We start from the raw sequence: 56,528 nt of genomic DNA on the forward strand, positions 1-56,528 counted from the left end.
GCGGGAGCGACATAGCCCTCGTAGGCCTGGCGCGTGAAGATACCGGGCACGATCGCCGTGGCGCGCACCAGCCCGCGAGGATCGGCGCCGGCCGTCAGCGAGACCAGGGTCGCGTCCGGATACTTGTTGCCGCCGTTGTTCGCGAAGGCATTGATGATGCCCTGGTAAATGGTGTCCTCGCCGTTGCGCTCCCCGATCACCGCCAGCAGGGTCTGGCGAGCGCCGGCCACGAGTTCCGGGCGGGGTTCGATGCGCCAGTCCGGGTTCGCCTTGAGGTGCTGGGCATAGAACCTGAGCAGGCGTTCGGCGAGGTCCTGCCGCTCGCCCGGCGTGATGCGGGCATCGGTAGACCAGTGTCGTACCAGTTGCGGGGCCAGGAAGGCCGGGTCAGCACGCTCGGGGGCGGCCAGCATCAGGTAGGTCTTGAGGCCTTCGTGACCGCCCAGCGCCCAGCGGCTGGTCTGCTCGTCCAGCATGTCGGTGCGCATCTGCGCGAGGTCCACCAGCGACGCCTCGAGGTCCTGTTGGACCGGCGTTGCCAGCAATCGGCGACTGGCCTGCGCGTAGGGCTGCCACAGGGCGTCAAGCACGGCTGGGTCGCGGTTCAGGCCAAAGCGGGTCGCGAGCGGTGCGTGATGCTGGGTACGGTATTCGTAGCGCTCGATCTGCTGCTGCAGGGCAAGCAGTGCGCGCAGGCGTTCGGCGGCATTCGGGGCCGATTGGATGCCGGTCACGGCCTGCCCGGCAACGTGCATGTCACGGCCATTCAGTACGCCAGACACTAGCATGCCGGCGCTCCACAGGCCGATGGCCGTCAACGCCAGAGTGGAGCACACCGTGACCGGATGCCAGCCGATCCGGCGGCCTGGTTGGCGGCGGGCGGCTTCGCCCAGGTACTGCCAGAGGGGCAAGTCGGTACCAGGCTCGTCGTCCGCATCGGCAGCAGAGCCCGGATATGGGGCGAACACAATGCCGCTGAGCGGGAGGCGTCGGCGTTGACTGCTCACCAATCCACCGATCCAGTCGGCGAGCACCGGGCCGCGCGTGTCGAGCCGCTGGGAGAGGGCTCCCATATAGCGGTCACGCCCATTCTGGATCAACTGCGCGACGCTGCGATTCGCCAATTGGTCACGCAGGGTCTGCAGCGCGGTGCCGATGGCGGTGGCGTCCGCTTGCCGCGGCAACTCGCAGCCGATCACAGGTGTATCGCCGTTGGCGGTCACGTCTGCCTGGGCGACATCGAGCAGGTAGATCGGTGCAGACCAGTGCAATACCTCGGCGATGCGAGCCAGGCGGAGCCCACAGGGCAGGGTACTCCCGCGTGGCTTGGGCAATTGGGCCTCGCCGTCGGTCACGAGGACCACGGCATCGACCGGCCGGCGCCGGCGCAGCTTATAGATCTGCTTGAGCCATGCGGCGTCCGGCTGGCCGCCCTCGCCGCCCTTGCTCCATAGCAGCACCGCGTCAGGGGTGATCAGCCAACCTGGCTCGGCAAGATCAGGAAGGAATTTGGCGATGGCATGGTCATCGCCGGTTAGAAGTAGCCAAGGTTGGCGATAGTGCCAGCGAAGACCATATTGCTGCCTCCCTGTCTGACGAAATCGCACCAAAGGGTCCAATGTCACATTCGTTCGACCATCGACGGTAACAATGCTCGCTTGCGTTGTACCAACCATCTCCGACGTTCGGGATCCCAGCCACCTTCTCAGCCCATTCAGTGCGTCCCACCAACGGCTCACGCGATCAAGCGATGCGAGAATGGCTAGCACGAGCGTGCCAACAGCCACCGCCGATAGCCAATAGCTTCGCGCTTCAGGCGTCTTGATGCCTATGGACTCACCCCATAGCCAGACGGCACCGGCAATCAACAGGGCAAGAACGAGTATCGAGACCAGGTCGATCCGCAGCTTCTTCATTGTTTGGTGAATATCCTCATGCTCGCGTATCGAGCCTATCTGGAAAGGTCGACGTGAACGTCACCTGTCCTGTGAACCTAGACATCCATATACGATGAGCGCTGTGACGGCATCAGCCGCGGACTCGGCTCACAGCCACAGACACAAAGGTCATCGCTCAAAGCCGCTTGTCGCGCGTCAGGCCCCGTCATCACCAATCGCGGACCAACGCAAACGATCCGCCCCATCGTCTTGCAGACTGGACACCACACCAGATCATTCTCATAGGCCTGCTCACGGCCGCCCAGCATGTCGCCACCGTCACCGCCCACAACGACTCCACCCAGCGTGGTGAAATCCCCTTTCGTGATGTCGTAACGTCTCACCAAAATCCGCTCCCTATGCATCGTCCTCCGAAACGCTGAAGCGCCAACGAACCAACCGCCTTGGCAGCTTGACCATGGATCACGGCCAAGCCGCTATCTAGACTGGCCCCGTTTCGAGCGATTGCCGTCGAATCACCGCGACATCCACACCGTCCGACTCGCCGACAAATACAAGCTGGTTTGGAGCGCCGCCGGACAGCGTTCCCGCCGAACACGCGATTGCGAGCCAAGCTGCTGCTGTCCCGGCATGTCCTACGGTCTGATCGAGATCTATGGGCTGTGCGCCGAGTCCCATCTTCATGGCCTCGCTGTGCAGAGCGCCAGCCTTTGCCGCGTCGAGACCGGTCCGCCAGACACCCTTGATGCCCGCAGCCGTGATATCGCCCCATTTAAGAGCATGTGACAAGACGTCGTTCGACTGTTCAAAAGGGCCGTGTACTGGACGATGGAGGTTTGCTTGACGCATCACGGCCAACCTGCTTGCTGGTTCGTCTGGCATGAGCAGGATCGCCACGCCCGCCTCGGCCGCGCCAGAGGGCGGCGTGGCGCTCAGCACCGGATGCAGTTGAATGGCTACGATCAGCCTCGCGTGGCGTTCACCCTGGCCAGCAATCTCGTCGAGCCAGTCATCGAGAACACGAAGACTGGTTGGCTCAGTCTCTTCAACAATCTCCATGGCTCGAAACCGACGTTCTTGCCAGGCTTTCCGCCAGAGCGCCACATAGTCCTGCCTTCGCAATCCACCCGAGACCCAAAGACAAATGCCCAGACCAGTTTGCAGAGGTAACGCTCGAATTTGTACTGAAAGCTCGTCAAGCAGCTCTGAATACAGCCATCGCGTCACCTCGCAATGGCGCACCTCGTCTCTCTCTTTTCCACCGGGCACAGGCTGTACGCCAGGCACATCCAACCAGCGAGCCCTCACTGGATCGCCTTCGTTGGCGATGGGCTCCTGAGTAGTGATCCTGACCGTACCAGCCTGTATGCCGGCCAGTGCGTTCTCATTCCGATCCGACGAGATCCGATGAGCCGCACCGAGCACCGCCAGCGGACGCGCCGCCACGGCAAAGACGTGCGCGTTGTACCTGCGAATCGCTTCGTTGCGCATCAAAACGTCGAGCTTGCGGCCCTCATGATGACCATACCGGCGCAGCACTATCCAGGCAGGCAGCCCCAAGGGGAAAAGGGCCAGGGTTAGCCAGAATCTCCATGTGTGCGTCGGCAAATGCTTCGGCCATAACAGGAGAACCGCCAATGCGCCTCCCAGTGCCATGGCAAGGAACGCGATCGCCCATACCACTCGCGACGGCCGCGTGGTCATCTCGGGCTCTTCTGTCGGCAGCAGCGAGAAATCAACAGCCATGTTCTGCTCCGGTCATTCCGTGCCAAACAAGACGAGGGGATGTGCCGCAAGCGCATGCGCGCGGTGACACCTGTCTGCGGCAGCATCGCGGGATTCGTAGCGCTTCTGGTGAACTGAAGGGAAAACCTCTTCGCACAAATAGCGCATGGCTTCCCCTACCGAAAAGTTGGAGGGCGAAGCAAGCGAATACCTCGAAGCCAGCATCGACACCGGTGCGGCTGTCATTGCCAGGAGCATGCGGCGGCGAGAGAACTTGCTCATACGGCCCCCGGGCGCAAACGCAGTGAATCCACCACGGCATCCCACAATTCCAGTGCTTCCTCGTCGCTGGCGAACGATTCCTTGTTGGTGAGGTAAGCGCTCTCGCCGACCTGTAGCGACACATTCAGGTTGGGCTCGGCCAGGGAGTCCGCTTTTCCCGGCGCCTCCCATTTGAAACCATGGGTTCGTTTCCCATCCTGTGTGCCGGCCACCAGGATCTCATCGGCCTCGATGGGGCCAACCGGACGCGCACGGTTGCGCAATTGGGTGACACCGGCTACGGTGCCCAGCAGTCCAGCTAGGATGCCGCCGGCACGCTTGCGCAGGCCGGGTTCCACGCTGCGTTGCACATATGAAGTAACCGTCAACGATACATCGGGCTTGCCGGCCAAGCGAATGATCATTGCCCAGCTTTCTAAGTTCAGATCATTGTCTATCAAGATCGCATCGCTTGCCGCATAACCAATGCCAGTTGGAATTTCCCCTGTTGGAATCTCCTGCCATTCTCGGGATAGTTCATCTCGAACGGACAAAGCCGATTCTCGACGACTTGGCGATACGCTCCCCGAGTAAGCCAAGGTTCTGGTTCCGGCCAAGAAATAGGTGTCAAAGCGATACAATATGTCACTCGTTGTCTTGTTCCACGAAATCAATGTGACTGAGCCATTAGCATGCGGTACCCGTTCGATAAACATGCTGCCATGTTTATCGTGCTTTGCTGCTCGCAATGCCTGTTCCCGTCGAGCAATCAGATTGTCAAAATCCCTCCGGGTCTGAATTTCTCGTAATGGTTCAATTCTCACCTCGTTGTACTTATAGCTCTCGACAGTTCGCACATCCGCTGGTAATTCGACCAGATGTCGACCAATCGCACGAGTTTTCCATCCTTCCTTCATGCTGACTCCCTTCTTTGTGCCATTGCATCTGTCAGATAATCTTGATGATCCCAAGCGTCATGGCTATCGGCAGAGGCGAGAAATCAATCGTCATGCAGCGCTCGCAGAGGACAAGAGAATGTGTGAAAAAGCCGCGCGTAGTGGCCACTCACCAGCACCTTCGTGGCGCTTCTGGTGAACTGAAGGGAAAACCTCTTCGCACAAATAGCGCATGGCTTCCCCTACCGAAAAGTTGGAGGGCGAAGCAAGCGAATACCTCGAAGCCAGCATCGACACCGGTGCGGCTGTCATTGCCAGGAGCATGCGGCGGCGAGAGAACTTGCTCATACGGCCCCCGGGCGCAAACGCAGTGAATCCACCACGGCATCCCACAATTCCAGTGCTTCCTCGTCGCTGGCGAACGATTCCTTGTTGGTGAGGTAAGCGCTCTCGCCGACCTGCAGCGACACATTCAGGTTGGGCTCGGCCAGGGAGTCCGCTTTTCCCGGCGCCTCCCATTTGAAACCATAGGTTCGTTTCCCATCCTGTGTGCCGGCCACCAGGATCTCATCGGCCTCGATGGGGCCAACCGGACGCGCACGGTTGCGCAATTGGGTGACACCGGCTACGGTGCCCAGCAGTCCAGCCAGGATGCCGCCGGCGCGCTTGCGCAGACCGGGTTCCACGCTGCGTTGCACATATGACGTAACCGTCAACGACACATCGGGCTTGCCGGCCAAGCGAATGATCATTGCCCAGCTTTCGAAGTTCAGATGCTTGTCCACCAAGATCGCATCGCCTGCTGTGTAGCCAATGCCAGTTGGAGTTTCCCCCTCTGCAATCTCATGCCACTTTCGGGATAGATCAGATCGAACGGACAATGCCGATTCGCGGCGGCTTGGCGATACGTCTCCGGAGTACTTCAAGAACACTGATCCCGCAGGGAAATAAGTATCGAAGCAATAGAGAATAGTCGAATCCGGAGCTTCCCACGAAATTAGTGTTACCGAGCCATTGGCATGTGACACGCGTTCGATAAACATGCTGCCATGCTTATCGTGCTTAGCCGCGCGCAATGTCTGCTCTCGCTGAACAATCAGCTCGTCAAAGCCCGCCTGAGTCTGAACATCTGGCAACGGTTCAATCTTCACTTTATTGTACTTATAACTCTCGATCAGCCTTGCATCACCTGGAATGTTTATCAGATGCCGCCCAATAGCACGGATTTTCCATCCTTCTTTCATGCTGACTCCTTCTTGTGCCACTGCGCCTGCTGGGCGATCTTGATGATGGCGAACATCGTGGAATAGAGCGAGCGCAGATGCTTGTCGCCATAGCTCCCCTGATGGTCGTAGCAAAATTTACTATTTCGCTCTCCCCGATTGCCCTGCCCATGCGCAAAGCTCAATGCAATACCGGCCTTCCCAGGCGCCGCGCCAGAGAGGTCCGGCACAGTACCGTCGCCAGGGCAATCTGGGGTACCAATCGTTAGGCTCAGCCCGCTTGACGTCCTCAACTTTCCATTGCCATCGTCGCCAACGATGTTGATATTGCTCGGCTCCTGCGCTCCAATGTCGCCCCCCTCCCAGGCTACCTCTCCCCAAGTGAAGCGGTTCTTGCTCGCCATCACGCCCGTGCCGAACATCCCGCCTTTGTCACTGTCGGCATCGCGCCTCCCTTGGGCGCCGTAGTGAGCAAAGGTGGGCGTCTTGTATAGTTTCTCGATCGCACGGTGGAATACTCGAACGCGCTCAACTGTCCGACTTAATGCATCTCGCGGAGTACTCTCGTCTGGTATGAATTCATCGTCATCTTGCGCGTTGGCCTCCTTTCCCGCCGGATTCATCAACCCCAAATTCGCATCCGGCACCAACCCATACCACGCCGGCGACAGATAGATCTCGCTATAGGGATCGCCATTGATAGGCAGCGGCGTCATGACGTCAGCGCCGATCTTCTTGTCCCGTAACCTGAGCCAGGGCTTGCCATCGTTGTAATCGGCAGTAGGCAACAGCTCCAGCCCCCCTGGTGCTTGCGAAAGGATGGCAACCACATCTGCGGCGTTCCGGCCGAGAAATACCTGTTCCATTCCTTCGAATCCCGCACGCATGCGCTTATACGTGGCCGGTGCCCCCGTAGCCGGCTGCACACCGTGCGAGACACCGAGTACCTTTTCGCACTGGTGGATCTCAGTCAGCGACCGGCTCACCAGTCCACCCATCGAATGCGTGACGACGATGACCTGTTCCGCCATTACGCGACGGTTTCCTCCGTCGAATGCTGCACTGATTGTTTCCTTGTCCATCCGGCGTGTCCTCAGCAACAACCGTCTTGCCTTCGTTGTAATAGGGCAGGATCGTGTTCTCGATCAGGTCCTTGATGGCTGCGCCGGAGTCACGGTTGCTTTGCAACCAGTTATAGCCTCCCGCCCAAACGTCGAACTGGTAGTTGGCCGCATGCAGGATCTCTTTGCGCGTCAATGCCTCACCACCCTCGGCGCCCCAATCGGCAGGCGCATCCTGTCCGAACTCCGCCGCCCAGTTCTTCAGGTCAGCCTCGCAACGCGTGAAGTCATACTCCGCCAGCGAATTCAAGAGGTGCTGCAATTGCCCCATGAACGGATGATAGGACGAACGCATCAACGCGCCCCAGCCCCGCGCCACCAGTACATTCTTCGGCAGCCCGCTCTGCCCGGCATCGATTGGACCGCTGGGATCGATCTCGACAGTCTCCGTGCCCAGATCACCGGCACGCTCTTTTGTATTCTTGAACGCATAGCTGAAGAGTTGCCCGATCGCATCCGCCGCACCTCGCAGGTCTGCATTGGGTGGCCGCCAGACGATGTTCTTCCCTTCCTTCTTTCTGAGATTGGTTCCCATGATGCCGGGCAGGAAAAGGATGGGAATCACGTAGGGCTTGGCAAGGATGATCTTCTCGCGCTGATCCTCTGCCGGCGTCAGGGTTGCTGAACTGTACTGATCGCCATCGTTGTCGACGACGCTATGGTAAAAAACGGGGCTCGATTCGGCCATGGTGTTGTTCGAGTATGCGGTTGGGCGGATCAATCCATCAGTCGGATACGAAGGGGTTCGACAAACAGGCTCTTCTGGAGTGGCGTCTTTCCCGCCGAGTCCGTCATCATCTTGAGCTTGGTGCCATCGCCGCGCAGAACCTCGACGCTCGTATTGGCAAGCGGCTCCCCCGTGGACGGGTTACGAATCACGTAGGCACCATGGAAGTTCGCGTGTTTCCACGTATTCATTTCCTGAGCCAGGGAACTCGGCCCTTGGCGGCTGAATGCAGTCGACTTGATCGTTCGCTCTCCGCGCGTTCCATCCTCGATCCCTGTCGATGTCATACGAAAGTAGGAGCCGCCACATTTGAGCAGCAGCTCATTCTTGGCCTCGATAACGACACGCCCGTTTGCACTGGTGATCGTCATATTCTTGTCTGCCATCAGCCGCATCTCATCGCTCTGTGCCTCGATCTCGACCTTCCCTCTTGAGGCGAACAGTTTGATGCCAAGTTTCTGCGCAAAGATGGATACCAGTTCGCCAGCCGCGACCGTGAAGCGCTTGAGCACACTGAGATCGGCATGGCCGCCCGACGTGGCGATCAGGTTCTCTGCCGCACTCAACTGCAAGTCGGCGCCCGATGCCAGCGCCATGCCCGCTGGTGCGCTGACAAGGATCCCGGCCTTCTTGAGTTCGTTCAGCGTGTCATCGAGCAGTGCCCTTTGCCTGTCACAGGCGGCTGCAACTGCTTGCGCGGCTTTCGCTGCCGATGCCAGCGCTTCGCTTTGCTGGAGCGCTCGCAGTAGCAGTTGCTGTGCGGCCACCATGTCAAGCTGTTCCCCGTCTGCGCCAAGCTGGTCATTCGCCGAAACCAGCAATCCCTTGCCGCCCCGGATCGCCCCCCAGCCCGACGTGCGCAACTCGAAGCCGTCCCCCCGCTTTTTCTTCTGATGATCAACGAGATACCCCAGGTTGAGCTGGGTCTTGCCATACTCGGTGGAGAGCTTGATCCCCTCCTGCCCCTCCCAGTCCTCAAACCGCAGCTTGTTGTTGCTCTGCGTGCGAATCACGTTGCGCGACAGCCAGCGATCCTGATTGGTGATCAGGTCAGGGTGCTGGCTGGTGTGCTGCACGCTGGCGATGTACGGCTTGTTCGGGTTGCCGTCGCGGAACGCCACGTCCACATAGGTGCCGTCGATCAGAGGAAAGTGAAAGCCCGTCTGCCGCGCCCCGGCGAACGGCTTGGCCAGGCGCAGCGGCACGCTCTCGCCGCCATTGGGCCAGGCGTCAAAGTCGAAATCGAAGCGGACGATGTAATGACCATCCTGGGTCAGGTAGGCATACTTGTACTGGCCCGGCGAGGTGATGCGGGCGCTGAGCGTGCCGGAGATGCGCGGCCAGTTGGCTTCGTCCATCGGCAGCCGGAAGCGCCGGTCCGAGGGAATGGCCTTGTAGGTGTTGCGGTAGGCGGCATCACGCGCGCCGGTGTGGACGACCTCGGTAACCACCTGCCCGTTGGGCGCGTCGGGCAACGCCAGGTCCAGTCGCAGGATGCGCGCCGGGCGCAGCGCCAGCACGTTGCTCTCACCCGTGTAGACCAATTGGCGGGCGAACTCGGCCTCGTGGCGCAACTGCGCTTCCCACTTGGCGTCGTCGAAGTCCAGGTGATGCGTGCCATACACGTAGGACTGACCGTAGGTGGTCCTTTCCTTCGCGACATCGGCCTCTCCGGCAGGGCGTTCCCATGCCTTGTCGGGATTGAAGTCCGCGACCCGGAATGATTCGGGAATGGTCCGCGCATGGGTCCTGAGCGAGAACACCGTTTCCTGGCCTGATTCCAGTCCCGCCGTCTCGCGATAGGGCACTCGAAGCTCCGGCTGGTAGAGGTAGTGGTCGATGTCGTCGCCGAACACGATCATCTCGCCGAACTCGCCATGGATGAAATAGCAGTACAGGCCCTCCTGCTCCATCAGCAGCCGGATATAGTCCCAATCTGATATCTGGTACTGCATACGCAACTTGTGCTGCGGGTACTTGCGCCGCGTCTTGAAGGCGAACTGGTGGCCCTTGAGGTCATGGCGGCGCAGGATGGCCTCGATGATCTGGGGCGCGGTCTGCTGCTGGTAGATACGGCTGGCACGTGTGAGCCGCAGCCGCGCGACGAGCGGCTCCACGACGATCTCGTAGCCGCAGAAATCCCGGGTCTGGCGGGTCTTGGAGAAGCGCGTGATGCAGCCGGCAAACTTGCGTGGCTCGCTGCCGTCGGCGGGAGCGATCAGGAAGGTCGCGTCTTTGCCCAGATACCCGGCTCGATCAAGTTCAAGCGGATGCGTCAGTTGGATAGTGACGGCATAGGGCTCGCCCATCCGCTCCACTGCCTCGAACGACACCACCGACAGCGCGGCGGCGCTGGCTGTGCCCGGCACCTCGAGAAAGTATGCCTGCCGCCCGGTGGTCAGCGCGCGGTTGCCGATTGCCTTGAATTCATCGAAACCTTCCGCCATTGTTGTTCACTCCGTTTTTGCCATGCCGTTACGCTCGGTCTTTCGTATCCGGCTGACCCTTTTCTTGTCGCAAATCTTGTTGCAAATGAAAAGTGACTAGATACGTTGTGGTCGTGGCACGTCATCGCTGCACTAGTCATCAAATGACGACACAGCAAGTCAGGCTCGATCATAGAGGTGACGGCGGCGAGGCTTCAATCAGATTAATCCCATTTTCACTGATAAAATTCGTAAACATGAATTAAAGGAAATTTAATTTCCAATGAATGCCAAATACGCAAAGGCATGCGGGCCGAATGCGGACATATTGACGATCCCCGCGCATTGACACTTGTTCGCAATGCGTGGCGCGCGAGCGACGCCGCCGTGCTCTCGGTGGATAGCCGAGCGGCGCGGAGCCAAAACGGCCAGCATGAGGCGGGTCCCGGGATCGACCTGGCACGGCGCGCGGCGCATGCTGCGGGTATGTCATGTATCGCGAGCAGCAGCGGACACCGAGAGTGTGTGACGGATGTTGTTTCCTGATACAGGCTATCTATACGCAGAAAATTCCATTTATTTCGAAGAAATTTCTGATAATAATCAGCCAATCCGGTGGCATGGAACTTATCGCTGGGAGCACCTGCGCGCGCCCCTTTCTGCGCTCCGCAGTCCAGCTCCCTCTTCCAAGCCAGAGCCAGTCAGCAACAATCTGCGCTGGCGCAAGAAAACCCACCTTCCGCTGTCACAACGCGATTCCCCCCGCCGTCTTGTGATCATGCGAGGCGCGCAGGGCGCCCGCGAAACCAGGCAAAGGGAATCCCATGACTACGGCACGTCTCAATTTCTTTCAACTGGCCCCGGCCAACCTGAAGGCAATGATCCATCTCTCGGGCACCGTCAAGCAGAGCTCGCTCGGCCCGCGGCTGGTGGAGTTGGTGCAACTGCGCGTCTCGCAGATCAACGGCTGCGGCGTCTGCATCGACATGCACTGGCGCGACCTCGTCAGGCAGGGGGCCGACGCGCGCCACCTGAATGCCATCGCCGGCTGGCGCGAGGCGCCGTTCTTCGACGCCCGCGAGCGCGCCGCGCTGGCCTGGGCGGAGGCCGTCAACGCGCTGCCGCAGCGCGACGACACCGATGCGGCCTACCCGGCGCTGCGCGAGCAGTTCAGCGAGAACGAGATCGCCGAGCTGTCCTACGCGATTGCCGCCATCCGGGGCTGGAACGTGATGAACCTCAGCCTGCGCAACCAGATCCCCGAGAACCCGCCGCCCGGATTCTGAGCGCGGGCGGCGCGGCCGGGACCGGCAAGACTTTGCCGGCGGCCGCGCCTGGCTCAGGGCACGCCGGGCGCCAGCTTCGTCGCGGCCAGTTCGCGGCCCAGCGCGGCGGCGATGCGCGCGAGCTTGTCCGGGTTGCGCTGCGCGTGGATGCGCACGATGCGCTCGCCGTCGGTCTCGATCGCCTGCGCCGATTCCAGCGCGCCGTCGATAAAGCGCAGCAGGCCCCACTCGCCGTTGAGGGTGACGGCCTCGAAGTGCACCGCGCCCCGGTATCTCAGGCTGGTGGCGAGGTAGAGCTGGGCGATGCGCCGGCCGCCGACGAGCGGCACGCCGAAGCTGGGCACCTTGCCGCCGCCGTCGCCGATCAGTTGTGCGTCCTCGGCCAGCATGGCCTTGAGCGCGCCGAACTCCCCGCGCGAGGCGGCGTCGGCGAACCCCCGCAGCAGGCGCAGCTGGGTCTCGCGCGGGACCACGTAGCGCGGCCGCTCGTCCTGCAGCTGCACCTTCGCGCGGTGGACGATCTGCCGGCACGCGCTCTCGGTCTTGCCGAGCGCGTCGGCCACTTCGCCATAGTCCGCATCGAACACTTCGCGCAGCAGGAACGCCGCGCGCGCCTCGGGCGCGAGGCGCTCGAGCATGGCGAGAAAGGCGACCGACACGTCGTCGGCGCGCTCGACGATCTGCTCCGGCGTGGCCGGCGAATCGGCCATCACCGGCTCCGGCAGCCACGTGCCGACGTAGTGCTCGCGCTGCGCCTTGGCGCTGCGCAGCCGGTCGATGGCCAGGCGCGTGGTGACGGAGACCAGCCAGGCTTCGGCGCTGTCGAGGCGCTCCTTTTCGGTGCCGTGCCAGCGCAGCCACGCATCCTGCACGACTTCCTCGGCCTCGGCGGCGGAACCCAGCATGCGGTAGGCGATGCCCTGCAGGCGGGGGCGCAGGCGGGTAAAGGTGTTGGTGTCTTCGTTCATATCTCCCCCAGACGTTTGACGCCCCCGCGTTGTGACAGGTGACGGCCATGCCGGCCCGGCGGCGCGAACGGCGGGCTCCGGCTGGATTGATACTAGACCGTCCCGCGGCCCGCGGCGGCCCGGCATGCCCAGCCAAGGACAAACCATGCGCTGCCGGTGAAATAGGCGCGGGAGCGCTCCCCGCGGCCGCGCGCCGGCAGCGCGGCACCGGTCCGCCGCCGTCATGTTCCGCGGCTGCTTAAGAATCCGACACATTCGGCCGATAACGACAGTGCACGCAGGCTGCACTGCGGCGTCGCTTCGCCTAGGGGAAGGCCAGCGGCCACAGCGCGGGCCATTTCTCGGCCCAGCAGCATGCGTGGGTGGCGCCCTCCACCAGTTGCACGGGGGGCTGCCGCCCGGCTGGAAAGCGGGCGGCATAGGCGGCCGCCACTTCGCGTGTGACGTTGGTATCGCTGTCGCCCACGAAATGGATCTGCGCGATGTCCTGCAGGCGGCGCCAGTCGTCGGCCGGATCGAGCGAGCCGTCCAGCGGCGGCACGCCGTGCAGCGTGGTCCACGCGCGCGGCGCCAGGTTGCCGGCCACCGTCACCAGCCGCACCACGTCGTGGCGCCGCGCGGCGACCAGGGCCGCCACGGCGGCGCCGCCGGAGTAGCCCACCAGCGCCAGGCGGCGCGCGCCGTAGCGCTGCATGAGCGCGTCGATGGCCTGGCTGGTGGCTTCGACCGCTTCGGCGGAGAAGCGCCGCGAGGTCCAGTCGGGCGTGCCGCAGCCGCGCCGGTCGTCGCCTTCGGCGAACTGGCACGGCCGCGCCAGGTAGACCGCGGTGCCGCGGACGTGGAGCAGGGCGAGTTCGAGCGCCACCGGGCGCAGGGGCGTGGGGTCGTCGGAGGGCTGCGTCGGGCTGAGCCAGGCCAGGCCGTCGCCTTCCAGGTAGACGGCCAGCGTGTCGGCAGGCTCGTCGGCCGCCGTGGCGGGCGGCGCGTAGGCGGTGAGCACGAACGTGCGCGTGGGCAGGCGCAGACGCTGCCAGCCGTGCGCGAGCGCCAGCGTGTCGGCGCCCTGCCGGCGGTCGGCGGGCGAGAAATGGGTACAGGCAGCCAGCAGCGCGGCTGCCAGCAGGATCAGGATCGTTGTCCGCACGGGGAAAACCGGAAGCACCAGAGCGAGAGAGAGCACAGGCAGCACAGACCACCACCAGGGAGGAGATCCACGGCGCCACCAGTGTAGTTTCGAGAGGAAGAAATCAAGACCGGCCCGGCTTCCCCGAATCCCGGGCCGCACAGAACAATAAAAACAAAAAACAAAAAAAGTCGCGAAAACAAAGCAAGCGGCAAGTCTACTGCAGAGGCTTGCCCAACACCGGGTTCTTGCAAGCATGAAACAACAACGCAGTATCGTCCGGCAGGCTCGTTCTGCCCGTCCCGACGCATCGGCGCAATCCGCGCTGCCGCCGTCCCTGCCCCGCGCCATCGCCGGCGCCGTCCTGCTGGCGGCCGGCCCGCTGGCCTCGCTGCCGGCGCTGGCCTTGCCGGCACCGTGCCAGCTGTTCCAGCCCAATACCGTTTCCGGCACGCTCAACCAGACGTGCCAGCTCGGCTCCGCCAGCAGCCTGATCGTGACCTCGCCCGGCGGCCTGATCAGCGTGACCGGTGCCGCCGCGGTATCGGTCAGCGGGCTGCTCTCGCCCGTCACCGCGATCGAGAACCACGGCCGCATCGAGAGCCTCGGCAATCCCGGCCAGCCCTTATTGCCATCGCCGATGAACAATGGCGGCGATGCCATCGCGATCGGCATCACCGGCAACGGCGCCACCGCGCTCACGGTCAACGGCATCCTGAACGGCATCGAGGGCACCATTGCGGCAACCGGCGGCGGCGGCAGCGTGGGCATGCCCCTCATGCCCGACGGCAACGGCGGCGCAGCCACGGCCATCAGCGTGGTGACCGCCAAGGTCACCACCATCGACAACCACGGCACCGTCACGGCCATCGGCGGCATGGCCGGCAGCGGCAGCCCGTCACCGCTGCCGGGCGCCGCGGGCGGCAGCGGCATCGGCATCGACCTGCAATCGGCGAGCGTCGACACGCTGGTCAACAACGGCGCCGGCAGCACGATCAGCGGCACCGGCGGCGCAGGCGGCAGCGGCGCGGCGATGATGGTTCCCGGTGCCGGCGGCCGCGGCATCGGCGTGAACATCACCTCCAGCACGGTCGGCTCCATCCGCAACGACGGCACCATCAGCGCCACCGGCGGCGCGGGCGGCCCCGGCATGCCAGGCCTGCCGGGGATGCCCGGCGGCGGCGCCAGCGCCGGCGCCGCCTACGGCATCAACATCCAGGGCAGCACGGTCGGCGGCATCGCCAACAACGGCACCATCAGCGTATCCTCTCCCGGCGGCCAGGCAGTCGGCATCAACGTGGGCAACAGCACGGTGGACAGCATCACCGTGGCGGGCACCATCAACGCGCCGGTTGCCATCATCATCGACCCCGCCAGCACCGTCACCAACGGCATCAGCGTCACCGGCGCGCTCAACGGCACGGTGGCGCTCAACAACGCCACGCTCAACCTCGACCTGAACAGCGCCGTCGTGACCGGCAGGGTCAGCGGCGGGGCCGGATCGGCGGTCAACGTCAACGGCACCTTCACCTCGGGCAACACCTTCAACGTCGGCACCTTCAACGTGGCCAGCAACGCGGTGTTCAACATGGGCCACGGCGTCACGGTATCGTCCGGCCTGAACAACGCCGGCACGCTGGCGGTGGCCGCGGGCACCACCGCCACCATCACCGGCAACTACACGCAGGCCGCCGGCGGCCTGTTCCAGACCGGCCTGGACAACGACGGCCGCTACGGCAAGCTGGTGGTCACCGGCACCGCCGACCTCTCCGCCAGCAACAGGATCGGCGTGAACGTGAGCGGCGCGCCGTCGCTCGTCGCCGGCACCACGGTGCAGCCCGGCATCATCACCGCCGGCACGCTGGTGGCCGGCCCCGCATTTACCGTGACCGACAACAGCGCGCTGTTCGACTTCATCGCCACGCGCAACGGCAATGCCGTGGACCTGTGCGTGGCGCGCGCGGGCGCCAGCTCCTGCTCCGCCGCCCCGGTCACGCCGGTCACGCCGCCGACGTCGGACCCCGTGCCCGCCGCCCCGGCACCGGCGCCCACGCCGGCGCCCGTCATCACCGTGGTGAGCAGCGTCACCGGCGCGCACAACATGCCGGGCCTGGGCGCGGCGCAGGTGCTCGACGCCCTGATCTCGCAAGGCGCGGCCGCGCCGGCCGGCATGGCCCCGGTGATCACGGCACTCGGCACGCTTGCCACGGAACAGGCCGTCTCCGACGCCGTCAAGCAGACCCTGCCGCTGATGACCGCCGGCATGACGGAGGTGAACACCGCCGCCATGCACGCCACCAACCGCGTGATCCAGTCGCGCCAGGAAGCCAACCGCGGCCTGTCCTCCGGCGACGACTTCGTGGCCGACCGCCAGATCTGGTTCAAGCCCGTGGGCTCGTGGGCCAAGCAGAACGACCGCGACGGCGTGGCCGGCTACAAGGCGAACACCTACGGCATGGTGTTCGGCGCGGACAGCGCCGTCAACGACAAGATCCGTGTCGGCGGCGCCTTCTCGTACATGCACAGCCGCATCGACGGCAACTCGCCGGTGGCCGCGCAGAACGCCAGCGTGGACGGCTACCGCCTGATCGGCTACGGCAGCTACGGCCTCGACGCGCGCACCGACATCAGCGTGCAGGCGGACGTCGGCACCGGCCACAACGAAGGCCGGCGCAACATCAGCTTCGGTGGCCTCGACAGCCGCGCGTCGTCGAGCTACAACAGCTGGAACGCCCACTTCGGCGCCGGCCTGGGCCGCGTCTTCGACCTCGCGCCGAAGACCACCTTCACGCCGTCGGTGCGGGCCGACTACACCTTCATCCAGGATGCGGCCTACACCGAGACCGGCGCCGACGCGCTGAACCTGGCCGTCGGCAGGAACACGGCCCGCGAGCTGATCCTCTCCACCGACGCCCGCCTCAACCAGGGCATCACCGAGCACGCCATGTTCACCGCCAACCTCGGCGTGGGCTACGACGCGCTGGCCCGGCAGTCGGCCATCGCGGCCTCCTACGTCGGCGGCGGCGCGCAGTTCGTCACGCGCGGCCTGTCCCCGGCGCGCTGGCTGATGCGCGGCGGCCTGGGCCTGGTGGTGACCAGCAGCAAGGCAATGGAAGTGACCGTGCGCTACGACGCCGAGGTGCGCGACCACTTCACCAACCAGACCGCGTCGGTGAAGGTGCGCCTGCCGTTCTAAGGCGCCCGCCCTGCCCGCCATCCCTCCCCGGGGCGGCGGGCAGGCGTCATCCAGGCCGCGCGATGCCACGCGGCATCGCGCGCCACGCGGCGTTTCGCGCGCCCCCGCCCCGGGCATGGCCCGGGGTATCGGGCGCGTATTTCCCCCTTTGTTCCCTCGATTGCCCGCGTTTTTCGCGGCTTATCATCGCGACTTATCATCGCGTCCTATCATCGCCTCGCAGACGATGCCGTGCATGCCGGCACCGGTCCCTTCGCACCTCGCCATGACCGACCCTACCCCCGTCCCGCCAGTCCGGCCTCCCGGCCTGCTTGCCGCCCGCGGCCTCGCCGTCGGCGTGTTCGACCTGTTCCACGTGGGCCATCTGCGCTATCTGCAATACATCCGCGCGCGCTGCCTGACGCTGGTGACGGTGGTCACGCGCGACGCCACCGTGCAGGCCAACAAGCGGCGCGCACCGGCCATGCCGGAGGCGGAGCGGCTGGAGATCGTGCGCGGGCTGGGCTGGGTGGACGAGGCGCTGCTGCAGCCGGACAGCCTGGAGAACACCGAGAGCGCGCTGCGCTGGCTGGCGGCACTGGCCGTGGACCACGTCTTCATCGGCGAGGACTGGCGCGGCAGCGCGCGCTGGGCGCGGCTGGAACCGCGCCTGGCCGCGCAGGGCATCGGGCTGAGCTGGACGCCGCGCACGGACGAGGTGTCGACCACGGTGCTGCGCCAGCGCATCCTGGCCAGCCTGAGCGAGTAAGGCCGGCGGCGGCAAACCCGGCCACCGCCCGGGTCACCGCCCGAGTCACCGCCCACCCCCCGGCCCGCTTCAGGCGGCGGGGCGCAGGCCGGCCAGGCGGCCCTCCAGCACCGCGGCGAGGCGCAGCAGCAGGCCGTCCCGCGGGGTGTGCCGCTCGAGCACGAGCCGCACCAGCCGCAGGGCCTTTTCCCAGTAGCCGTTGAGGCAGGCATTGGCGATGCGCGAGTAGGCGTACCACTGCGTCAGCGCCGAGAATCCCACCAGGTTGTGGGCGCCGATGATGGTGTCGAAGGCGGGGTCCGGCACGCGCCAGTCCTTGCCGTAGATGGTTTCGAGCCAGCCGTGCGGGTCTTCCAGCCACCACACCGGGCCGGCCGGGCCGGCCTGCTGCGCCAGCCGCAGCGGGCCCGGGAAGCGGGTCACGCGCTGGTGGGCGGCGGGCGCGCCCTGCCCGGTCCAGAAGCCGCCGAGCAGCGTGGCGCCGCCGGGCTCGGGCTGCAGGCCGCACAGGTCGAGCACCACGTCGTGGCGGGGATGATGGTAGCTCGCCATGTTGTCGATGGCGAAGAGCGGCGGCGGGCACTGCCAGCCGTGGGCGCGCAGGATGGCGTGCGCGGCGGGCAGCTCGGCCACCAGCAGGCCCAGGTCGAGATCCTTGTCGAACGGCAGCAGGCGGCGCTCGCGCACCAGGCCCAGCAGCGTGCCGGCATGGGCGAACGCGCGCACGCCGCCGGCCGCGAGCTGCGCCAGCGCCTGCCACAACAAGGCTTCGACCTGCGGGTCGGCGAGCCTGCGCATGGCGGGTTGCGGGTTGTGGACCAGCGGCGCCACGCACAGCGCCTCCAGCGCCTGCCGCTGCGCCTGCGCGCCGTCTGCCACGCGCTGCTGGTGCAGCAGCGCGGTGCCGAGGAAAAACAGCCAGTAGGGCCGCAGCGCGGGGTGCACGTCGGGCGCCGCCAGCAGGACCTGGCAGGCCTGCCGCACCGTGGCGGCGTGCCCCAGCTCGAGCCCGAGCTGGCACCAGGCGCGGATGTCGTCGGGCGGCATCGCGCCGCCTTGCTGCAGGCGCGCGTTCAGGGCGGCGAATGCCGCGGCGGGGTTGTTCTCCGCTTGTGCTTCCATGCTGCTCGTTGTCTCGCTGTCTCGCTGTCTTGTCGTCTCGTTGTCTCGTCGGTGCCGGGCCGCCTGTCTAGCCGGACGTGGCCCGACATGACCCGGCATGACCCGACTTGGCCGGCGCGGTTCAGTCCACCGTCACCACGATCGCCACGCGCCGGTTCTCCGCCCGCCCCGCGGCGGTGCGGTTGTCGGCCACCGGGCGGGTCTTGCCGAGCCCGCGCACCTCGATGTTCTGCGGCAGGAAGGCGCTTTCGGCCAGCACCCTGGCCACTGCCTGCGCGCGCCGCACCGAGAGCTGCTGGTTGTATTCGGCGGAGCCGGAGTCATCGGTGTGGCCGTCGAGCCGGACGCGGTCGATGCCGGCCCCCTTGAGCGCCGTGCCGATGCGCTGCACCACCGCCCGGTGCTCGGCGCTGATGGTGTCCTCGTCGAGCCCGAACAGCACCTTCTCGGACAGGTTCAGTTCCCAGCCGCCGTCGGTGAGCTGGAAGCCCTGCTGCCTGAGCGTCTCGATCTGCGGCGGCGTCAGCCGGCCGGCCGCCGCGGGCGCGGGCGCCTGGCAGCCGGCCAGGCCCAGCGCGGCGATGGCGAGGGCCGTGCCCAGCCACAGTCTTGCGCGGGCGGACAGGTTCGATGGCACGATGGATCTCCTCTTCTGCGTTCCGTTGTCGCCGCCCGCGCTATTCGAGCACGGTCTCGGCCGCGGCCAGGTGCGGCTGCGCGCTTTGCCAGTGGCCGCCGCGGCCGCGCTTGGCCTGGTACATGGCTTCGTCGGCCTTCTGCAGCAGGCCGGCGGCGGTCTGCGCGTGCAGCGGGAACACCGCCAGGCCGATGCTGAGCGAGGCCTCGATGCTGGCGCCGCCGCTGAGCTGGATCGGGTCCTTCATGCGCAGCAGAATGTGCTCGGCCACCTGGATGATGTCGGCCGGCTTGCGCAGCGCGGTGATCAGCACGGCGAACTCGTCGCCGCCGATGCGCGCGACCAGGTCGCCGTCGCGCAGGCAGGCGCGGATGCGCTGGGCGATGCCGGCCAGCACTTCGTCGCCGGCGGCATGGCCGAAGGTGTCGTTGATTTCCTTGAAGGCGTCGCTGTCGAGGTAGAGCACGCCGACGCGCGCCTTCGAGGCGGTGGCGAAGCGCACGGCGCGGTGCAGCGCGTCCTCGAAGGCGGCTCGGTTGAGCACCCCGGTCAGGCTGTCGTGGCTGGCGCGGTGCGCGAGCGAGCGGTTCTCGTGCTGGAGCTGGTCCTGCCAGCTTTCGAGCTCGTCGAGCAGGCCGTTGAAGTCCTCGCCCAGCGCATTGAGCTCGGCGATGTGCGCCGGCGGCGTGCGCTGGTCGAAGGCCCGCTCGGAACGCACCGCGTGGGCCACGCGCATGAGGTTGCGCACCGGCTCGATGATGTGCACCAGCATGCGGCTCGACATGTAGTGCGCGCTCACCGCGGTCAGCAGCAGGCAGGCCAGCAGGCCGAACAGGCCGCTGAGCACGAACTCGAACAGCTTGCCGGGATCGGCGGTCAGGCGCACGGTGCCGACCACCTGCGTCTCGTGCATGATGACCTGCTCCACCGAGCCGGGCGCCATCAGCCGGCTGGCCAGCTTCTGCAGGCCGGCGAAGCGCGCGCGCACGGGCTGCTGCCATTCGGCCAGCAGGCGGCTGTCGCGGTCGTAGACGCTGGCCTGCGCCACTTCCGCGGTGGCGATGGCGACCAGCGCGTCGCGCGCCGCGGCCGGGTCGCGGAACACCACCGGCGCTTCCAGCGTATAGGCCAGCGAACGCGCGATCAGGTGCAGGTTGTGGTCGGCATAGACGCGTAGCGCGGTCAGCCCGAGCGCGGTCAGCGAGAGGCCGGCCGTGCAGACCGCGATCAGCGCCACGCTCAGGTGAATGCGGCGCAGCGCGTGATAGAGCGTGGGGCGCGGCGGCGGCGCGTCCGGGCGCGAGCGCGGCTTCATAGCGCGGGCGTCCGCCGCCGGCCGAGCTGCAGCACGCCGGGATGGATGTGGATGCCGCTGCGCGCGACCGAGTCGAGGTTGACGCGGAAGGTGACGCGGTTGTCGGCCACGTTGAGGCAGAACATGCTGCCGGTCTCGCACTCGAAGTCTTCCTCGGTGATGACCAGCACCGGGCGCCCGCTCAGTTCGGCCGCCACCCGCCGGCGGCTGGCGTCGGTCATCGCGGCCAGGTAGACGGAATCGCAGCCGGTCATCGCGCCGGCGCCGGTGACGTCGATGCGGCGCGCCTGCACCACGCGCCCGGTGGCGAGCGTGCCGCCGTCGGCCAGCTTGCCGGCATAGCGCGCCGTGCCGTCCACGCACAGGCGCAGCACCTCGCGCTCGACCGGCCAGCGCGCGTAGCCGAGCAGGCTGTACACCGTGCGCACCACGGCCTCGGAGCGCGACTGCGGGGTATCGGCCGCGGCGCCGGGCGGCGGCACGCACAGCAGCGCGGCGCACAAGGCCGACAGGAGGCGGAGGAGCGGAAGCCGGCGCAGGTACCTGGGCCGGCTGCCCGCATCGTCCGGGACGATCGCGGAATGGGGCAAGAAAGGACTACCTGCCAAGTGACGGGTTCCGGGCAGACCGGGCCGAACTGCGCGCGAACCGGTCCGGTTCTGGCTGGCGCGCGGCGCCCCCGCGCGCACCGCGCCGGGGAAAGCCGTGCCAGACCACATACTATATCGGCGCGGCGGGAACGTTATTTACCCCTCCGATAGGCGGAAGCCCGTGGCCGACCCGGCTGAGCCGGCCGACCCTGCGCGCTTGCGGCGTTGCGCCCCGTGCTCATTACAATGGGGCCTGGCCCATCCCGCGCAACGCGCCGCCTCCCATGAGCGACACCAAGACACCGCTGCGCTCCCTGCCGGCGCGGCTCTACCTGCTGGGCGCCGCCATCCTGGCGGCCGGCTGGACCGCCGCCGTGCTGGTCTACCTGAACGCCGCGCGCGCGGAAACCTCGCCCGACCTGCTGTACGGCCCTGGCTGGCAGCGGCAGTACGACTTCCAGCTCGAGCGCATCGGCGGCAAGGCGGCGGTGCTGGCGGCCGAGTTCTCGCAGTGGTTCGGCGGCCTGTGGCACGGCCGGCAACTGGCGGTGACGCTGGCGATCCTGGCCACGGTGGCGGCGCTGCTGTGCTTCGCCGTGGCGCACGAGCTGGCGCTCATGGCGAGGCACCGGCGCGGCGGGAAAGACGGGGGCGAGGACTGAGCGCCGCGTCGGCGGTCGCGCCGGCGCCGCACTGAAGCCACACTGAAGCCGCACCGAGGCCATACAAGGCCGCCGCGACGCCGCCCTGGCGCGTCAGAGCAGCGGCAGGCCCGCGTTGCGCTTGACCTCGCGCAGCGACAGCAGCGACTCCACCGCCGTCACGCCGGGCAAGGTGCGCAGGACGTCGCGCATGAAGATGCCGTAGTCGTCGAGGTCGCGCGCCACCACCAGCAGCAGGTAGTCGGCGCTGCCCGATACGTTGTGGCACGAGATGATGCGCGGGATGGCCTGCACCTCGCGCTCGAAGCGGTCGGACAGTTCGCGGCTGTGCACGCCGAAGCGCACCTGCGTGAAGGCCATCAGCCCCAGCCCGAGCGCCCGGCGCGACAGCATGGCGCGATAGCCCTCGATGTAGCCCTCGGCCTCGAGCCGCCTGAGCCGGCGCGCGCACGGCGTCTCGCTCAATCCCACGGATTCCGCCAGGCTGGCGTTGGTGGCGCGGCCGTCGGCCTGCACCGCCGCCAGGATCGCGCGGTCCAACTTGTCGAGTTCCATCGCCGTTTCTCCCGGAAATGGGCAAAGATTAGCGCATTCCTCCAAAGGATGGCCGCCGGCCGTGGAAAATCGCCTGAAATCCCTCCGCCTCCGGCGCGATCATGGTGCCGTTCCCAACGGAGTCGCATCATGGTTTCCCTGCATCTGCTGCTGACCTTCATCGGCGCGCTGGCCGTGGTCTATGCGCTGCCCGGCCCCGACATGGCGCTGGTGCTCCAGACCAGCACCGCGCGCGGCGTGCCGCACGGGCTGGCCACCGCCGCCGGACTGGCGCTGGCGCGGGCCGCGCACGTCACGCTTTCCGCGTGCGGCGTGGCCGCGCTGCTGCGCGCGGCGCCGTGGCTGTACCAGGGCGTGCGCGTGGCCGGCGGCCTGTACCTGGCCTGGGTGGCCATCCAGATCCTGCGCGGCCCGGCCTTCGGCATGGAAGCCGGCGCGGGCCGCGCCGACGCCGCCGCGCCGCTGCGCGCCTCGGTGGCGCGCGGCGCGCTGAGCAGCCTGCTCAACCCGAAGGCGCTGCTGTTCTGCTCGGTGCTGCTGCCGCAGTTCGTCGACCCGCACGGCGCGCCGGTGTGGTCGCAGGTGCTGGAGCTTGGCGTGGTGCTGGTGCTGACCGGCATCGCCTTCGACCTGGCCTGCGTGTTCGGCGCGGTGCGCATGGCCGCGTGGCTGCGCGGCAGCCCGCGCGCGCAGGCCTTCCAGCGCTGGTCGTTCTCGGCGGTGCTGCTGGCCTTCGCGGCGCGGCTGTCGCTGGAGTGAGCGCGGCGCCGGTCATTCCAGCGGGTAGCGCCTGACGAGGTCGCCGAGCCGCGCGCTGTCCTCGCGCACCTGCGCCGCGAACTCGGCCGGCGAGTTGACCACCGGCTCGGCGCCGGCGGCGGCGATGGTCTTGCGCACGTCGGCATCCTTCACGGCTTCGCGCAGCGCGGCCACCACGCCCTGCAGCACCGGCGCCGGCGTGCCCCTGGGCGCGAACAGGCCGTACCACGTGACGGACTGGAACTGCGGGTAGCCGGCCTCGGCGGTGGTGGGCACCTCGGGCAGCGCGGCCGCGCGCTTCGGCCCCTGCGTGGCCAGGATGCGCAGCGCGCCGCTCTTGTAATGCGGCAGCGCCGCCGTGATGCCGGTAAACGCCAGGTTGACGTTGTTGGCGATCAGGTCGGTGACGATGGGGCCGGTGCCGCGGTAGTTGACCACGACGAGGTTGGGCAGGCCGGCCTCCTCCGCGAGCTGCCTGCCCGAGATGCGCGCGAGGCTCTCGCCGCTGCCCAGCGAGCACGAGCGGCCCGGCGCCTTGCAGTACTGCACGAACTCGGCCAGCGTCTTCACCGGCAGCTTGCCGCTCGCCACCACGGCGGCGGGCGACTGCGAGATGGCCGTCACCGGATCGAGCCGCGCGAGCGGGTCGACGCCCTTGAGGCCCGGCGTGTACCGCGTGACCACGATGGCCGGCACCTGCAGCAGCAGCGTGTAGCCGTCGGGCCGGGCCTCCATCACGCGGCGCGTGCCGATCAGGCCGTCGGCGCCGGGCAGGTTCTCCACCACCACGGGCTGGCCCCACAGCACGCCGAGCTGCTTCGACACGGCGCGCGCGGTGGCGTCGGTGCCGCCGCCGGCCGCGTAGGGCACCACCAGCGTGACGGGGCGGTCCGGGCGCCACGCGGCCTGCGTGCCGGCGGCGGCCGATGCTGCAGCCGATGCGGCCAGCGAGGCCGCGGGCGCGGCGGCCAGCAGCGCCACGGCGCACGCGGGCGCCGCCAGGGCGCGCGCGAGGCCATGCCGTCGTTCGACGAAGGGATGCATGTTGTCTCCTTGTTTTTCCATGTTCTTATGTGTCCACCCGACGCGGCAGCGAACGGGCGGCGGGCGGCGGCGGATCAGGCCGCGCCCCCGCGCCGCACCGCCCACGCCCACGGCCGGCGCGCGCGGTCGGCCTGCTGCCAGGCGCGGATCAGCTCGTCGTCCTTGAGCGTGAGGCCGATGTCGTCGAGGCCGTGCAGCAGCGCCTCGCGGCGCAGCGGGTCGACCGGGAACGCGATGGCGGTGCCGTCGGGCGCGGTCAGCGTGGCCGCCGCCAGGTCCACCCGCAGCGGCGCGCCGCGCGCGCACTGCGCGGCCAGGGCCGTCACCGCCGCCGCGGGCAGGCGGATCGGCAGCAGGCCGTTCTGGAAGCAGTTGTTGTAGAAGATGTCGCCGTAGCTCGGCGCGATCACGCAGCGCACGCCCATGCCCATCAGCGCCCACACCGCGCCCTCGCGCGAGGAGCCGCAGCCGAAGTTGGCGCCGGCCAGCAGCACCGGCGCGCCGCGGAAGGCCGGCTGGTTGAGCACGAAGCCGGGGTCCTCGCTACCGTCGGCGCGGTAGCGCAGCGCCTCCAGCGCGTAGGGGCCGAGCTGGTCGCGCGGCAGGCTGGTCAGGCGCTCGATGCGGATGATGACGTCGGTGTCGAGGTTGGCACGCAGCAGCGGCGCGGCCGCGCCCGTCACCACGGTAAACGGTGGCATGGTCATGCAAGGCTCCGCACGTCGGTGATGCAGCCGGTCACGGCCGCCGCCGCGGCCATCGCCGGGCTGGCGAGATGGGTGCGGGCGCCCGGTCCCTGGCGCCCGACGAAGTTGCGGTTGGAGGTGGAGACCGAGCGCTGCCCGGGCGGCACCTGCTCGCCGTTGGCGGCCACGCACATGCTGCAGCCCGGCTCGCGCCAGGCAAAGCCGGCCGCCTCGAACACCGCGCGCAGGCCCTCGGCCTCGGCCGCGCGCCTGACGTTCTCGGAGCCCGGCACCACCCACGCCGTCACGCCCGGCGCGACGTGGCGCCCGCGCGCCACGGCGGCGGCGGCGCGCAGGTCGGACAGGCGCGAGTTGGCGCACGAGCCGATGAAGACCCAGTCGACCGGCGTGCCGGCGATCGGCGCGTTGGGCGCCAGGCCCATGTAGTTCAGCGCGGCGCCGATGGCCGCGCGCGCCGCGTCGTCGGACGCCGCGGCCGGGTCGGGGATGGTGCCGCCGATGGCGATGGCCTGCTCGGGGCTGGTGCCCCAGGTGATGGTCGGCACCACCGCCGCGGCGTCGATCGTCTCTTCGCGGTCGAACCGCGCGCCGTCGTCGCTGGCCAGCGTGCGCCAGTAGTCCGCCGCCGCCTCGAACTGCGCGCCGGCGGGCGCGTAGGGACGGCCGCGCAGCCATTCGATGGTGCGCTCGTCCGGCGCCACCATGCCGAAGCGCGCGCCCAGCTCCACGCTGAGATTGCACAGCGTCAGGCGCCCTTCCACCTCCAGCGCGCTGATGGCCGGGCCGGCGAACTCGATGGCGTGGTCCACGCCGGCGGCCGCGCCGAGCTTGCCGATGATGTGCAGCGCGAGGTCCTTGGCGGTGACGCCCGCGGCCAGCGCGCCTTCGCAGCGGATGCGCATGCGGCGCGGCTTCTGCTGGCGCAGCGTCTGCGTGGCGAGCGCGTGCGTGCTCTCGGACGAGCCCACGCCGAACGCCATCGCGCCGAGGCCGCCGTTGGTGCAGGTGTGGCTGTCGCCGCAGATCACGGTCAGGCCCGGCAGCACGATGCCCAGCTCGGGCCCCATCACGTGGACGATGCCCTGCCCCGGCTGGCCGAGGTCGAACAGGGTCACGCCGGCCGCCGCGGTACTCTCGCGCAGCGCGGTCCACAGCCGCCCGCCCGGGGCGAAGGTATGGCCGTCGCGCCCGGGGCGGCTCGACACCGCGTGGTCCGGCGTGGCGAACACCAGCGCCGGATCGTGCAGCGGCAGGCCGCGCGCGGCCACCTGGCCCAGTGCGGGCGGGCCGGACAGGTCGTGCAGCAGGTGGCGGTCGATGTGCAGCAGCGCCCAGCCATCGCCGAGCTCGCGCACCACGTGCGCGTCCCAGAGCTTGTCGAACAGGGTGCGCGGCATGTTCAGCCCGCCTTTGCGCCGGCCGGCGCGTCGGGGTGGGTGGCGCGCGCGCCGGCGTTGAAGCGCTGGCGCAGGCCGTCCCATTCGTCGGCGCCGAAGCGGCGGAAGGTCTGGCCCACGCTGGCCGACACGGCCGGCGCGGTGAAGGTGGCCCTGAGCTGCGCCAGCGCGGCGTCGCCGGCCTCGATGGCGGCCTTGAGCATCAGCCCCGGCAGGATGGCCAGCTTGTAGCCCATCGCCTCGGCCTCGCGCAGGTCGAAGACCGGCGTGCGCCCGCCGGGCACCACGTTGAGCAGGCACGGGCCGCGCACCAGCCGGGGCACCGCCGCCACTTCCTCCAGCGTCTGCGTGGCTTCCACGAAGGCCATGTCGGCGCCGGCTCCGAGCGCGGCGTTGGCGCGCCGCACGGCTTCGTCCAGCCCCAGCACGGCGCGCGCGTCGGTGCGCGCGATGATGAGGAAGTCCGGCGTGCGGCGCGCCTCCACGGCGGCGCGGATCTTGGAGACGAACTCGTCGTGCGCGATCACTTCCTTGCCGTCCAGGTGGCCGCAGCGCTTGGGCGCGACCTGGTCCTCGATATGGACCGCGGCCACGCCGCGCGCCTCGTACTCGCGCACGGTGCGGGTGACGTTGAGCTCGTTGCCGTAGCCGGTGTCGGCGTCGGCGATCAGCGGAATGGCCGTGGCGCGCGCCATCACCGCCGCGTTCTCGACCATCTCGCTCATGGTCAGCAGGCCGAAGTCGGGAAAGCCGCGCGCGGCCGAGGTGCCGGCGCCGGTCATGTAGCAGGCGGCAAAGCCGGCCTGCTCGACCAGGCGGGCGCCGATGGCATCGTATGCGCCGGGGGCGATGATCATGCCGGGCGCCTGGAGGCGCTGGCGGAGGGTGGCTGCGGGAGTCATTGGGTGGTCCTGTGGTGCGTTTTGGCGGGAAATGGGCGGGTGGCGCGGGATGCGGAACAGGGAATGCGGGATGCGTGACCGGCGACGCGGCCGGCCGGCGGCCTCGCCGTGCCTGCGCGATCCTCGTCTCCGTTGTTCTTGTCGCTCGTGTTTATGTGTTTATATTCTAGATACAACTACTCGCGGCAGTCAAGAACGGGAAAATCCCGCCGGAAGCGTTGTGCTATGCTCCCCACGCCACGAAAACGCCATCCCATGCCGCGCAATACCACCACCGCTTCGCCGCTGGGCCAGATGCCCGGCACCTCGCTTCATCGCCAGTTGTTCATCGTGCTGCGCGACGAAATCACGCGCGGCGTCTACGCGAAAACCGGGGCCCTGCCGAAGGAAGAGGCGCTGTGCGAGCGCTTTGGCGTGTCGCGCATCACGGTGCGGCGCGCGCTGGCCGACCTGGCCGCGCTGGGCATGGTGGAGCGCCGCCACGGGCTGGGCACCTTCGTGCGCCCCGAGGCGCGGGTGGAGCGCAGCAGCCCCACGCTGAGCGTGATCGACGGCCTGCGCAAGACCGCGCTGGAAACCGAGGTGGAGGTACTGGAAGTGGGCACGGCGGTGCCGCCGCCGGACATCGCCACGCTGCTGCAGCTGCCGCCCGGCGAGCGCGCCGTGCACGCGCTGCGCCTGCGCAGCATGTCTGGCACGCCGGTCATGTTGACCGATGCCTGGGTGCCGGCCGCGCTGGGCAGGCGCGTGACCGCCGCGGCGCTGCGCAAGCGCGCGCTCTACGAGATCCTGATGGCGCAGGGCGTGAAGTTCGGCCGCGTGGTGCAGGAGATTTCCGCGCAGGCCGCCGACCCGGCCATCGCCGGCTGGCTGCATACCGAGGTCGGCGCGCCGCTGCTGAAGCTGGTGCGGCTGATGCACGATCCCGCCGCGCGGCCGGTGCAATACATCACGGTATCGATGTCGCCCGAGCGCAGCCGGATCCTGATGGACATCTCGGCCGACCAGGTGAACACGCTGAGCGCCGGGCGCTTCGTGCACGACGTGCCGAAGGACTGAGCCGCCAGGGCGCCGGGAACGGGCGGGTGGCACCCGGCGGGCCGGCGCTCAGGCACGGCCGGGATGCCGCGCGCGGCATGGCGCGCGCGGCGACTTGCCGCCGGCTCAGCCGGCGACGCGCGGCCTGACGCGGCTGGCGGCGTCCTTGGCGCGCGCGCGCGCGGTTTCCACGTCGGCGTCGTAGGCCAGCGCCACGCCCATGCGGCGCTTGACGAAGCTTTCCGGCTTGCCGAACAGGCGCAGCTCGGTCTGCGGCACGCGCAGCGCTTCGTCCACGCCGTCGAAGACCACGCCGGCCGCGTCCACGCCGCCGTAGATCACGGCGCTGGCGCCCGGGCTCTTGAGCGCGGTGCTGACCGGCAGGCCGAGGATGGCGCGCGCGTGCAGCTCGAACTCGTTCTGCCACTGGGTGATCATCGTGACCATGCCGGTGTCGTGCGGGCGCGGGCTGACTTCGCTGAACCAGACCTGCTCGCCCTTGACGAACAGCTCCACGCCGAACAGGCCCTGGCCGCCGAGGTTGGCGGTGACGGCCTGGGCGATTTGCTGCGCGGTCTCGAGCGCGGCCGGGTGCATCGGGTGCGGCTGCCAGCTTTCCACGTAGTCGCCGCTGACCTGCACGTGGCCGATGGGCTCGCAGAAGTGCGTGCCGACCTGGCCGTCGGCGCCGACCGCGCGCACCGTCAGCAGCGTGATCTCGTAGTCGAAATCGATGAAGCCTTCCACGATCACGCGGCCGTGGCTGACGCGGCCGCCGGCCATCGCGTAGTCCCAGGCGGCCTTGACGCCCTCGGGGCCGTCGATCTTGCTCTGGCCCTTGCCCGAGCTGCTCATCACCGGCTTGACCACGCACGGGTAGCCGATGCCGCCGTCGATGGCAGCCTGCAGCTCTTCGAGCGAGTCGCAGAACTTGTAGGGGCTGGTGGGCACGCCGAGCGTTTCCGCGGCCAGGCGGCGGATGCCTTCGCGGTCCATCGTGAGCCGCGCCGCGCGCGCGGTGGGGATCACGCGCACCACGCCCTGCGCTTCCAGCGCTTCGAGCATGGGCGTGGCGATGGCTTCGATCTCCGGCACCACGAGGTCGGGCCGCTCGGCCTCGATCAGCGCCTTGAGCTGCTCCGGATCGCTCATGGCGATGGTGCGGGCATGGTGCGCGACCTGCTGGCCGGGCGCGTTGTCGTAGCGGTCGACCGCGATGGTTTCCACGCCGAGCCGCTGCAGCGCGATCAGGACTTCCTTGCCGAGTTCGCCGGAGCCCAGCAGCATGACTTTGGTCGCGCCGGGCGACAGGGGGGTGCCGAGAGTGGTCATCTGAGACCTTCGAGATCAAGTCAAAACCGGGATTGTACGTCGAGGCCGGCGGCACCCCCGCGCGGGCCCGCTCAGGGAATCAGCTTGCGCACGTCGCGCTGCCACGACGGCTCGCCGCAGCCCGAGGGGCTTTCCGGACCGAGCAGCGTGAAGTAGCCGCGGCCCTTCATGCAGGCCTCGTAGGCGCGCACCTTGGCGCACCGGCCGGCGCCGGCCTGCTGCGCGGCGGCCTTGCACTGCGCGATGGAGCGGTCCATCGGGCCGAAGTCGAGGAAGTCCGGATTCACGGCGCCGGCGGCGAAGCTGTCGGGGCCGCCGGCCGAGAACTCGACGGGCCCGGTGCAGCCGGCCAGCAGCAGGGCCGCGGCCATCAGCGCACCGGCGGGAACGGACCAGCGGAATCTCATGGCACGGCCTCCGGAAGTGAGTGCTGCTGGATCATACCCCGATGTCCGCCGCCATTCGCGCGCGCCGGCGGCGATTTTTGCGGCGCGGCCTTGGAACGCGCGCGCCGGGCAAATACACTTCGTCCACGGCTTCCATCCCGGACGCCATCGCATCAGGAGTGAGCATGAAGATCGACTTGTCGGGCAAGATCGCCCTGGTTTCCGGCTCCACCGCCGGCATCGGCCTGGCCACCGCCAGGGGACTTGCCGGCGCCGGCGCGCGCGTGATCGTCAACGGCCGCAGCGAGGCCACCGTCGCCCGCGCGCTGGAGGCCTTGCGCGGCGCGGTGCCCGGCGCCGACGTAGTGGGCTTTGCCGGCGACCTCGCCGACGCCGCCGTGTGCGCGCGGCTGGTGGCGGAGCAGCCGCACGTCGACGTGCTGGTCAATAACCTCGGCATCTTCCAGGTGCAGGACTTCTTCGAGACGCCGGACAGCGAATGGGAGCGCTTCTTCGACGTCAACGTGCTGTCCGGCGTGCGGCTGGCGCGCGCCTACGCGCCGTCGATGGTCCAGCGCAAGTGGGGGCGCATCGTGTTCATCTCGTCCGAGTCGGCCATCAACATCCCGACCGAGATGATCCACTACGGCTTCACCAAGACGGCGCAGCTGGCGGTGTCGCGCGGGCTGGCCAAGCGCCTGGCCGGCACCGGCGTGACCGTCAACGCGGTGCTGCCGGGGCCGACGCTGTCCGAGGGCGTGGCCGAGATGCTCAAGGACGAGGTGCAGAAGACGGGCCGGCCGATCGAGGAAGTCGCCGCCGATTTCGTCAAGGCGCACCGCTCCACCTCGATCATCCAGCGCGCGGAGACCGTCGACGAAGTGGCCAACATGATCGTCTACGTCTGCTCGCCGCAGGCGTCCGCCACCACCGGCGCCGCGCTGCGCGTGGACGGCGGCGTGGCCGACACCGTCATCTGATCGCGCCACCGGCGCGCCGACAAGACCGGGGCGCCCGCGAAGGGGCGCCGGCGGGCGCCGGCAGGCCGCCCCGATCGCCGGGGCGCGAGCCGTGCGATGCAAGAAAAAACAGAAAGGCCGGCCGGTCCCCGTCGCGGGACCGGCCGGCCTTTTTGCATTGCGCGCCGTCCATTGCGCGCCATATTCCGGCGGCGGATTTCATTCGCCCGCGCGATGCCGTTAAAGCGCCGCAATATGTGCACTGCGCAAAAACAAGAATACCGGACCGCGCAGGAAAAATGGCGCTGAAAATACGCTGAATTCACATTGAAAATACGTTGAATACACGCGGAAATTCCGCCCGGCGTGAGCGTATACCCTCTGTCCGCCGCGATTGCGGCGCCGGGATTACCGGCCTACCATGAATTTGAACGTGCCCCCACGGCAGCCCCGCGTTCGAACGGTGTCATTAGATATAACGTTAAAGATATAACGACTAAGGGAGACATCAGATGCAGGATTATCAAAGCCTTGTCTTTGTGTGCGCTATTGCCCTCGTGTGCCTTTATGTCGTACTGGGCACGCTGGCGCAGTCCCGCGCCATCAAGTTCGGCGCCCCCGCCATTGTTTCCGTGCTCATGCTAGCCTTCTCCATTTCGCCGTGGCACGCGGTGGGTTGAGCCGTCAGCACATTCCCTGACAGCACATCCGCTACTCCGCCGCGGCATGGTTCATGCCGCGGCCGCACCGTGCGCCCGGTTTCCACGAGGAGGCTTACGATGCGCCGCAGCATAGTGCATTGCGTCATTGCGATATCCGCGGGCCTGACGGCCCTGCCGGGCGCGGTCCATGCACAGACCGCCCAGGCTTTCACCGCCGGTCCCGTCGACCTGCTGGCCGGCCCCGGAAGGGAATACCCGGTGGTCGCGCAACTGGCCGGCGGCACGCCGCTGTCGGTGATGGGCTGCGTCAGCCAGTACACGTGGTGCGACGTGGCGCTGCCCAACCTGCGCGGCTGGGTCTACGGCGGCATGCTCAGCTATCCGTACCAGGGCGGCGGCGTGCCGGTGCTCAGCTACGGCGCCATGATCGGCCTGCCCATCATCACGTTCTCGCTCGGCTCGTACTGGGGCAACTACTATCGCAACCGGCCCTGGTATCACGACCAGGGCCGCTGGGCGCACCGCCCGCCGCCCGGGCGCTATCCCGGTTATCCGCCGCCGCATGCGCGCCCGCCCGGCGGGCCGTCGCATGGCGGACCGCCACACGGCGGGCGTCCGCCCGGCTACGGCGGTGGCGGTGGACATGGCGGTGGCGGCGGTAGTCATGGCGGTGGTGGCGGTGGTCACGGTGGTGGTGGTGGTCACGGCGGCGGCGGTGGCGGTCATGGCGGCGGCGGCGGTCATGGCGGCGGCCACGGTGGTGGCGGAGGCGGCGGCCACGGTGGTGGCCACGGCGGCCGCTAGTCTCCGGTCTCCCGCGGGTGGCAGGCACTGGCAAACGGGTTCACCCGGCGTGCGCACTGCGGCCATTGCCGCGCGCGCCGGCGTGGCCCAGAATTTCTCCGGACGCGGTCCGCACGAACGCCCGCCATTCAAGAAGAGAGACACCAAGGAGACCAACCACCATGCGCGATTACGCGGAGGCCATCGGCAGCTTTTCCTATGAAGCCGCGCTGGCGGCATGCCTGAACGGCACGCCCGAGGCGCTCAACGCCTGCGTCGAATGCTGCGACCGCCACGCGCTGCCGGGCCGCATCGCCCTGTTCTGGGAAGGCCGCGACGGCACCAGCGAGACCTACACGTTCACCCAGCTGCAAAAACTCTCGGCGCAGTTCGCGGGCTTTCTCAAGGCGCAGGGCATCGGCCCCGGCGACCGCGTGGCCGGGCTGCTGCCGCGCACGCCGGAACTGCTGGCCACCATCCTCGGCACCTGGCGCGCGGGCGCGGTCTACCAGCCGCTGTTCACCGCGTTCGGGCCGAAGGCCATCGAGCACCGGCTGCAGACCTCGGGCGCGCGCCTGGTCGTCACCGACGGCGCCAACCGCGGCAAGCTCGACGACGTGCAGGGCTGCCCCGCCGTGCTCACCGTGGCCGGCGCCAAGGGCCGCGGCCTGGTGCGCGGCGACTTCAGCTTCTGGGCCGAGCTGGAGCGCCAGCCGGCGGATTTCGCCCCGGTCATGCGCAAGGGCAGCGATCCGTTCCTGATGATGTTCACCTCCGGCACCACCGGCCCCGCCAAGCCGCTGCTGGTGCCGCTCAAGGCGGTGGCGGCGTTCGCCGGCTACATGCGCGACGCGGTGGACCTGCGCCCCGGGGACGCATTCTGGAACCTGGCCGATCCGGGCTGGGCCTACGGCCTGTACTACGCGGTCACCGGGCCGCTGGCGCTGGGACACCCCACCACGTTCTACGACGGCCCGTTCAGCGTCGAAAGCACCTGCCGCGTGATCGACAAGTACGGCATCACCAACCTGGCCGGCTCGCCCACCGCGTACCGCCTGCTGATCGCCGCGGGCAAGGCCGTGTCCGGGCCGCTGCGCGGCAAGCTGCGCGCGGTCAGCAGCGCGGGCGAGCCGCTCAACCCCGAGGTCATCCGCTGGTTCGCCGACCAGCTCGGCGTCACCATCCACGACCACTACGGCCAGACCGAGCTGGGCATGGTGCTGTGCAACCACCACGCGCTGCGCCATCCGGTGCACGTGGGCGCGGCCGGCTTCGCCAGCCCGGGCCACCGCGTGGTGGTGCTCGACGACGAGGCGCGCGAACTCGGCGCGGGCCAGCCCGGCACGCTGGCGCTGGACCTGGAGCAGTCGCCGATGTGCTGGTTCGGCGGCTACCACGGCACGCCCACCGGCGCCTTCGTCGGCAAGTACTACCTGACCGGCGACACCGCCGAGCTGAACCCGGACGGCAGCATCAGCTTCATCGGCCGCGCCGACGACGTCATCACCACCTCCGGCTACCGGGTCGGCCCGTTCGACGTGGAGAGCGCGCTGATCGAGCACCCGGCCGTGGTCGAGACCGCGGTGATCGGCAAGCCCGACGCGGAGCGCACGGAACTGATCAAGGCCTTCGTCGTGCTGGACCCGCAGTACCGCGCCAGCCCCGAGCTGGCCGAGGAACTGCGCCTGCATGTGCGCAACCGCCTGGCGGCGCACGCCTACCCGCGCGAGATCGAGTTCGTGGCCGAGCTGCCCAAGACGCCGAGCGGCAAGGTCCAGCGCTTCATCCTGCGCAACCACGAAGTTGCGAAGCAGCGCGAGGCCGTGGCGCAAGCATAGGCCCGGGAGCACGGACGGCGGCACCGCGGCCTGTGCCGCCACGCGGTGCCTCATCGCGCCCGCGCGCGTTCGACACAATGTGCGGCAGCCAACATAAGGCGGCCCGCCAGGACCGTGCCCCACGTCTCGGGGGAATGCGGGATGTCGCCCTTGCTGCACAGCAGCAGCATCTAACCGAAATTGTCCGGGTATGTCCCTAGGGGCTAACGAAATAGCGCCCTCTAGAATCAGCCCCTGGATGGTGCACTGCGCAATGCAAGGCCCATCCTCTTCCGAACCAGACCCTCGTCCCGCGCCGCGCGGCACCACCGCCGCGCATGCCGGCCGCACCTTGGCCACGCGGCGGGGCGAATCACAGGAGAGCACGCATGTTCGTTTTTCCGTCCGAGCAGTTCGCCGAAGTCCAGAAGGCCAGTTTCGCCAACCTGTTCGCGCTGACGAATACGGCCTTCGACGGTTTCCAGAAGCTGGCCGAGCTGAACCTGCAGGTAGCGAAGTCGTCGCTGGCCGAGAGCCAGGACAACATCCAGGCCGCCCTGTCGGGCCGCGACCTGCGCGATGTCTTCACCACCCAGGGCACGCTGGCCCAGCCCGCGGCGGAGAAGGCGCTGTCGTATGCGCGCCAGGTGTACGAGATCGCCACCGAGACGCAGGCCGAGCTGGCCAAGACGGTGGAAGCGCAGTACGAGCAGAACAGCCGCCGCGTGCAGGGCTTCGTCGACACCTTCGTGAAAAACGCGCCGGCCGGTTCGGAAGCCCTCACGGCTCTGCTGAAATCGACGGTCGCGGCCGCCAACAACACCTACGAATCGGTGCAGAAGGCGACCAAGCAGGCCGCCGAGACGGTCAAGTCGAACATCGAGGCCTCGGCCGCGGCCGCCAGCGGCGCCGTGCAGCAGGGCACCCGCCGCGCCACCAAGGCGGCCTGACCCGGCGGCAGGAAAAATCCGCCGCCAACGGCGGATTGGCGCCAGGGCGGGGCAACTGCGGGACAGCGGCGGCGCAATATCGATGCAATGGCGCTGCGATAGCGCTGCAATAGCGACACCGCCGCGGCGAAACGCCGCCCGGCGCGGCCCCGGTGCCGCGCCGGGCGCGGCGGGCCTACTTGCCGCCCTTGCCCTTCATCAGGTTCTTCGCTTCCTCGATGTTCTGCTCGGCGCGCCTGGTGATCACCGCCAGCGCCTCGGCCTGCGATTTCTGCGCCATCTCGGCCAGCTCGCGCATGTTGTTGAATGCCTTCTGCAGGCCCTGCTGCACGAATTCGCCCTGCTTGGCCATCGCCTCGGCGGGGTTGCCGCCGGCGCCCATCTGCTGCGCCGCGGACTGGATCTCCTGCATGGTCTTGCTCAGGATCTCGGTCTGTTTCTGCACCAGCGCCTGCATGCCCTGGTAGGCCACCTTGTTGGCTTCCGTGAGCGCGTCGATGTCCTTGCGCCGGGCTTCGATCACCGAGGTCATGTCGACGCCGGGGAGCTTGAACTGCTCAAGCAGCTTGCTGAAATCGGTAAACGGATTTGAGGTCGTGGCCATGATGCATCTCCTCGCAAGGGGGAATCGTGAAATGAGCCGCGCCAGGCGTCGGCTTGCCGCGCGCAGATCGCCGGCGCGGTGACTCCAGTGTAGCGCGTGCCGCACAGCGCGCGGAAACGAATGCGGCCCTTGTCCCGCAAATCCGCCGCGCCCATTCAAAATCCGCGAACGCTTCTTTCGAAACTCTGAACTGGTCCGCGCGCCGGGCCGTCGATACACTCGCCCGCATCGTTGGCCCCCTTGCGGAGAACCCATGCTTCATCAGGCTTTGGCCGGCATCAAGGTGCTGGATTTGTCGCGGATCCTGGCCGGCCCCTGGTGCACGCAGAACCTCGCCGACCTCGGCGCCGAAGTCACCAAGGTGGAGCGCCCCGGCCACGGCGACGACACGCGCGGCTGGGGTCCGCCCTACCTGCGGGACGCCGAAGGCGAGGACAGCCTCTCCGCGTACTTCATCTGCTGCAACCGCGGCAAGCGCTCGGTCGCCATCGACTACGCCACGCCCGAGGGCGCCGCGCGCATCCGCGCGCTGGCGCTGGAGGCGGACGTGCTGGTGGAGAACTTCAAGGCCGGCACGCTGCGCCGCTACGGGCTGGATTACGACACGCTCAAGGCGCTCAACCCGCGCCTGGTCTACCTGTCGATCACCGGCTTCGGCCAGAGCGGCCCGATGGCGGACAAACCCGGCTACGACTACGTGTTCCAGGGCATGGGCGGCCTCATGAGCTACACCGGCCACCCCGACGGCGAGCCCGGCGCCGGCCCGCTGCGCACCGGCGTGGCGGTGGTGGACCTGACCACCGGCATGTACGCCACCTCGGCGGTGCTGGCGGCGCTGCTGCGCCGGCACGCCACCGGCGCGGGCGAATACCTCGACATCGCGCTGCTCGACGTGGCCGTCGCGCTCAACGCCAACCAGGCTTCCAACTACCTGGTGTCGGGCCGCGCGCCGCAGCGCAGCGGCAACGCCCATCCCAACTGCGCGCCCTACGAAGTGTTCCGCTGCGCCGACGGCCACCTGATCCTGGCCATCGGCAACGACGCGCAGTTCGCCCGCTTCTGCGAAGTGGCCGGCCTCGCCGCGCTGGCAACGGACGCGCGCTACGCCACCAACTCGGCGCGCATCGACAACCTGCCGGCGCTGCGCGCGCTCCTCGCCGAGGTGTTTCCCACGCGCGCGCGGCAGGCGTGGACCGACGCCTTCGACGCGGCCGGCGTGCCGTGGGGGCCGATCAACTCGATGGACGAAGTCTTCGCCCATCCGCAGGTGCGGCACCGCCAGCTCGTGCAGAGCGCCGAGCATCCCACGCTCGGGCGCGTGCCGATGATCCGCAACCCGATGCTGGCCGCCGCCGGCGCGCCGCCGTGCGCCGCGCCGCCGCTGCTGGGCGAGCACGACGCGCCGGCGCGCGCCTGACGCCGGCGCCCGGCCGACCTGACGGCGCGCGCGGCATCGCGCATGCCGGCGCGCACGACATCGCGCGCAACACGAAAACACATCCATCACCGGAGACACAGCTTGCACAACCGCATCCTCGCCATCCCCCTTCTCGCCGGCCTCGGCCTCGGTCTTTGCGCCGGCGCCCACGCCGCCTACCCCGACAAGCCGGTCAAGCTGATCGTGCCCTATGCCGCGGGCGGCACCACCGACATCATCGCGCGCATCGTCGGCACGCGCCTGGGCGCCGTGCTCAGGCAGCCGGTGGTGGTGGAGAACCGCCCCGGCGCCGGCGGCGCGGTCGGCAGCGCCTATGCCGCCAAGCAGCCCGCGGACGGCTACACGCTGGTGATGGAGGTGGAAAGCTCGCACGCGGTCAATCCCAACGTGTACGCCAAGACCGCCTACGACCCGGTCAAGGACTTCGACCCCATCAGCAACCTGGCCGACGTGCCCAACGTGCTGGTGGTCAACCCGGCCTTCCCGGCCGCCGACCTGCCCGCCTTCATCAAGCTGCTCAAGGCCGAGCCCGGCAAGTATTCGTTCGGCTCGTCCGGCAACGGCGGCCTGAGCCACATGAACGGCGAGCTGTTCATGAGCGAGACCGGCACGAAGATGCTGCACGTGCCCTACAAGGGCCTGGGCCCGGCGCTGAACGACGCGGTGGCGGGACAGATCCAGGTGGTGTTCGACAACATCCCGTCGTCTTCCGGCCTGATCCAGGGCGGGCGCCTGCGCCCGCTCGCGGTGGCGGCCAGGCAGCGCCTCAAGGTGCTGCCCAACGTGCCCACCTACGCCGAGGCCGGCCTGCCGGCGATGAACAATCCTTCGTGGTTCGGCCTCGGCGCGCCCGCCGGCACGCCGGCCGCCATCCTCGACCAGCTCAACGACGCCGTGCGCCGCGTGCTGGCCGAGCCCGAGGTGGTGGCCGCCATCGAGAAGCAGGGCGCCATTCCCAGCCCGATGTCGCGCAAGGCCTTCGCCGACCTGATCCGCGGCCAGAACGCGCACTGGAAGCAGGTCGTCGAAGACATCCATTTCACCAGACTGCAGTAAGGCGCGACCATGACACCGACAGACACCACGCCGAACCACGCCGGCGTCGAGATCGACGGGCGCGGCGTCGCCACGCTCACCATCCGCGAGGCCGGCTCGCTCAACATCCTCGGCACGCCGGTGATCGCCGCGCTCACCGCGGCCGTGCGGGAGCTGGCCGGGCGCGACGGCGTGCGCGTGCTGATCGTGCGCGGCGCCGGCGAGAAGGGTTTCGTCGGCGGCGCCGACATCAAGGAAATGGCCGCGCTGACGCGCGCCAGCGGCGAAGCGTTCATCAGCGGCCTGCGCGGCCTGTGCGACGCGCTGCGGCACTTCCCCGCGCCGGTGATCGCGCGCATGCCGGGCTGGTGCCTCGGCGGCGGGCTGGAGCTGGCGCTGGCCTGCGACATCCGCATCGCCGCCGACAATGCCCAGCTCGGCATGCCCGAGGTGAAGGTCGGCATTCCCTCGGTGATCCACGCCGCGCTGATGCCGCGCCTGGTCGGCAACGCGCGCGCCACGTGGATGCTGCTGACCGGCGAGCTCGCCGACGCGCGCGAAGCGCTGGCGTGGGGCCTGGTCAGCAAGGTGGTGCCGCTGGCCGGGCTCGACGCCGAGGTGGAGCGCGTCGCCGCCCTGCTGGCGGGCTTCGGCCCGGCCGTGGTGCGCCAGCAGAAGCGCCTGCTGCGCGAGTGGGAAGACGCGCCGCTGGACGTGTCCATCGCCAACAGCGTGAAGGAATTCGGCAGCGCCTTCGAGACCGGCGAGCCGCAGCGCTACATGAGCGAGTTCCTGCGGCGCAAGCGGCAGGAACGGTAGAAGCGGTGGAAGCGGTCGGGGCGGCCGGGGCCGCCGCTCCGTCCCGCAGGTCTTCAATGCCTCAGCCGCCCACCGAGCGCGGCGGCAACTGGTAGCTCCACGTCTCGCTCAGCGGCTTGCCGCCGGCCACCAGCGCCGCGCGCATCTCCACCACCTTGCCCGGGTCCTTGACCTTGACGCGCAGGCTCAGGCGCCAGCCCCCGGTGACGGGGTTGGGCTCCAGCACCTTGTCCAGGATCTCCGCGTTGTCGCTCACGCTGACCTGCGAGCCGACCTGCGTGCCGGCGGGCAGACTGGCCAGCACCGGGCCTTCGAAATCGACCAGCAGCCCGGTGCTGCCGTCGAGATGGCGGATCAGGTTGGCCTGGGTGATTTCCCCGGCCGAGCGCAGCGTCTGCTTGACCCAGGCCACGTCCTTGCCGAGCAGCGCGCTCTCGTTCATGGTCCAGTGCATGGTGTAGTCGGCGCGCAGCGGCTGGCCTCGCGGCGGCAGCACGTCCGGCTTCCAGAACGCGACGATGTTGTCGTTGGTCTCGTCGGGCGTGGGGATCTCCACCAGTTGCACGTGGCCCTTGCCCCAGTCGCCCTGCGGCTCGATCCACGCGCTCGGGCGCAGGTCGTAGCGGTCCTTGAGGTCTTCGTAGGCGGAGAACTCGCGCCCGCGCTGGAGCAGCCCGAAGCCGCGCGGGTTGGTGACTTCGAAGCTGCTGATGGCGAGGTCGCGCGGGTTGTTCAGCGGCCGCCACAGCCATTCGCCGTTGCCGGCATGGATGGCGAGGCCGTTGGAGTCGTGCAGCGCGGGGCGGAAGTTGTACTGGTCGCGCTGCTGGTTCGGCCCGAACAGGAACATGCTGGTCAGCGGCGCCACGCCGAGGTTGAGCGCCTTGCCGCGCAGGAACACGCGCGCCTGCACCTTGAGCACGGTGTCCTCGCCGGGGTAGAGGTCGAAGCGGTAGGCGCCGGTGGCGCGCTGCGAGTCGAGCAGCGCGTAGAACACCACGTGCTTGTCGCCGGGCGCGGGCCGCGCGATCCAGAATTCGCGGAAGGCCGGGAATTCCTCGGCCACCGGCAGCCCGGTGTCGATGGCCAGGCCGCGGCTGGACAGGCCGTAGACCTGGTTCTTGCCGATCACGCGGAAATAGCTGGCGCCGAGCACGCTCATGACCTCGTCGAGCTTGTCGGCGCGGTTGATCGGGTAGAGTACGCGGAAACCGGCATAACCGAGCTTGCTGGTCGCGTCCTTGTCGAGCTTGAGGTCGCCGAAGTCGAAGCGCGCCGGGTCGTACCTGACCTCGCTGACCGCGTTGCCGACGATCTCGTTGATGCGCACCGGCGCGCTGAACTGCATGCCCTGGTGGTAGAAGCCGAGGCGGAACGGCGTGTCCTGGTCTTTCCATTCCAGCTGGTCGCGGCGCGGCTGGATCTTGATGTAGTCGGCGAACTGCATCTGGCTGAACGCGGGCGGCAGGTTGCTGGCCGGCGCGGCATACGGCTTGTCCGCCAGGGCCTTGGCGCGGGCGGTCACGTCGTCCAGCGAGAAGGCCCAGGCCGGGGCGCCGCACAGCAAGGTCAGGGTGGCCATGAGCGCCGGCGCGGCGGCTCGCATCTTGGGACGTAACGACGCGGCAATGACTGCGAAAAACACGAATCTCTCCAGGAAAGGCACGTTGGAACAGGCTGGCGCGGTATGCGCGCGGCGAAAGTTGCTAGTGTAGTGGCGGTAAACTGCGGGCGCAGCGCAAAAAGACAACGAATTTTGCCTCGTGTGCCTGTTCTGGCACGCGCGGACAGCCGGCAGGACGGCCAGCGCGCACTATCGCGGTGCGCCGGACCTGCCGCGCCACTTGGATGACAATCAGATGAGAATGCTTGTTTCGCTGGCCCTGTCGGCCAGTCTTGTTTGCTCGCCGGTGCTTGCCGGTCCCGCCCCCGACCACGCCGGCGACAAGAACGCATTCATCGCGGACCTGATGAAACGCATGACGCTGGACGAGAAGATCGGCCAGCTGCGCCTGATCAGCATCGGCGCGGACATGCCCCAGCCGCGGCTGCTCGAGGAGATCGCCGCGGGCCGCGTGGGCGGCACCTTCAATTCGGTGACGCCCGCGGAGAACCGGCCGCTGCAGGACGCCGCGGTCCGGCGCAGCCGCCTGAAGATTCCCATCTTCTTCGCCTACGACGTGGTGCACGGCCACCGCACCATCTTCCCGATCAGCCTCGGGCTCGCCTCGAGCTGGGACCTCGCCACGGTGACGCAGAGCGCGCGCATCGCCGCCATCGAGGCCAGCGCCGACGGCCTCGACGCGACCTTCGCGCCGATGGTCGACATCGCCCGCGATCCGCGCTGGGGGCGCACCTCGGAGGGCTTCGGCGAAGACCCCTACCTGGTCTCGCAGTACGCGCGCGCCAGCGTCAAGGGGTTCCAGGGCGGCTCGCCGGCCGGCGCCGACAGCGTGATGGCCTTCGTCAAGCACTTCGCGCTGTACGGCGCGGTCGAAGGCGGGCGCGACTACAACACGGTCGACATGAGCCCGCTGCGCATGTACCAGGACTACCTGCCGCCGTACCGCGCCGGCGTCGACGCGGGCGCCGGCGGCGTCATGATCGCGCTGAACTCGGTCAACGGCGTGCCGGCCACCTCCAACACCTGGCTGCTGCGCGACCTGCTGCGCAAGAGCTGGGGCTTCAAGGGCGTCACGGTGAGCGACCACGGCGCCATCGACGAGCTGACCAAGCACGGCGTGGCGAAGGACGGGCGCGAGGCGGCGCGGCTGGCGATCCGCGCCGGCGTGGACATGAGCATGCACGACTCGGCCTACCTGGCCTACCTGCCCGGACTGGTGAAGGCGGGCGAGGTGCCCATGCGCGACATCGACGGCGCGGTGCGCGAGGTGCTCGGCGCCAAGTACGACATGGGGCTGTTCCAGGACCCGTACCGGCGCATCGGCAAGGCCGAGCAGGACCCGCCCGACATCGACGCGGAAAGCCGCCTGCACCGCGCGGCGGCGCGCGAGGCCGCGCGCCGCTCGCTGGTGCTGCTGGAAAACCGCGCGCAGACGCTGCCGCTGAAGAAGGCCGGCACCATCGCCGTGATCGGCCCGCTGGCCGACGCGCCCATCGACATCATGGGCAGCTGGTCGGCCGCCGGCAAGTCCGGGCAGTCGGTCACGCTGCTGCAGGGCGTGCGCGACGCGCTCGGCGCCAGTGGCCGCGTGGTCTACGCGCGCGGCGCCAACGTGACCGACGACGCCGGCGTGGTCGGCTACCTGAACTTCATGAACTGGGACAAGCCGGAGATCGTGCAGGACAAGCGCGCCCCGGACGAGATGCTGGCCGAGGCCGTGGCGGCCGCGCGCGGCGCCGACACCATCGTGGTCGCGGTGGGCGAGTCGCGCGGCATGTCGCACGAGGCGTCGAGCCGCACCAGCCTGTCGCTGCCGGGCAGCCAGGACGCGCTGCTGCGCGCGCTCAAGGCCACCGGCAAGCCGCTGGTGGTGGTGCTGATGAACGGCCGCCCGCTCACGCTCGGCTGGGAGAAGGAAAACGCCGACGCGCTGCTCGAGACCTGGTACGCCGGCACCGAGGGCGGCCACGCCATCGCCGACGTGCTGTTCGGCGACTACAACCCCGCCGGCAAGCTGCCGATCTCCTTTCCGCGCTCGCTCGGCCAGATCCCGACCTACTACAACCACCCGCGCATCGGCCGCCCGTACCGGCCGGGCGAGCCGCCCAACTACACCTCGCAATACTTCGAGGAGCAGCCCGGCCCGCTCTACCCGTTCGGCTACGGCCTGAGCTACACGGACTTCAGCGTGTCCGAGGTGGTGCTGTCGAGCCCGGTGATGGCGCGCGGCGGCCGCATCGAGGCCAGCGTGACGGTGAAGAACACCGGCTCGCGCGACGGCGAGACCGTGGTCCAGCTTTACCTGCGCGACGTCGCCGCCTCGGTGGTGCGGCCCGTGAAGGAACTCAAGGGCTTCCGCAAGCTCATGCTCAAGGCGGGCGAGGCGCGCGAGGTGCGCTTCGCCATCGACGAGGACATGCTGAAGTTCTTCAACGCGCAGCTCGACTACGTTGCCGAGCCGGGCGACTTCACGGTGCAGATCGGGCTCGACTCGCAGGCGGTGCGGGAGCGCGGCTTCGTGCTGCGCTAGCGCCGCGCCGGCATCAGAGGTTCCACTGCCCGGCGGTGGCGGCCAGCGCCTCGCGCACCTGCGCGAACTCGCACTCCAGCCGCTGCGTGAGCGACAGGTAGCCCGCCCACGGCCCTGACAGCGCCGGCATCGCGGGCACGGCGGCGCCGCGCGCGGCCAGCCGCGCCGGCACGCCGTGGACCAGCGCGCGCGCCATGCCGATCAGCATCGACTGCATGCGCCGCGCCGTCGCCACCAGCTGGGCGCGCACGGCGGCGCCGTCATCCGTGCCATCTTCCGCACCTTGCTGCCGCGGCCGCACCGCGGCCAGCACCTCCAGCAGGCTGATGCAGACGCGCAGCCCGTGCTGGATCGACTCCAGCTGCGCCATCGGGATGTTGGTCTCCTTGGCCACCGACGGCATCAGCCCGCGCAGCGCCACCAGCAGGCTGCCCTGCAGCATCATCGCGCGCTGCAGGGCGGCGGCGTCGAGGTCCGCGTCGAGCGCGATGGCGGTCTGCATGCGCGCGCAGCTGCGCAGCGCCTCGGCCAGCTTGTGGCGCCAGGTGTAGGTGGCATGCAGCGGCAGCGCGAACGAGAACAGCAGCGCCACCGCGATGCCGATCAGCACGTCGGCCGTGCGCCACAGGCCGTCGGCGATGGCGTTCTCGCCGTGGCCGGCGACGATGAAGATGGTGATGGCCGACAGCAGCGCGATGTAGCCGCCCTTGCCGATCGCGTGATACGCGCACACGGCGCAGGCGACCGCGATCAGCGCGTAGCTGAGCAGCGGCGCCTGCAGCCACGACTGCTGCAGGATGATCGCCAGCCCCGCGCCCGCGCCGATCAGCGTGCCGAGCGCGCGCTCGGCCGCCTTGCGGCGGATGTTGCCCTGGTGCTGCAGGCCGCCGACCACCACCAGCAGCGTGATCGAGGCCCATTCGCCGTGCGGGATGTCCATGCCGGTGGTCAGCGCGATCGAGGCCAGCAGCCCGAGCGCCACGCGCACCGAGTGGATCAGCCGCGCGTGCCGGTAGCGGCGCGCCGGGTCGAGCAGCGGACGCAGCAGCGGGCGCAGCCACGGCGGCAGGCGCAGCAGGAGCGGCCGCGCCGTCATGCCGGCGTCGCCGCGCGGCGGCCGGGGCAGGGGTTCGTCCGGCGCGAACCGGCGGCGGAAGGCGCGTGCACGCTCGACTCCATGATGGCTGGTAAAGCCCGGAGCATAGCAGGCCGGCACGCGCCATGCGCGCGGCGGTGGCGGCGGCGGCGGCGGCGAAGCGCCGCTCGTCCCGCCCCTCAGTCGGCGTCGAACGCGGCGCGCCCCTCGGCCACCAGCCGCACCAGCAGCGGCGCGGGCGCCCAGTGCCCGCCGTGGGCGGCTTCGAGCGCGCGGATGCGCTCCAGCACCCGCGCCAGGCCCAGGCGCTGCGCGTGGAACATCGGCCCGCCGCGCCACGCCGGGAAGCCGTAGCCATGCACGTACACCACGTCGATGTCCGAGGCGCGCCGCGCGATGCCCTCTTCCAGGATGCGCGCGCCTTCGTTGACCAGCGCCAGCATGCAGCGCTCGACGATTTCCGCGTCGTCCACCGCGCGGCGCGCGATGCCGGCCTCGGCCGCGCAGGCGCGGATGATCCCGTCGACCAGCGGGTCCGGCAGCGGCGCGCGGCTGCCGGCTTCGTAGCGGTAGTAGCCGGCCGCGGTCTTCTGGCCGAAGCGGCCCAGCTCGCAGATGCGGTCGGCCACCTTCGAGTAGCGCAGGTGGGCCGGCCGCGTCGGCGCCAGCCGCTTGCGCGTGGCCCAGTTGATGTCCATGCCGGCGAGGTCGGCCATCGCCAGCGGGCCCATCGCCATGCCGAAGCCGGTCAGCGCGCCGTCCACCTGGCGCGGCGAGGCGCCCTCTTCCAGCAGGAAACCGGCCTCGCGCCAGTAGGGCGTGAGCATGCGGTTGCCGACGAAGCCTTCGCACACGCCCACCAGCACTGGGATCTTGCCGATGTCCCGGGCCAGCTTCATGCAGGCCGCGACCACCGCCGGCGCGGTCTGCCGGCCGCGCACCACTTCCAGCAGCCTCATCACGTTGGCGGGGCTGAAGAAGTGCAGCCCGATCACGTCGCGCGGGCGCGAGGTCGCCGCCGCGATGACGTCGACGTCCAGCCGCGAGGTATTGGTGGCCAGCATCGCGCCCGCCTTGCAGATCGCGTCGAGCCGGGCGAACACGGCCTGCTTGACGGCCATGTCCTCGAACACCGCCTCGATCACGAGGTCGGCCTGCGCCAGCTCCGTGTCGGCGAGCGTGGGCGTGATGCGCGCCATGCGCTGCGCGACGTCCCGCGGCGTGAGCTTGCCCTTGGCCGCGGTGATCTCGTAGTTGCGGCGGATCTGCGCCATGCCGCGCGCCAGCGCGTCCTCGCGCTGCTCGCACAGCGTCACCGGGATGCCGGCGTTGGCGAACGCCATCGCGATGCCCGCGCCCATCGTGCCGGCGCCGAGGATGCCCACGCGTGCCACCTCGCGCGCCACTTCGCGCGGCGCCTCGCCCGCCGGCGCGGCGGCGACCTTGGGCGCCTCGCGCTCGGCGAAGAACAGGTGGCGCAGCGCCTGCGATTCCGGGCCGGCCACGAGCTGGTCGAAATGCGCGCGCTCGGCATCGAGCCCCGCCTCCAGCGGCAGGCGCGTCGCCGCCTCCACGCAGGCGATCGCGGTGCGCTGCGCCAGCGCGTTGCGGGCGCGCGCGCCGACCGCGGCCACGCGCGCGGCGAAGTCCACGCCCGCGCCGTCGGCGCGCGGCCGGCGCGCGATCACCGGATGCGCGCCCGGCAGGTCCGCCACGCGCCGCGCGAAAGCCAGCGCGGCGGCAAGCGGCTCGCCCTCGATCAGCGCATCGGCCATGCCCAGCGCCAGCGCGCGCTCGCCGCGCACCGGCCGGCCGGACTGGATCAGATCCAGCGCCGCCGCCACGCCGATCAGGCGCGGCAGCCGCTGCGTGCCGCCGCCGCCCGGCACCAGGCCGAGGTTGACCTCGGGCAGGCCCAGGCTGGCATCGGCGCTGGCGATGCGGTAGTGGCAGCCGAGCGCCAGCTCCATGCCGCCGCCCAGCGCCACGCCGTGGATGGCCGCCACCACCGGCCTGGCGGACTGTTCGATGCGCGCGATCACCTCGCGCAGCGTGGGCCGCGCGCTGGCCGCCGGCGTATTGAACTGGCGGATGTCGGCGCCGCCGCAGAACGCCTTGCCGGCGCCGAGGATGGCCACGGCGGCGACGGTGTCGTCGCGCGCCGCCGCGGCCAGTCCTTCGTACAGGCCCAGGCGCACGGTGTCGCCGAGGCCGTTGACCGGCGGGTTGTCGATCAGCAGCACGGCCACGCGGCCGTGGCGCTGGTAGCGCACGGTCGGGCTCAGGGCGATGTTGTCCGGGATGCTGGCGGAAGGCAGTGTCATGGCAGGCTCGCGAAGATGCGGTGAAGGTTCAGACTGCGGTGGACAGGATGGCCGTGGCCTGGCTCGACAGCACGCCGCCATTGCCGTGCACCAGCGCCACCTGCGCGCCCGGCACCTGGCGCGCGCCGGCCTCGCGGCGCAGCTGCGCGACCGCCTCGATCACCAGGAAGATGCTGTACATGCCCGGGTGCGTGCACGACAGCCCGCCGCCGTTGGTGTTCATCGGGAACGCGCCGCCGGGCTCGATGCGCCCGCCCGAGACGAAGGCGCCGCCCTCGCCCTTGGCGCAGAAGCCGAGGTCCTCCAGGAACAGGATCGGGTTGATGGTGAAGGCGTCGTACAGCTCCACCACGTCGATGTCGGCCGGCGTCAGGCCGGCTTCGGCGAAGGCCTTGCGGCCCGACTCCACGGCCGGGGTCACGGTCACGTCGTCCATGCACGAGATCTGCCGGTGCCAGTGCGCGTGCCCGCAGCCGAGCACGTAGACGGGGCTGGCGTGCAGGCCGCGCGCGCGGTCGGCGCGCGTGACCACGAAGGCGCCGGCGCCGTCCGTCACCAGGCAGCAGTCGCGCACCGTGAGCGGATCGGAAATCATCTTCGCGCCGAGCACGTCGTCCACGCTCAGCGGGCCACGCGCAAACGCATCGGGGTTGCGCTGCGCCCACTTGCGCGCGGCCACCGCCACCTCGGCCAGCTGCGTGCGCGTGGTGCCGTATTGGTGCATGTGGCGCGCCGCCGCCAGCGCGTAGCTGCTGGGCGGGTTGAACGGCTTGTACGGATGCTCGTAGGGCTGCGGGTCCAGCTCGGCGCGCATCTGGTTCTGGCGCGTGCTGCTCGGCGCGCTGCGCGGCGTGGCGCCGTAGCAGACCAGCACGTTGTCGCACTCGCCGGCCTCGATGGCCATCGCCGCGATCTTGAGGTCGGCGATGAAGGACGAGCCGCCGAACATGGTGCTGTCGGAAAAGCGCGGCCGGATGCCGAGGTACTCGGCCATGCGCATCACCCACCAGGGCGAGGTAAGGCTGGCGGTGATGATGCCGTCGATGTCGCGCATGCGCAGGCCGCTGGCCCGCACCGCCGCGTGCGCCGCCTGCGCGATGATCTCCTGCTCGGTGCGCCCGCCCGCGTGGCCCAGGCCGGCCAGCCCGGTGCCGAGGATGGCGACGGCGCCGCGCCGCGTGCCGTGCGTGTCGCTCATGGCTGCACCTGCGCGACGACGAATTCCAGCAGCGGCCCGGCCGCCTCCTGCGCGATCCGCGCGCGCACGCGCATGCCGATGCGCACCGCGTCCGGCGCCACGCCCGCGACCCGGCTCATCATGCGCGGGCCTTCGTCGAGGTCGATCAGGCTGACGTTGTAGTCGCCTTCCGGCCGGCGCACCGTGGTGGTGGAATACACCGTGGCGCCGCCCGAGGGCGCCTGCCAGGCCAGCGCGTCGGAGCCGCAGTGCGGGCACAGCACGCGCGGGAAGAAATGCCAGCGCCCGCAGTCCGCGCAGCGCGGCATGACGAAGCTGCCCCGCGCCAGGCTGGCGAAATAGAAAGTGTCCGCGCCCCGGGTTTCGCTGTCGGTGGACGCGCCTGTGCTGCCGTGCATGGAAGCCGCTCCGCGATGGGTTGAGTGGGTCGAATGGATTGAGTGTGTCGAACGGATTGAGCGGGGATTCACTCGTCCACCTTCACGCCGGTGACCTGCACCGTGCGCTGCCACTTGGCCACTTCGGCCTCCACGTACTGGCGGAACGCCGCCGGGTCGAGCGTGCCGCCGGCCTCGGCGCTCTGCTTGCGCAGCTTCTCGGCCATCGCGGGCGAGCGCATGATGCGGTTGGCCTCGCGGTTCAGGCGCGCCACGATGTCCGGCGCGGTGCCGGCCGGCGCGTACAGGCCGAGCCAGGTGTAGAGGTCGTAATTCTTGAAGCCGGCCTCGGCGATGGTCGGCAGCTCGGGAAACAGCTTGCTGCGCTCGGCGCTGGTCACGGCGATGGGCCGCAGCTTGCCGGCGGCGATGAAGGCGGACACGCTCATCGAATCCTGGAACACCATCGGGATCTGCCCGGCCACCACGTCGTTGGTGGACGGCGACGCCCCCTTGTACGGCACGTGCACCAGCGGCACGCCGGCCACCTGCCGGAACAGCTCGCCGGCCAGGTGCGTGGAGCCGCCCACGCCGGCCGAGCCGTAGGGCACGCTCGGCTGCGCCTTGGCCCACTTGATGAACTCCGGCAGCGTGTGGGCCGGCACGGACGGGTTCACCACCAGCATGTTGGGCGCCTTGGCGATCAGCGCGATCGGCTCGAAATCCTTCACCGGCTGATAGCGCACGTTCTTCTGCACCGCCGGGCCGATCACGTGGCCGGTCGCGCTGAGCAGCAGCGTGTAGCCGTCACTGGGCTTGCGCGCCACGTACTCGGTGGCGACCTGCCCGGCCGCGCCGGGACGGTTCTCCACCACGAAGCTCTGCCTGAACGCCTGCGACAGCTCGGCGGCCAGCAGGCGCCCGACGATGTCGGTCATGCCGCCGGGCGCGAACGCCACCACGATGGTCACCGGCTTGGCGGGCCACGCTTCGGCCGCGGCCGGCTGCGCGTGCGCGGCGCCGGCCGCGAGGAAGGTGGAAAAGATGCTGCCGCACAAGGCGAGCAGGCGCAGGCGGGCCTGGAAGGGTTTCACGGCTGTCTCCGGATGAATCGTTCTTGTATGTCGCCGCCGGACCGGCATGAGACGAAGGAGCCGCCTTCCACGGGCCTGGAGCTGGCAGCCAGTATATTTTTCGCGCCCGCCATCGGGCCATCCGAAAAATTCGAACCGGCAGTTCGTGGAATTGGAACGCTCGGCCGGCGGCGCGCCGGCCCGCGCTCACATCTGCCGTGCCGCCAACGCCGTCAGCCCGCCGCCGCGCGCGTCAGCCGCCGTGGAACACATCGCTGGCGCCCACGTACACGCGGATGCCCCTGGCCTGCGGCAGGTCCGGCAGGATCAGCGCCATGTCGAACGAGGTGCCGCCGGCGGCCTCGAGGAAGGTCCAGCCCGCGCTCCTGCCGCCGGCGTTGAAGGCCACCGATTCGCCGGAGGCAACGTTGACGTAGTTCATGCCGGGCGCGAGCGTCACGGTGCGCGTGGTGGCGCGCAGGTCGGCGGGGCTGCCGAACAGCGCGGCCACGCGGCTCGCCCTGGTGGCGGGGGCGGAAGGGGAAGTATCGGAGGCGGTCGGGGAGAGGGCTTGCGAGGGCGTGCCGGCGCTCCACGCCGGTGACGTGGCGAGCAGGGAGAGTGCCAGCGCGGCGGCCAGCTTTTGCTTTTTGGTCATTGTGTTTTTCCTTGTGCGCACCCCTGTCATCAGGAGTACACGAAGAAAGTGTAATGACCCGCCACGTATTCTTGAAATGATTTAATCAACCGAAACGAAGTCGGTTTATTCATGCCTCCCGGCCCGGCGGCGGGACGTCTTCCCGCGTGGCCGCCACGCGCGGATCGTCCAGCAGGAACCGCACGAAGGCGGCGGTGAAGGACGGCAGCTTGCGCTCCGCGCGCACGATCAGGTTCAGCTCGCGGCGCGCCCACGGCTCGGCCAGCCGCACGCCGGCCACGCGCGCCTCGCGCAGCGCCTGCGCGGCCACGCTGCGCGGCACCAGCGCCACGCCCACGCCGGCCTCCACCAGCGACAGCGCGGCCTCGAAGCTGTGCGCGTGCAGGCGCACGTTGGGGCTCTTGCCGGCGCGCTGCGCCATGTCGCGCAGGAACAGGAAATTGCTGCTGCCGCGGCTCATGCAGACGAAATCGAATTCGAGCGCCGCGCCGAAGCGCAGCTCGGCCTGCCGCGCGAGCGGATGGTCGGGCGGCACGGCGAGGACCAGTTCGTCCACGGCATAGCGCTCGGCGCGCACGCCGCCGGCATCGATGTCGCCGGCGAGGATGCCGATGTCGGCCTCCTGCGCCGCCACCGCGGCGGGAATGGCCTGGCTGGCGCGTTCTTCGAGGTCGATGTTGACGTCCGGGTTGGCCGCCAGGAAGCGGCTCACACTGGGGATGATGAAGCCGTTGAGCGAGCTGCTGTTGGCCAGCAGGCGGATATGGCCCTTGAGGCCGGCCGAGAAGCGCCCCACCTCGCCGTGCATGCGCTCCACCCCTTGCAGCAGTTCGCGCACGTGCGCGAGCAGGGTCTGGCCGGCGGGCGTGAGCTCCATGCCGCGCGCGTTGCGCACGAACAGCGGCGTGCCCATCGCATGCTCGAGGTTCTTCAGGCGGTAGCTGGCGGCGGATGCCGTGATGTGGATCGCGGAGGCCCCGCTGGACAGGTTCTGCGCTTCGGCAATGGCCTGGAACAGGCGCAGGTCCGTCAGTTCGTAACGCACGGTGTCTCCGTTCTTGTTTTCGTGGCGGCGCAAGGCGTTGCCGGATGGCAAGCCTTGTCCTGCCGCGATTCTAGAGCATGCCGGCGGCCCGTCTCCCCGTGCGGAGGCGGGCCGCCGGCGCGGCGCCTCAGATCAGCGTCAGGCGCACGTCGATGTTGCCGCGCGTGGCGTTCGAGTACGGGCACACGATATGGGCCTTGTCGACCAGCGACTGCGCGACGGCGCGGTCCACGCCGGGCAGCGAGATGTTCAGGTCCACCTCGATGCCGAAGCCGGTGGGAATCGCGCCGATGCCGACCTGGCCGGTGATCGAGGTATCCGCGGGCAGCGCGATCTTCTCGCGGGCCGCGACGAACTTCAGCGCGCCCAGGAAGCAGGCCGAATAGCCCGCGGCGAACAGTTGCTCGGGGTTGGTGCCGGCACCGCCCGCGCCGCCCAGCTCGCGCGGGGTGGCCAGCTTGACGTCCAGCACGTTGTCGGAAGACACCGAGCGGCCGTCACGGCCTCCGGTGGCGGTGGCGCTGGCGCGGTAAAGGACTTTTTCGATCGACATGATGAATCTCCGGTTCGTTGACTGAGAGTGACACTGCCGGCTCCGGGGAGCCGAGGGGTTATGGGGTACTGCCTGCTGCGGTACTGCCGTGTGCTGCTGCCTGCTGCTACTTACTATCTACTATCTGCCGCGCATCGCCAGTGCCCGGTTGCGGCACTTAACATCGCTGGCGATTAAATCGCGCACTATATATATTGCGTTCCGGCGGGGCATTCGCCCGCGCCTTCCTTCAACTGCCCATTCAACTGCCCGCGTCGGCGAAGCGCTCGCGCAGCTTGTCGAGCTCCGCCTTGACCGACGCGATCTTCTCGATGCCACAATCGGCCGCGCACAGCACCGCACGCGGCACCGCCTCGGCCTGCTGCCGCAGCGCACGCCCGTGCGGGGTCAGCGTGACGATGACCTGCCGCTCGTCGGCCGCGGCGCGCTCGCGTCGCAGCAGCGACTGCGCTTCCATGCGCTTGAGCAGCGGCGTCAGCGTGGCCGAGTCCAGGTGCAGGCGCGCGCCGATGTCCGACACCGTCAGGCCATCGGCCTCCCACAGCACCATCATCACGAGGTATTGCGGATAGGTCAGGCCCAGCGGCGCCAGCAACTTGCGGTAAAGCTTGTTCAGGGCCAGCGAAGTGGCATACACGGAAAAGCAGAACTGGTGGTCCAGCAGCAGCACGGAGGCGCTGTCGAGACCGGCGCCGGGCGCTGCCTGCTTGTTCCGGGGAGTGCGTTTCGTGTCCATGAGCCGTAATTTATATCGCGCACGATTCAATTGCAAGCTATTTTTTCCGCGCCCCAGATTTTTCCGCGCCGCCGCGCGGGGTCTCACGGCTGGTCGTCTCCCAGCAGGCCCAGCGCGGTGGTGTCGATGGTCTCGACCTTGCCCTTCTGCCGCACCTCCGTGCGCAGCACGAAGGACTCCGTGGGGCAGTACCAGTCGGTGATCTCCATGACCGCGGGTTCGGTCTGAATCACCTCGTCGCCCATCAGCACCGGGCCGAGCGAGTTGCGCTTCTCGTAGGTGATCGGCATGCACTCGCGGCGGCCCAGCGTGGTCTCGATGGCGCGCGCGCGGCCCACGCGCCGCTCGCCGATGGTGACGGAGGCCGACGGCGCGCGGATGGTGGTGACGAAGGCGTCGGTGGCCAGGCTGTGGATCTCCAGGTCGAGGCTGGAGGTGAGCGTCTCGCCGGGCAGCACCGCGCCTTCGCGCACCGCCAGGCCGGCGTAGCTGAGCACGCCGTGGCCCTGGAACGAGGCCTCGCCGAACAGGCGTGTATAGCGCGCCCGCGCATTGATGGTGGCGCGCTGGCTGCTGACCGTGCCGCCGGTGCCGCCGGCCGCGCGGTCGAAATTCATGTGGTGCACCTGGTCCATCACCACCGGCGGCCCCATCATCGCCGCCAGCGCGGACTTGGAATGGATCGTCAGCCAGGCGCTGCAGCCGGTCTCGGTGCGCACCGGGTGGCGGATCGTCATGGTGATCGACATCGGCATGTCGCCGTCGGCTTCCATCTGCGTGCGGGCGCCGGAGCGGAACCAGCCGGTGTCGCAGATGGTGCCCGGCGCGGCCGGCGGCGGCTCCGCCGATGCGGCGGTCGCACCGCCGGCGGCGGCGTTGTCTGTGAGCGCGGGCGCGGCCGGCTGCGCCCGCGCGGCGCCGAGGACGCCGCACAGCAACAGCAGCAGCGCCGGCAGGCGGAGCCGCGCGGGCGCGCCCGGTTTTGCGCGGGCGTCGGTCCGGCAAGGAGGAACTGTCATTTGGTATCCCAGGCTGGGCCGCGGCGGCACCGGCCGCCGTCATGCAGCGAAGGTAGCATCGCCGCCGCCGCGGCACAATCCGCAGCCGGCGGCCGGCGCGTACAATCGGCCGGAGCCAGCCATCACGACACCATCGCGGCATCATCACAACCAGGAGACGACAATGGCAGTGATCGGACCCGACGTGCGCATCCACCCGAGCGCCTACGTGCATGAATCGGCCTACCTCTACGGCAAGGTCACGGTGCACGAGCACGCGTCGATCTGGATCAACGCGGCCGCGCGCGCCGAGCACACGGAAATCGTGATCGGCGCGTACACCAACATCCAGGACTTCGCCATGCTGCACGTGGGCGACCGCACGCCCACCCTCATCGGCAGCCATTGCTCGATCACCCATCACTGCACCATCCACGGCTGCACCATCGGCGACAACTGCCTGATCGGCATCAACGCCACCATCATGGACGCCTGCGTGATCGGCGACAACAGCATCGTGGCCGGCCATGCCTTCCTCAAGGAAGGCACCGTGATCCCGCCCAATTCCATCGTGATGGGCAGCCCCGGCAAGGTCACGCGCACGCACAACAGCTACGTGCGCAACCGGCTCAATGCCTTCCTCTACTACAAGAACGCGCTGGCCTACGCGCAGCAGAACTACCGCGCCTGGGAAGGCCCCGCGTTCACGGCGGAGGTGATGCAGGAAATGGCGAAGCTGCAGGCGGAACTGAAGGCGCTGGCCGGTTGAGTCCGCGCTGTCAGACCAGCCCGAGGTCCACGGCGCGCGCGCCGGGAAACACCTGCGCCAGGCGCGCGTCGTCCAGCCCGTAGAGGCGCCGGAAGAGGCCGCCCAGCAGCGCGCGGTATTCGTTGAGCACGGGCCAGTCGCGGTTCTGGTTGAGCGTGCGCTGCTCCACCGCCACCTGCTCGCCGGCGATGCGCCCGCCGCGCACCGCGCCGCCGGCCACCCAGTACACCGTGCCGTGGCCGTGGTCGGTGCCGCGCGTGCCGTTCTCGCGGAAGGTGCGGCCGAACTCGGACACCACCACCAGCGTGGTCTGGTTCCACGCGGGGCCGATCTCCTCGGCGAAGCCGGCGATGCCGCGCCCGAGGTTGTCGAGCAGGCTGGCCAGCTGCCCCTGCGCGCCGCCCTGGTTGACGTGCGTGTCCCAGCCGCCCACGTCGATGAAGCCGAGGTTGAAGCGCTCGCGCATCAGGCCGGCCATGCGGCGCGCCTCGAGCTCGAAGCCGCGGGCGCTGAGCGCGCGCCGGTTGGCCGCCTGCATCTCCTGCATGCGGCCGGCCATCGCGGCGTCGCCCTCGCCCTGTCCTCCTTGCCCGCCCTGCGCCAGCATGGCGTTGCGGCGCTGCATGGCCTCGGCCTCCTGCGCCACGGTCTGGCGCAGCTCGAAGCCTTCGTCGATCAGCGACTCGAAGCGCGTGCCGCGGTACATCTGCGCCAGCACGCGCGTCTGGCGCTCGTCGAACGGCGTGCGCCCGGTGCCCTTGAGCGAGACGTTGGGCACGTTGAGCGGCCCGCTCAGCACCACCGGCAGGCCGTCGGTGAAGGCCACCGGCGCGGCGCGCCCGCCCATGACGCCGGCCAGCCGGTTGAGAAAGCCGGTGCCGCGCAGCGACGCCACGCTGCGCGCGCCGCTGGCGCCGGCCAGCGGCAGGCCCGCCTCCACGCCGTCCTGCGTCTCGAAGTGGCTGCGCGACAGGTCCTCGGTGCCGGCGAACGGCACGAAGGCAAGCTGCCGCTTCCGCCACAGCGGCAGCATGCTGTCCCTGAGCGCGGGATGCAGCGCCCAGTCGCCGATGCCGCGGTCGGCGCCGCCGTCGGAAGCCGCCGCGAGCGAGAGCGCCGCGCGCGGGTCGGCCGGCGTATCGGACGCGGCGGGCGCGACAGGCCGCGCGATGGCGATCGTGGGCCGCGCGGCGTAGTAGAAATCGCTGCCCGCCGGCACCAGCACGCTGGTGGCATCGTAGCCGCCGCGCAGGAACACCAGCAGGAAGCGCGCGTCGGCCTGCTGCGGCAGCGCATAGGCGCGCGCGACGATGCCGGGCGCCAGCGTGGCCAGTCCGGCCATGCCGGCGCGTTTGAGCCATTCACGTCGTTGCATGAGATGCTCCCGTGTCGTGTCTAGTCCTGCATCCACTCGGGCGAGGACAGCAGTATCGTGTTCCATTCCGCCTGCGACGCCGCCTGCGTCATGGCCGTGCGCGTGGCGGGGCCGAGCGTGGCTTCGATGCTGTCGAAGAAGACGCGGTTGCCCGGCTGCGGAAACCCCGTGCGCTCGGCCGGCTTGCCGTCGTCCTTCGAGAACAGGCCGGCCTGCCCGGAGCCGATCGCGCGCGCGATCTCGAAACGCTTGACCATCTGGCCCGAGCTGGCCCACGCGCTTTCCGCGGCGGGGTAGCCGTCCGGCGTGACGCGGCCGTAGAGCGGCTCGCCGAGCTGGTTGAGCCAGCCGATGGCCGGGCGCAGGTTGGCCACCATGCGGCCGTCGTAGGCCAGCCGCAGCGACGACGCCACGAACTGCATCGGGTCCTTGAAGCGGCGCGTGCCGGAGGCCAGCGTGGCATCGAACTCGGGCGACAGGAACAGCGTGCGCAGCACGGTGGCGATGTCGCCGTCGCTCCTGGTGAACGCCGCCGCCATGCGCTCGACCAGCGCCGGCGGCGGCGCGTCGCCGACGAAGTGCGCGGCGATCCTGGCCGAGATGAAGCGCGCCGTGGCCGGATCGCGGCTGAGGATGTCGACGGCCTGCTCCACCTCGTGAAAACCGGACGGCTCGATGCGGTGGCCGAGCAGGGTCTTGGCGCCGAAGTCGTGGCGGTTCGGATTGAACTCGAACACGCCGTCGGCGCGGTACAGCGCCTGCTTCTGCGGCGGCAGCTTCGGCGGCTCGCCGCTGGCGTTGATGCCCAGGCCGGTCAGCACGCGCGCCAGCTCCTGCACGTCCTGCTGCGTGTAGCGCGAGCCGCTGGCGCCGCCCGACACGCCGAGCGTGTGCAGCTCCATCAGCTCGCGCGCGTAGTTCTCGTTGATGCGGTTGGCGGCGCTCTGCGCGTTGTCCAGGTACTCCAGCATGGCGGGCGCGGTCACGGTGGCCATCAGCAGGTCGCGGAACCGGCCGAGCGCGCGCGGCCGGATGGCGCGGTCCTCGTAGTCGGCCAGCAC

Annotated in this window: 49 protein-coding genes and 1 pseudogene (1 of these 50 running past the window's edge); 16 read left to right on the forward strand and 34 right to left on the reverse strand. The window is 69.1% G+C overall.

Translation table 11 applies throughout. The features are described 5' to 3' along the window. From AC3WXD_RS25510 to AC3WXD_RS25540, 7 genes and pseudogenes are all read right to left on the reverse strand, one after another. Positions 1-1,916 (reverse strand): ImcF-related family protein (locus AC3WXD_RS25510; protein ID WP_492324914.1); only part of this gene is annotated, 1,916 nt, incomplete at its 3' end. A gap of 77 nt (positions 1,917-1,993) precedes the next feature. After that, positions 1,994-2,281, reverse strand: a complete 288-nt coding sequence (locus AC3WXD_RS25515) for a PAAR domain-containing protein (RefSeq protein WP_081651641.1) — start codon at positions 2,279-2,281, stop codon at positions 1,994-1,996. A gap of 97 nt (positions 2,282-2,378) precedes the next feature. Beyond that, the gene (locus AC3WXD_RS25520; protein ID WP_492324915.1) at positions 2,379-3,644 is read right to left on the reverse strand and encodes a hypothetical protein; all 1,266 of its coding nucleotides are present in this window, start codon (positions 3,642-3,644) and stop codon (positions 2,379-2,381) included. A gap of 257 nt (positions 3,645-3,901) precedes the next feature. After that, a complete protein-coding gene (locus AC3WXD_RS25525; protein WP_492324916.1) occupies positions 3,902-4,801 on the reverse strand; it encodes a T6SS immunity protein Tli4 family protein in 900 nt (299 codons plus the stop codon). Between the two features lie 323 nt (positions 4,802-5,124). Further along, on the reverse strand, positions 5,125-6,024 hold the full coding sequence (locus AC3WXD_RS25530) for a T6SS immunity protein Tli4 family protein (RefSeq protein WP_492324917.1): 900 nt from the start codon (positions 6,022-6,024) through the stop codon (positions 5,125-5,127). Further along, positions 6,021-7,812 (reverse strand): annotated as a pseudogene (locus tag AC3WXD_RS25535) (lipase family protein). Before AC3WXD_RS25535 ends, AC3WXD_RS25530 begins: the two are co-directional and overlap by 4 nt. Before the next feature lie 29 nt (positions 7,813-7,841). Further along, positions 7,842-10,298, reverse strand: a complete 2,457-nt coding sequence (locus AC3WXD_RS25540) for a type VI secretion system Vgr family protein (RefSeq protein ID WP_492324918.1) — start codon at positions 10,296-10,298, stop codon at positions 7,842-7,844. An 803-nt stretch (positions 10,299-11,101) separates the two neighbouring features. On the opposite strand from AC3WXD_RS25540, the gene AC3WXD_RS25545 reads away from it, so the two are divergent. Then, positions 11,102-11,563, forward strand: coding sequence for a carboxymuconolactone decarboxylase family protein (locus tag AC3WXD_RS25545; protein WP_020423987.1), 462 nt, complete (start codon positions 11,102-11,104; stop codon positions 11,561-11,563). Positions 11,564-11,616: 53 nt separating this feature from the next. Here AC3WXD_RS25545 and AC3WXD_RS25550 read toward each other — a convergent pair whose 3' ends face one another. Both AC3WXD_RS25550 and AC3WXD_RS25555 read right to left on the reverse strand, forming a co-directional pair. Next, positions 11,617-12,531, reverse strand: a complete 915-nt coding sequence (locus AC3WXD_RS25550; RefSeq protein WP_492324919.1) for an RNA polymerase sigma-70 factor — start codon at positions 12,529-12,531, stop codon at positions 11,617-11,619. A gap of 304 nt (positions 12,532-12,835) precedes the next feature. Beyond that, a complete protein-coding gene (locus AC3WXD_RS25555) occupies positions 12,836-13,675 on the reverse strand; it encodes an alpha/beta fold hydrolase (protein WP_492324920.1) in 840 nt (279 codons plus the stop codon). Between the two features lie 235 nt (positions 13,676-13,910). Here AC3WXD_RS25555 and AC3WXD_RS25560 point away from each other — a divergent pair, with 235 nt between their 5' ends. Beyond that, entirely contained in the window at positions 13,911-16,850 is a 2,940-nt protein-coding gene (locus AC3WXD_RS25560; RefSeq protein ID WP_492324921.1) for an autotransporter outer membrane beta-barrel domain-containing protein, read from the forward strand. A 265-nt stretch (positions 16,851-17,115) separates the two neighbouring features. Then, entirely contained in the window at positions 17,116-17,598 is a 483-nt protein-coding gene (locus tag AC3WXD_RS25565; RefSeq protein WP_081651579.1) for an FAD synthase family protein, read from the forward strand. Positions 17,599-17,667: 69 nt separating this feature from the next. Here the strand turns inward: AC3WXD_RS25565 and AC3WXD_RS25570 are convergent, their stop codons facing one another. The 4 genes from AC3WXD_RS25570 to yfiR all read right to left on the reverse strand — a co-directional run bounded on the left by AC3WXD_RS25570 (position 17,668) and on the right by yfiR (position 21,262). Continuing rightward, entirely contained in the window at positions 17,668-18,720 is a 1,053-nt protein-coding gene (locus tag AC3WXD_RS25570; RefSeq protein WP_020206222.1) for a LicD family protein, read from the reverse strand. Between the two features lie 121 nt (positions 18,721-18,841). After that, a complete protein-coding gene (yfiB, locus tag AC3WXD_RS25575) occupies positions 18,842-19,357 on the reverse strand; it encodes an outer membrane lipoprotein YfiB (RefSeq protein WP_492324922.1) in 516 nt (171 codons plus the stop codon). A 40-nt stretch (positions 19,358-19,397) separates the two neighbouring features. Further along, the gene (dgcN, locus tag AC3WXD_RS25580; RefSeq protein ID WP_020206224.1) at positions 19,398-20,672 is read right to left on the reverse strand and encodes a diguanylate cyclase DgcN/YfiN; all 1,275 of its coding nucleotides are present in this window, start codon (positions 20,670-20,672) and stop codon (positions 19,398-19,400) included. Beyond that, complete coding sequence (gene yfiR / locus AC3WXD_RS25585; protein ID WP_020206225.1) at positions 20,669-21,262, reverse strand: regulatory sequestration protein YfiR; 594 nt, start codon at positions 21,260-21,262, stop codon at positions 20,669-20,671. The genes dgcN and yfiR overlap by 4 nt, the downstream gene beginning before the upstream one ends. 284 nt (positions 21,263-21,546) lie before the next feature. Here yfiR and AC3WXD_RS25590 point away from each other — a divergent pair, with 284 nt between their 5' ends. Beyond that, complete coding sequence (locus AC3WXD_RS25590) at positions 21,547-21,924, forward strand: hypothetical protein (protein WP_492324923.1); 378 nt, start codon at positions 21,547-21,549, stop codon at positions 21,922-21,924. A 93-nt stretch (positions 21,925-22,017) separates the two neighbouring features. Here AC3WXD_RS25590 and AC3WXD_RS25595 read toward each other — a convergent pair whose 3' ends face one another. Continuing rightward, positions 22,018-22,479, reverse strand: coding sequence for an Lrp/AsnC family transcriptional regulator (locus tag AC3WXD_RS25595; RefSeq protein ID WP_059412278.1), 462 nt, complete (start codon positions 22,477-22,479; stop codon positions 22,018-22,020). Between the two features lie 129 nt (positions 22,480-22,608). Between AC3WXD_RS25595 and AC3WXD_RS25600 the strand changes: the two genes are divergently transcribed. Then, complete coding sequence (locus AC3WXD_RS25600) at positions 22,609-23,238, forward strand: LysE family translocator (protein ID WP_454732672.1); 630 nt, start codon at positions 22,609-22,611, stop codon at positions 23,236-23,238. Between the two features lie 12 nt (positions 23,239-23,250). Here AC3WXD_RS25600 and AC3WXD_RS25605 read toward each other — a convergent pair whose 3' ends face one another. The 4 genes from AC3WXD_RS25605 to AC3WXD_RS25620 all read right to left on the reverse strand — a co-directional run bounded on the left by AC3WXD_RS25605 (position 23,251) and on the right by AC3WXD_RS25620 (position 27,288). Further along, positions 23,251-24,282 carry a Bug family tripartite tricarboxylate transporter substrate binding protein gene (locus tag AC3WXD_RS25605; protein ID WP_454732671.1) on the reverse strand — a complete coding sequence of 344 codons (1,032 nt, stop codon included), beginning with the start codon at positions 24,280-24,282 and terminating at the stop codon, positions 23,251-23,253. 74 nt (positions 24,283-24,356) lie between these two features. Further along, on the reverse strand, positions 24,357-24,983 hold the full coding sequence (gene leuD / locus AC3WXD_RS25610) for a 3-isopropylmalate dehydratase small subunit (protein ID WP_029044288.1): 627 nt from the start codon (positions 24,981-24,983) through the stop codon (positions 24,357-24,359). Between the two features lie 2 nt (positions 24,984-24,985). Continuing rightward, the gene (gene leuC / locus AC3WXD_RS25615; protein ID WP_492324924.1) at positions 24,986-26,386 is read right to left on the reverse strand and encodes a 3-isopropylmalate dehydratase large subunit; all 1,401 of its coding nucleotides are present in this window, start codon (positions 26,384-26,386) and stop codon (positions 24,986-24,988) included. Positions 26,387-26,388: 2 nt separating this feature from the next. Next, on the reverse strand, positions 26,389-27,288 hold the full coding sequence (locus AC3WXD_RS25620) for an isocitrate lyase/PEP mutase family protein (RefSeq protein WP_492324925.1): 900 nt from the start codon (positions 27,286-27,288) through the stop codon (positions 26,389-26,391). A 255-nt stretch (positions 27,289-27,543) separates the two neighbouring features. Here AC3WXD_RS25620 and AC3WXD_RS25625 point away from each other — a divergent pair, with 255 nt between their 5' ends. Beyond that, complete coding sequence (locus tag AC3WXD_RS25625; protein WP_492324926.1) at positions 27,544-28,347, forward strand: GntR family transcriptional regulator; 804 nt, start codon at positions 27,544-27,546, stop codon at positions 28,345-28,347. Positions 28,348-28,452: 105 nt separating this feature from the next. Here AC3WXD_RS25625 and purT read toward each other — a convergent pair whose 3' ends face one another. Then, positions 28,453-29,658, reverse strand: coding sequence for a formate-dependent phosphoribosylglycinamide formyltransferase (gene purT / locus AC3WXD_RS25630; RefSeq protein ID WP_020206234.1), 1,206 nt, complete (start codon positions 29,656-29,658; stop codon positions 28,453-28,455). A 71-nt stretch (positions 29,659-29,729) separates the two neighbouring features. Beyond that, positions 29,730-30,065, reverse strand: coding sequence for a hypothetical protein (locus AC3WXD_RS25635; RefSeq protein WP_454732668.1), 336 nt, complete (start codon positions 30,063-30,065; stop codon positions 29,730-29,732). A 164-nt stretch (positions 30,066-30,229) separates the two neighbouring features. Here AC3WXD_RS25635 and AC3WXD_RS25640 point away from each other — a divergent pair, with 164 nt between their 5' ends. The 5 genes from AC3WXD_RS25640 (at position 30,230) to AC3WXD_RS25660 (ending at position 35,215) form a co-directional block, all read left to right on the forward strand. Beyond that, the gene (locus AC3WXD_RS25640; protein WP_059412269.1) at positions 30,230-31,024 is read left to right on the forward strand and encodes an SDR family NAD(P)-dependent oxidoreductase; all 795 of its coding nucleotides are present in this window, start codon (positions 30,230-30,232) and stop codon (positions 31,022-31,024) included. Positions 31,025-31,515: 491 nt separating this feature from the next. Beyond that, positions 31,516-31,683 carry a hypothetical protein gene (locus tag AC3WXD_RS25645; RefSeq protein ID WP_020205073.1) on the forward strand — a complete coding sequence of 56 codons (168 nt, stop codon included), beginning with the start codon at positions 31,516-31,518 and terminating at the stop codon, positions 31,681-31,683. 99 nt (positions 31,684-31,782) lie between these two features. After that, the gene (locus tag AC3WXD_RS25650) at positions 31,783-32,469 is read left to right on the forward strand and encodes an SH3 domain-containing protein (RefSeq protein WP_492324927.1); all 687 of its coding nucleotides are present in this window, start codon (positions 31,783-31,785) and stop codon (positions 32,467-32,469) included. A 161-nt stretch (positions 32,470-32,630) separates the two neighbouring features. Beyond that, complete coding sequence (locus AC3WXD_RS25655) at positions 32,631-34,286, forward strand: acyl-CoA synthetase (RefSeq protein WP_020205071.1); 1,656 nt, start codon at positions 32,631-32,633, stop codon at positions 34,284-34,286. A 368-nt stretch (positions 34,287-34,654) separates the two neighbouring features. Next, positions 34,655-35,215, forward strand: coding sequence for a phasin family protein (locus tag AC3WXD_RS25660; protein ID WP_059412265.1), 561 nt, complete (start codon positions 34,655-34,657; stop codon positions 35,213-35,215). A 175-nt stretch (positions 35,216-35,390) separates the two neighbouring features. Here the strand turns inward: AC3WXD_RS25660 and AC3WXD_RS25665 are convergent, their stop codons facing one another. Continuing rightward, complete coding sequence (locus AC3WXD_RS25665; RefSeq protein ID WP_059412264.1) at positions 35,391-35,819, reverse strand: phasin family protein; 429 nt, start codon at positions 35,817-35,819, stop codon at positions 35,391-35,393. Positions 35,820-36,072: 253 nt separating this feature from the next. Here AC3WXD_RS25665 and AC3WXD_RS25670 point away from each other — a divergent pair, with 253 nt between their 5' ends. The 3 genes from AC3WXD_RS25670 to AC3WXD_RS25680 all read left to right on the forward strand — a co-directional run bounded on the left by AC3WXD_RS25670 (position 36,073) and on the right by AC3WXD_RS25680 (position 39,111). Then, positions 36,073-37,236 carry a CaiB/BaiF CoA transferase family protein gene (locus tag AC3WXD_RS25670; RefSeq protein WP_059412261.1) on the forward strand — a complete coding sequence of 388 codons (1,164 nt, stop codon included), beginning with the start codon at positions 36,073-36,075 and terminating at the stop codon, positions 37,234-37,236. Between the two features lie 102 nt (positions 37,237-37,338). Then, positions 37,339-38,313 (forward strand): tripartite tricarboxylate transporter substrate binding protein, encoded by a 975-nt coding sequence (locus AC3WXD_RS25675; protein WP_454732665.1) that lies wholly within the window; start codon positions 37,339-37,341, stop codon positions 38,311-38,313. Positions 38,314-38,322: 9 nt separating this feature from the next. Further along, a complete protein-coding gene (locus tag AC3WXD_RS25680; RefSeq protein ID WP_059412256.1) occupies positions 38,323-39,111 on the forward strand; it encodes an enoyl-CoA hydratase in 789 nt (262 codons plus the stop codon). A 61-nt stretch (positions 39,112-39,172) separates the two neighbouring features. Here AC3WXD_RS25680 and AC3WXD_RS25685 read toward each other — a convergent pair whose 3' ends face one another. Continuing rightward, the gene (locus AC3WXD_RS25685) at positions 39,173-40,693 is read right to left on the reverse strand and encodes a glucan biosynthesis protein G (RefSeq protein ID WP_020205065.1); all 1,521 of its coding nucleotides are present in this window, start codon (positions 40,691-40,693) and stop codon (positions 39,173-39,175) included. Positions 40,694-40,976: 283 nt separating this feature from the next. On the opposite strand from AC3WXD_RS25685, the gene bglX reads away from it, so the two are divergent. Continuing rightward, positions 40,977-43,265, forward strand: a complete 2,289-nt coding sequence (gene bglX, locus AC3WXD_RS25690) for a beta-glucosidase BglX (protein ID WP_492324972.1) — start codon at positions 40,977-40,979, stop codon at positions 43,263-43,265. A gap of 13 nt (positions 43,266-43,278) precedes the next feature. Here the strand turns inward: bglX and AC3WXD_RS25695 are convergent, their stop codons facing one another. The 10 genes from AC3WXD_RS25695 to AC3WXD_RS25740 form a co-directional block, all read right to left on the reverse strand. Then, a complete protein-coding gene (locus AC3WXD_RS25695; protein WP_492324928.1) occupies positions 43,279-44,361 on the reverse strand; it encodes an FUSC family protein in 1,083 nt (360 codons plus the stop codon). Between the two features lie 179 nt (positions 44,362-44,540). Further along, the gene (locus AC3WXD_RS25700) at positions 44,541-46,685 is read right to left on the reverse strand and encodes a 3-hydroxyacyl-CoA dehydrogenase NAD-binding domain-containing protein (RefSeq protein ID WP_492324929.1); all 2,145 of its coding nucleotides are present in this window, start codon (positions 46,683-46,685) and stop codon (positions 44,541-44,543) included. Positions 46,686-46,713: 28 nt separating this feature from the next. Continuing rightward, positions 46,714-47,883: a thiolase family protein gene (locus AC3WXD_RS25705; RefSeq protein ID WP_492324930.1), complete on the reverse strand. Its 1,170-nt coding sequence runs from the start codon at positions 47,881-47,883 to the stop codon at positions 46,714-46,716. Next, on the reverse strand, positions 47,880-48,281 hold the full coding sequence (locus AC3WXD_RS25710; protein WP_059412247.1) for a Zn-ribbon domain-containing OB-fold protein: 402 nt from the start codon (positions 48,279-48,281) through the stop codon (positions 47,880-47,882). The genes AC3WXD_RS25705 and AC3WXD_RS25710 overlap by 4 nt, the downstream gene beginning before the upstream one ends. A gap of 68 nt (positions 48,282-48,349) precedes the next feature. Continuing rightward, positions 48,350-49,354: a tripartite tricarboxylate transporter substrate binding protein gene (locus AC3WXD_RS25715; protein WP_020205059.1), complete on the reverse strand. Its 1,005-nt coding sequence runs from the start codon at positions 49,352-49,354 to the stop codon at positions 48,350-48,352. A gap of 232 nt (positions 49,355-49,586) precedes the next feature. After that, complete coding sequence (locus AC3WXD_RS25720; protein ID WP_454732660.1) at positions 49,587-49,991, reverse strand: CzcE family metal-binding protein; 405 nt, start codon at positions 49,989-49,991, stop codon at positions 49,587-49,589. A gap of 109 nt (positions 49,992-50,100) precedes the next feature. After that, on the reverse strand, positions 50,101-51,036 hold the full coding sequence (locus AC3WXD_RS25725) for a LysR family transcriptional regulator (RefSeq protein ID WP_492324931.1): 936 nt from the start codon (positions 51,034-51,036) through the stop codon (positions 50,101-50,103). A gap of 127 nt (positions 51,037-51,163) precedes the next feature. Further along, entirely contained in the window at positions 51,164-51,589 is a 426-nt protein-coding gene (locus tag AC3WXD_RS25730) for an organic hydroperoxide resistance protein (protein ID WP_492324932.1), read from the reverse strand. A 241-nt stretch (positions 51,590-51,830) separates the two neighbouring features. Continuing rightward, on the reverse strand, positions 51,831-52,325 hold the full coding sequence (locus tag AC3WXD_RS25735; RefSeq protein WP_020205055.1) for a MarR family winged helix-turn-helix transcriptional regulator: 495 nt from the start codon (positions 52,323-52,325) through the stop codon (positions 51,831-51,833). An 83-nt stretch (positions 52,326-52,408) separates the two neighbouring features. After that, positions 52,409-53,344 carry a hypothetical protein gene (locus AC3WXD_RS25740; RefSeq protein WP_492324933.1) on the reverse strand — a complete coding sequence of 312 codons (936 nt, stop codon included), beginning with the start codon at positions 53,342-53,344 and terminating at the stop codon, positions 52,409-52,411. 163 nt (positions 53,345-53,507) lie between these two features. Here AC3WXD_RS25740 and AC3WXD_RS25745 point away from each other — a divergent pair, with 163 nt between their 5' ends. Then, positions 53,508-54,092: a gamma carbonic anhydrase family protein gene (locus AC3WXD_RS25745; protein WP_020205053.1), complete on the forward strand. Its 585-nt coding sequence runs from the start codon at positions 53,508-53,510 to the stop codon at positions 54,090-54,092. Between the two features lie 10 nt (positions 54,093-54,102). Here the strand turns inward: AC3WXD_RS25745 and AC3WXD_RS25750 are convergent, their stop codons facing one another. Beyond that, entirely contained in the window at positions 54,103-55,467 is a 1,365-nt protein-coding gene (locus tag AC3WXD_RS25750) for a DUF1501 domain-containing protein (RefSeq protein WP_454732655.1), read from the reverse strand. Between the two features lie 20 nt (positions 55,468-55,487). Beyond that, positions 55,488-56,528, reverse strand: the 3' portion of a protein-coding gene (locus tag AC3WXD_RS25755; RefSeq protein WP_492324934.1) for a DUF1800 domain-containing protein. The gene runs 537 nt beyond the window's last position; only the last 1,041 of its 1,578 coding nucleotides appear in the window; its start codon lies beyond the right edge, outside the window; its stop codon occupies positions 55,488-55,490.

It is taken from the genome of Cupriavidus sp. FW216-B1, assembly GCF_058789195.1.

What these genes read in the sequence shown, in the direction of transcription:
- AC3WXD_RS25660 (WP_059412265.1), top strand. Translation starts at nt 34,655, where the DNA reads ATGTTCGTTTTTCCGTCCGAGCAGTTCGCCGAAGTCCAGAAGGCCAGT.
- AC3WXD_RS25525 (WP_492324916.1), bottom strand. Translation starts at nt 4,801, where the DNA reads ATGAAGGAAGGATGGAAAACTCGTGCGATTGGTCGACATCTGGTCGAA.
- AC3WXD_RS25650 (WP_492324927.1), top strand. Translation starts at nt 31,783, where the DNA reads ATGCGCCGCAGCATAGTGCATTGCGTCATTGCGATATCCGCGGGCCTG.
- AC3WXD_RS25590 (WP_492324923.1), top strand. Translation starts at nt 21,547, where the DNA reads ATGAGCGACACCAAGACACCGCTGCGCTCCCTGCCGGCGCGGCTCTAC.
- AC3WXD_RS25665 (WP_059412264.1), bottom strand. Translation starts at nt 35,819, where the DNA reads ATGGCCACGACCTCAAATCCGTTTACCGATTTCAGCAAGCTGCTTGAG.
- AC3WXD_RS25735 (WP_020205055.1), bottom strand. Translation starts at nt 52,325, where the DNA reads ATGGACACGAAACGCACTCCCCGGAACAAGCAGGCAGCGCCCGGCGCC.
- AC3WXD_RS25750 (WP_454732655.1), bottom strand. Translation starts at nt 55,467, where the DNA reads ATGCAACGACGTGAATGGCTCAAACGCGCCGGCATGGCCGGACTGGCC.
- bglX (WP_492324972.1), top strand. Translation starts at nt 40,977, where the DNA reads ATGCTTGTTTCGCTGGCCCTGTCGGCCAGTCTTGTTTGCTCGCCGGTG.
- AC3WXD_RS25710 (WP_059412247.1), bottom strand. Translation starts at nt 48,281, where the DNA reads ATGCACGGCAGCACAGGCGCGTCCACCGACAGCGAAACCCGGGGCGCG.
- AC3WXD_RS25635 (WP_454732668.1), bottom strand. Translation starts at nt 30,065, where the DNA reads ATGAGATTCCGCTGGTCCGTTCCCGCCGGTGCGCTGATGGCCGCGGCC.
- AC3WXD_RS25730 (WP_492324932.1), bottom strand. Translation starts at nt 51,589, where the DNA reads ATGTCGATCGAAAAAGTCCTTTACCGCGCCAGCGCCACCGCCACCGGA.
- AC3WXD_RS25655 (WP_020205071.1), top strand. Translation starts at nt 32,631, where the DNA reads ATGCGCGATTACGCGGAGGCCATCGGCAGCTTTTCCTATGAAGCCGCG.
- leuD (WP_029044288.1), bottom strand. Translation starts at nt 24,983, where the DNA reads ATGCCACCGTTTACCGTGGTGACGGGCGCGGCCGCGCCGCTGCTGCGT.
- AC3WXD_RS25560 (WP_492324921.1), top strand. Translation starts at nt 13,911, where the DNA reads ATGAAACAACAACGCAGTATCGTCCGGCAGGCTCGTTCTGCCCGTCCC.
- AC3WXD_RS25545 (WP_020423987.1), top strand. Translation starts at nt 11,102, where the DNA reads ATGACTACGGCACGTCTCAATTTCTTTCAACTGGCCCCGGCCAACCTG.
- AC3WXD_RS25520 (WP_492324915.1), bottom strand. Translation starts at nt 3,644, where the DNA reads ATGGCTGTTGATTTCTCGCTGCTGCCGACAGAAGAGCCCGAGATGACC.
- dgcN (WP_020206224.1), bottom strand. Translation starts at nt 20,672, where the DNA reads ATGAAGCCGCGCTCGCGCCCGGACGCGCCGCCGCCGCGCCCCACGCTC.
- AC3WXD_RS25700 (WP_492324929.1), bottom strand. Translation starts at nt 46,685, where the DNA reads ATGACACTGCCTTCCGCCAGCATCCCGGACAACATCGCCCTGAGCCCG.
- AC3WXD_RS25720 (WP_454732660.1), bottom strand. Translation starts at nt 49,991, where the DNA reads ATGACCAAAAAGCAAAAGCTGGCCGCCGCGCTGGCACTCTCCCTGCTC.
- purT (WP_020206234.1), bottom strand. Translation starts at nt 29,658, where the DNA reads ATGACCACTCTCGGCACCCCCCTGTCGCCCGGCGCGACCAAAGTCATG.
- AC3WXD_RS25595 (WP_059412278.1), bottom strand. Translation starts at nt 22,479, where the DNA reads ATGGAACTCGACAAGTTGGACCGCGCGATCCTGGCGGCGGTGCAGGCC.
- AC3WXD_RS25550 (WP_492324919.1), bottom strand. Translation starts at nt 12,531, where the DNA reads ATGAACGAAGACACCAACACCTTTACCCGCCTGCGCCCCCGCCTGCAG.
- AC3WXD_RS25625 (WP_492324926.1), top strand. Translation starts at nt 27,544, where the DNA reads ATGCCGCGCAATACCACCACCGCTTCGCCGCTGGGCCAGATGCCCGGC.
- AC3WXD_RS25705 (WP_492324930.1), bottom strand. Translation starts at nt 47,883, where the DNA reads ATGAGCGACACGCACGGCACGCGGCGCGGCGCCGTCGCCATCCTCGGC.
- leuC (WP_492324924.1), bottom strand. Translation starts at nt 26,386, where the DNA reads ATGCCGCGCACCCTGTTCGACAAGCTCTGGGACGCGCACGTGGTGCGC.
- AC3WXD_RS25680 (WP_059412256.1), top strand. Translation starts at nt 38,323, where the DNA reads ATGACACCGACAGACACCACGCCGAACCACGCCGGCGTCGAGATCGAC.
- AC3WXD_RS25740 (WP_492324933.1), bottom strand. Translation starts at nt 53,344, where the DNA reads ATGACAGTTCCTCCTTGCCGGACCGACGCCCGCGCAAAACCGGGCGCG.
- AC3WXD_RS25600 (WP_454732672.1), top strand. Translation starts at nt 22,609, where the DNA reads ATGGTTTCCCTGCATCTGCTGCTGACCTTCATCGGCGCGCTGGCCGTG.
- AC3WXD_RS25695 (WP_492324928.1), bottom strand. Translation starts at nt 44,361, where the DNA reads ATGACGGCGCGGCCGCTCCTGCTGCGCCTGCCGCCGTGGCTGCGCCCG.
- AC3WXD_RS25570 (WP_020206222.1), bottom strand. Translation starts at nt 18,720, where the DNA reads ATGGAAGCACAAGCGGAGAACAACCCCGCCGCGGCATTCGCCGCCCTG.
- AC3WXD_RS25605 (WP_454732671.1), bottom strand. Translation starts at nt 24,282, where the DNA reads ATGCATCCCTTCGTCGAACGACGGCATGGCCTCGCGCGCGCCCTGGCG.
- AC3WXD_RS25530 (WP_492324917.1), bottom strand. Translation starts at nt 6,024, where the DNA reads ATGAAAGAAGGATGGAAAATCCGTGCTATTGGGCGGCATCTGATAAAC.
- AC3WXD_RS25670 (WP_059412261.1), top strand. Translation starts at nt 36,073, where the DNA reads ATGCTTCATCAGGCTTTGGCCGGCATCAAGGTGCTGGATTTGTCGCGG.
- AC3WXD_RS25685 (WP_020205065.1), bottom strand. Translation starts at nt 40,693, where the DNA reads ATGGCCACCCTGACCTTGCTGTGCGGCGCCCCGGCCTGGGCCTTCTCG.
- AC3WXD_RS25645 (WP_020205073.1), top strand. Translation starts at nt 31,516, where the DNA reads ATGCAGGATTATCAAAGCCTTGTCTTTGTGTGCGCTATTGCCCTCGTG.
- AC3WXD_RS25565 (WP_081651579.1), top strand. Translation starts at nt 17,116, where the DNA reads ATGACCGACCCTACCCCCGTCCCGCCAGTCCGGCCTCCCGGCCTGCTT.
- AC3WXD_RS25620 (WP_492324925.1), bottom strand. Translation starts at nt 27,288, where the DNA reads ATGACTCCCGCAGCCACCCTCCGCCAGCGCCTCCAGGCGCCCGGCATG.
- AC3WXD_RS25745 (WP_020205053.1), top strand. Translation starts at nt 53,508, where the DNA reads ATGGCAGTGATCGGACCCGACGTGCGCATCCACCCGAGCGCCTACGTG.
- AC3WXD_RS25640 (WP_059412269.1), top strand. Translation starts at nt 30,230, where the DNA reads ATGAAGATCGACTTGTCGGGCAAGATCGCCCTGGTTTCCGGCTCCACC.
- AC3WXD_RS25540 (WP_492324918.1), bottom strand. Translation starts at nt 10,298, where the DNA reads ATGGCGGAAGGTTTCGATGAATTCAAGGCAATCGGCAACCGCGCGCTG.